Source organism: Frigoribacterium sp. 2355, from assembly GCF_054060695.1.
On record NZ_JBSSDL010000012.1, the window covers coordinates 1 to 57,671 of the forward strand.

A 57,671-nucleotide genomic window follows, 5' to 3' on the forward strand; every position below is an offset into this window, starting at 1 on the left:
GTGGGGCGGCCCTGGGGGGTCTTGGGGGGGGGGGGGGGCGGGGGGCCCGGGGGGGGGGGCCCCCCCCGGGGGGGTGGGGGGGGCGGGGGGGGGGGGGGGCCCCGCCCCCCCCGGCCCTGGGTCAGTCGATGCTAATCGATGACGGGAGGTGCTTTCGTCAGCTGGTGAGCGCCGACGGGGACTCGACCTCGATCGAGCCGTCGATGATGCCGGCCTTGATGGTGTCGAGCTCGTCCTGCAGACCGGAGTCGACCTTGTCGGCGTAGTCGTGGAACGGGGCGATGCCGACGCCGTCGTTCTCGAGCGTGCCCACGTAGGGCGTGCTCGAGAACTTGTCCTCGCTGGCCTGCGTGACGACCGCGTCGGTCGCCTGCTTGATGCCCTTGAGCACCGAGGTGAGGAAGAGGTCCTTGTTGGCGCTGTCGGTCTCGTAGGTGTCGCTGTCGGCACCGACCAGGACGACGTCCTTGCCGGAGTCGCGGATCGCCTCGGCGGCGCTCTGGTAGATCGGGCCACCGACCGGCAGGATGACGTCGGCGTTCTGGTCGATCAGGGTCTGGGCGCTCTGCTTGGCCGTGGTGCCGGCCTCGAAGCCACCGGTGAAGGTGCCGTTCTGGGCGTCGACGTCCCAGCCGACGACCTTGACGTCCTCGCTCTTCTGCTCGTTGTAGTACTTCACGCCGTCGGCGAAGCCGTCCATGAAGATGGTGACGGTCGGGAACTGCATGCCGCCGAAGGTGCCGACGACGCCGGTCTTCGAGTAGCTCGCCGCCGCGTAGCCCGCGAGGAACGCGGCCTCGGACGTGTTGAAGGTGATCGGCTGCACGTTGTCGGCCGTGATCGACGAGTCGTCGATGGTGGCGTAGTTGATGCCCGAGTTCGCCTCGGCCGCCGACTTGGTGGCGTCGGCGAGCGCGAAGCCGACCGTGACGATCAGGTTGCAGCCCTGGTCGGCGAGGTTCGACAGGTTGGCGTCGTAGACCGTCTCGTCGGCCGACTCGACCGTCTTGGGCGTGGACCCGATGGTCTTCGCGGCCTCGGTCAGGCCCTCGTAGCCGAGCTGGTTGAACGACTTGTCGTCGAAGCCGCCGGCGTCGGAGACCATGCAAGGGACGAAGTCGCTCGAGGCGCCGCTGGTCGAGCCAGAGCCGCTCTCGGGGGCCGAGGCACAGCCGGCCAGGATGACGGCGGTGCTCGCCAGGGCGAGGCCGCTGAGCACGGCCTTGCGCGCAGTTGTAGTCAAGTTGTCCTCCAGGGTGCAGCCCGGCACGAGGCGCGCCGGGTGGGTATGGCTGACAGGTTACCTACTGTGACGGGCGCCTCCGACCGACGGGTGGTAGTGATGCCGAGGCGTTACACAGTCGCGACCACGACGTAACGAGCACGAAACGTCCACGGGCCCGGAGCGGGTCAGAGGACGTCGCTGCGACCGCTCAGCTTGAGGGCGTCCACGACGCCCTTGACGCGTTGGGCGTTCGCCGTCGTCGTGACAAGCAGGGCGTCGGGGGTGTCGACCACGATGATGTCGTTGACGCCGATCAGCGAGATCAGCCGGCCGCTGTTGCCGACGACGATGCCGCTCGAGCTGTCGGCGAGCACGCGGGCGTTCTCGCCGAGGATGGCCAGGTCGCTCTTGCGACCGCCGGCGTGCAGCTTGGCGATGGAGGCGAAGTCGCCGACGTCGTCCCAGTCGAAGTCGCCGGGTACGACGGCAAGCCGGCCCGCCGCGGCGGCTGGTTCGGCCACGGTGTAGTCGATGGCGATCTTCTCGAGGCCGGGCCACACCTTGTCGACGACGGCGCCGCGCTTCGGGGTGTCCCACGCCGCCGCGAGCTCTTCGATGCCCTCGAGCAGGTCGGGACGGGTCTCGCCCAGCTGCTCGAGCAACCGGTCGGCCCGCGAGATGAACATGCCGCCGTTCCAGAGGTAGTCGCCGCCGGAGACGTAGCGCTCGGCCGTCTCGAGGTCCGGCTTCTCGACGAACGACTCGACCGTGCGGGCGCTCGGTGCGCCCTCGATGTCGAGCGGTGCGCCGACATGGATGTAGCCGAACCCGATCGCGGGTTCGGTGGGGGTGATGCCGATCGTGGCGATGTAGCCCTCGTCGGCGGCGACGATGGCCTCGCGGACGGCCCGACCGAAACCGCGGGTGTCGGCGATGACGTGGTCGGCGGCGAACGAGCCGATGATGACGTCCGGCTCACGACGACGGAGGACGGCGGCCGCGAGGCCGATGGCCGCGGTGCTGTCCTTCGGCTCGCTCTCGAGGACGACGTTGTGGTCGGCGAGGCCGGGCAGCTGCGACTCGACCGCGGCTCGGTGTGCCCGCCCGGTGACGACCATGATGCGTTGGTCGCCGTTGAGGGGGGCGAGGCGGTCCCAGGTGCCGCGCAGCAGGGTCGACCCGCTGCCGGTGAGGTCGTGCAGGAACTTGGGTGCGTCGGCGCGGCTGAGCGGCCAGAGACGGGACCCGATGCCACCCGCCGGGATGATGCTGTAGAACCGGTCGAGGCTTTCCTGGATCGTCATGAGTTCACCTTATCGACGCCCCTCCTCCATGCCTCCGATCCCCTCGCGCCACCGTCGCCGTCGAGGCTCGCAGCACGAGCAGTCCGAGGAGGACCGATGCGAGTCGTGATCGTGACCGAGAGCTTCCTACCCACCGTCAACGGGGTCACCACGAGCGTGCTGCGCGTGCTCGACCACCTGGCCCGACGCGGACACGAGGCCATGGTCATCGCCCCGGCGGGCCGCGGGACCACGAGCTACGCCGGCTTCCCCGTCCACCGGGTGCCGTCCGTGGCCTACCGCCAGTTCCCGGTCGGACTGCCGAACCCGCAGGTCGCGGCCGCCATCGCCGGGTTCCGACCCGACGTCGTGCACGTCGCCTCGCCGTTCCTGCTCGGCGCCCAGGCCATCGCCGCGGCGGCACGCCTGGGCGTGCCCTCGGTCGCCGTCTTCCAGACCGACGTCGCCCGGTACGCGGGGACGAACGGCCTCGGGCTCGGCTCGGCCGTCGCCTGGCGGCTCGTGCGCCGCATCCACGACCAGGCCACGACGACGCTGGTCCCCTCGCGCGCCTCCTTGCGGGATCTCGAGACGGCCGGCGTGGGCCGGCTCGCGACCTGGGGGCGAGGAGTCGACTCGGCCCTGTTCCACCCAAACCGCAAGTCGGGCGACGCGGTGCGCGCCCTGCGGGAGTCCTGGGGCGCACCCGACCGGGTGCTCGTCGGCTACGTGGGCCGACTGGCCCCCGAGAAACAGGTCGAGCGGCTGGCCGCCCTGCGCCCCCTGCGGGAGGCCCGCCTCGTGGTCGTCGGGGGCGGCCCCTCACTGCCCGCCCTCCGCCGCCGCCTGCGACAGCTCGACCCGGTGTTCACCGGCCCTCTGCACGGCGAGCACCTCGCGGACGCCTATGCGGCGCTCGACGTGTTCGTGCACACCGGCTCGACCGAGACCTTCGGTCAGACCGTCCAGGAGGCCCACGCCAGCGGACTGCCGGTCGTGGCCCCGGCCGCGGGCGGGCCCCTCGACCTCGTGAGGCACGGGGTCGACGGGTTCCTCTTCGAGCCCCGCCACGACCACTCGCTCCGCCGGAGCGTCCGCACCCTGGTCGCCTCGGACGAGATGCGGGCCCGCTTCGGCGAGGCCGGCAGGCGGGCGGTCGTCGGACGCACGTGGGAGACGCTCGGAGACGAGCTCGTCGAGCACTACCGACGGGCGATGGCGAGCGTCCGCGACGGGGCGGAGCGCGCCTCCGTCCGCTGATCGCGGGGCCGGGCCGACGGGTCCGTCTTGTCTCGACGTCGAACGACTTCGGAGGGGCGGGGCCGCGTCCGCACTCGGCGGGAACATAGACTGGACAGGTTCTGAGAACGCCACCAGCGGACACGGCTGTCCCTCGTACCGATCGAGCGAGAGCGTCGTCCGCCCCATCCGCGAGGAGAAGTGCTCATGGCCGAGCAGTCGACGCGAACGGTCGCATCACCGGCAGGCAGACCGGGTGCACCGAAGATCAGTGCGCCCAAGGCGCCCGGGAAGATCGCCGGCACCCTCTACCGGGGCCGTGAGGGCATGTGGTCGTGGGTCCTCCACCGCATCACCGGCGTGAGCATCTACTTCTTCCTGCTGGTGCACATCCTCGACACCGCCCTGGTGCGGATCAGCCCCGAGGCCTACAACGCGGTGATCGGCACCTACAAGAACCCGATCATGGGACTCGGCGAGACCGGCCTCGTCGCCGCGATCCTGTTCCACGCCCTGAACGGCCTGCGGATCATCCTCATCGACTTCTGGGGCCCCGGCACCAAGTACCAGCGCGTCATGTTCTGGGTCGTCATCGGCCTCGCCGTGGTCCTGTTCGCCGGTTTCGCCCCGCGCCACCTGATGAACGTCTTCTCGGAGTAGAGCCATGACCACCCAGACCGTCGAAGCCCCGCGCTCGGCCCGCGCGGCCCAACGCTCCACCAACTACGAGAAGTGGGGCTGGATCTACATGCGCGCCAGCGGCCTGCTGCTCGTCGTGCTCGTGTTCGGCCACCTGTTCATCAACCTGCTCGCGAGCGAGGGCGGCGTCAAGGCCATCGACTTCGCCTTCGTGGCGGGCAAGTGGGCCAGCCCGTTCTGGCAGGTCTACGACACCCTCCTCCTCTGGCTCGCGCTGATCCACGGCACGAACGGCATGCGGACGATCGTCAACGACTACGTCTCGAAGCCGACGGTGCGCAAGGTCCTGCTCGTCACGCTCGTCACGTCGACCGTCGTCCTGCTCGTCCTCGGCACGCTCGTGATCTACACGTTCGACCCGTGCCCCGCGAACGCCCCGGCCGACCTGCTGCCGTCGTTCTGCACCGCCGGCTAGCCACCCGGCCCACCGTCCACTCCGGCCACCGGCCGCACGTCCCCCACCGGAAAGAACCGTGACCACACCCTCCCCCGCCCCCGCCAGCACCGTCGTCGACGGCGTCCACTACCACCAGCACGACATCGTCATCGTCGGGGCCGGGGGTGCGGGCATGAGGGCGGCCATCGAGGCCGGCCCGAACGCCAGCACCGCGGTGATCTCGAAGTTGTACCCGACCCGTTCGCACACCGGTGCGGCCCAGGGCGGCATGGCGGCGGCCCTCGCCAACGTCGAGGACGACAACTGGGAGTGGCACACGTTCGACACCGTCAAGGGCGGCGACTACCTCGTCGACCAGGACGCCGCCGAGATCCTCGCCAAGGAGGCGATCGACGCCGTCCTCGACCTCGAGAACATGGGGCTGCCGTTCAACCGCACCCCCGAGGGCAAGATCGACCAACGTCGCTTCGGCGGCCACACGGCCGAGCACGGCAAGAACCCCGTCCGGCGAGCCTGCTATGCGGCCGACCGCACCGGGCACATGATCCTCCAGACGCTGTACCAGAACTGCGTCAAGCACGGCATCAACTTCTTCAACGAGTTCTACGTCCTCGACCTCATCATGGGAGAGATCGACGGAGAAGAGCGCCCGGCCGGCGTGATCGCCTACGAGCTCTCGACCGGCGACCTGCACGTGTTCCAGGGCAAGGCTGTCATCTTCGCCACCGGCGGCTTCGGCAAGATCTACAAGACGACGTCCAACGCGCACACCCTGACCGGAGACGGCGTGGGCATCATCTGGCGCAAGGGCCTGCCGCTCGAGGACATGGAGTTCTTCCAGTTCCACCCGACCGGCCTCGCCGGGCTCGGCATCCTGCTGAGTGAGGCCGCCCGCGGTGAGGGCGCGATCCTGCGCAACAGCGAGGGCGAGCGCTTCATGGAGCGCTACGCCCCCACCATCAAGGACCTGGCGCCCCGCGACATCGTCGCGCGCTGCATGGCGACCGAGATCCGCGAAGGCCGTGGGGCCGGACCGCACAAGGACTACGTCTACCTCGACATCACGCACCTCGACCCCGCCGTGATCGACGCCAAGCTGCCGGACATCACGGAGTTCGCCCGCACCTACCTCGGCGTCGAGCCGTACACCGAGCCCGTCCCCGTGCTGCCGACCGCCCACTACGCCATGGGTGGCATCCCGACGAACGTCAAGGCCGAGGTGCTCCGCGACAACACGACGGTCGTGCCGGGCCTCTACGCCGCCGGCGAGTGCGCCTGCGTCAGCGTGCACGGCTCGAATCGCCTCGGCACGAACTCGCTGCTCGACATCAACGTCTTCGGCAAGCGCGCCGGCAACAACGCCGTCGAGTACGTGAAGGACGCACCCTTCGTGCCGCTGCCCGACGACCCGGCCGGCTTCGTGCGCGGTCTCGTCGAGGACGTCCGCAACGCCACGGGCACCGAGCGCATCGCGACGCTGCGCAAAGAGCTGCAGGACAGCATGGACCGCAACGCCCAGGTCTTCCGTACCGAAGAGACCCTCGACGAGGTCACCCACGTGATCGCCGACCTCCGCGACCGGTTCAAGAACATCTCGGTGCAGGACAAGGGCAAGCGCTTCAACACCGACCTGCTCGAGGCCATCGAGCTGGGCTTCCTGCTCGACCTCGCCGAGGTCGTCGTCTACTCGGCTCGTTCGCGTCAAGAGAGCCGCGGGGGGCACTTCCGCGAGGACTACCCCACGCGCGACGACGAGAACTGGCTCGTCCACACGATGGCGTACCTGACGGGCGACGCCCACTCGTCCCTGGCCGGCGACCACATCCGCCTCGACACCAAACCCGTCGTGATCACGAACTACCAGCCGATGGAACGGAAGTACTGACATGAGCACCGCTGTCCTCGAGAACAAGCCCCAGGGCGCCGACGCCGTCCCCACGTTCACGGCGACCCTGATCATCCGCCGGTTCGACCCCGAGGTCGACGACGAGCCCCGCTGGCAGGACTTCGACGTCCAGGTGCTGCCGACGGACCGGGTGCTCGACGCCCTGCACCAGATCAAGTGGGAGCAGGACGGGTCGCTGACCTTCCGTCGTTCGTGCGCCCACGGCGTCTGCGGCTCCGACGCGATGCGCATCAACGGCCGCAACCGGTTGGCCTGCAAGACGCTGATCAAGGACCTCGACATCTCGCAGCCGATCTACGTCGAAGCGATCAAGGGCCTTCCCCTCGAGAAGGACCTCGTCGTCGACATGGAGCCCTTCTTCCAGTCGTACCGCGAGATCCAGCCGTTCCTCATGGCCTCGTCCAAGCCCGAGAAGGAGCGCCTGCAGAGCGCCACCCAGCGCGAGCGCTTCGACGACACGACCAAGTGCATCCTCTGCGCCGCCTGCACGTCGAGCTGCCCGGTGTTCTGGACCGACGGCCAGTACTTCGGTCCGGCCGCCATCGTCAACGCGCACCGCTTCATCTTCGACTCGCGCGACGAGGGTGCGCAGGTGCGCCTCGACATCCTGAACGACAAAGAAGGCGTGTGGCGCTGCCGCACCACCTTCAACTGCACCGAGGCCTGCCCGCGCGGCATCCAGGTGACGCAGGCCATCGCCGAGGTCAAGCAGGCCGTCTTGCGCGGACGGGCCTGACACCGAGCCACCGCCACGAGAGAGGGCCCGACCACCACGTGGTCGGGCCCTCTCTCGTCCGACGGGTCGCGGCGGCGCATGGACGCGCATCGACGACCTGGTCAGTCGTCCTCGACGATGCAGGCGGCCTCGAGGCCGAGGGCGAGTCGTAGCGCGACCGACACCCCGGTCTCACCTTCGTCGCCCATCGGGGCGACGGCGTCGATCCAGAACACCGGGAGGGGCACCGAGGGCGGGTCGGGCAGCAGACGGTGGACCTCGTCCGCCTCGGTCAGTTCGGCCCCCTGGTAGACGGTGAGGAGCGGAACCCCACCCGCCCCGAACACCTGGAGGGCGTCGCCGCCGTCGATCTCGCGCACGCCGAGCGAACCGTCGACCGCGTGGGCAGCCGTCGCGAGGTCGAGCTGGTCGTAGACGTGCGGACTCAGGATGGTGATGTCGCGGGGCATCAGCTCTCGTCCTCGGCCGGACGCGGACGCTCGGTTCCGGCCTGGGACTCGTTGCCGGCCCGGTCGCCGGACCGGCTGCCCGTCCCGGCGTCGGCCTCGGTCATGGCCTCGGCCTCGGCCGTGCTCTCGTACAGCAGGTCCAGTTCGTGCAGGTCTTCCTCCCACGCCTGGAGCAGAGGGCTGGCGACGAGCTGGGCGAGCCTCTCGGGGCCGACCGCCTCCAGCGTGCGGTGCAAGGCGTTCCAGCCCGACGTGGCCTCGTCACCCAGCGGCACGACGTAGGCGGGCAGGCGCGGTCGGCCGACCACGACGACCGGACGTCCGGCGTCGAGGGCGGAGCGTTCGAGGCCGAGCCGACGCACGGACGGTGCGCCGATCAAGAGGGCGACCGGGTTCGGCGGGGGGTAGGTCACGGCCCGGACGCACCGATCGGACTCGCCCTCGCGGGCGATGACGAGGGCGAAGGTCGGCAGGGACGACTCGGCGATGTGGCCGAGAGCGTCGGTCAGCCGGGCGATGGCGTCGTCGAGCGTCCCCTCGGTCACGTCGACCGTCAACGCCGTGGTCTCCTCGATGCCGTGGTCGGTGACCCGTGCGGTGATCGTCGCCGACAGGTGCGGCCCCTCGACGACGACCCGGACGGTCTCGGGAGCCTGGTGACGGGCGTGTTGGGTGAGGACCCAGCGGTCCCAGGCGTGGCCCAGGGGCTCGGTCGCCCCCCATCGGGTCGGGACGGTGCCCGAGACCGCCGCTCCCAGGGTCTCGACCGCGCCTCCCAGGCTCGTGTCGTGGGACGCCCTGTGGAGCACCGTGAGGTCGACGCTGAGCTGGCAGGTGGTGTCGACGGCGTCCTCGATGAGGGGCAGCCACCCGGCGGACGGCACGACGGGCACCGAGGCGTCGAGCTCGGTGGCCGCGGCGTCGACGTCGGCGTACGGCAGGCCCGTGAGGCCGTCCCGGAGACGGTCCTGGTCGTCGTGCACGGCCCAGACGCCCCCGGCGGCGACCAGCGCGGCCCGGAGGCCGACGGTGAGGCGCGACCGTTCGCTGGTGACGAGCACGACGCGTCGACTCGTCGGGGGTCGACCGAGGAGGTCCGCGAGCGGACGACTGAGTCGGACGACGCGGGCCCTGCTGTCGACCCGGACGGCGCGCGACGAGATCGCGTCGACCAACGGGTGTCGGATTGGGGTGCCCACCCGTCGATTCTGCTCCGTGGCGGAGGGCCGTGACCGGATGCACGGCGGACTCGGACCAGCCCGGCCCGAGACGGCCCACGCGGCCTAGGCTGGGTCCCCGTCATCGCCAACGACCCTCGAGAGGCCTGCCATGAACGACGTCCGACGCCTCGACCGACGGCCCTGCCGGCCCGGTCCGCGAGCGATCTCGTGAGACGACGCCCGTACCGCAACGGTGAACGCCCCCTCGACCAGCGGGAACGCCGACGAGCGTTCGCGGCAGCCGTCCGGACGAGGCCGCCCCTCCGACCCACCGCCGACCGGGAGTTCGGTCGGGCCCTCGCGCGCCTCGACGAGCTCGTCGAGAAGGTCCTGCTCTCGGGCGACCACGACCGCTTGCTCGACGAGACGCGGGTGTCGACCTGGCCTCGCGAACTGGACGCCGTGGCCGCGGTCGTGGTGGACCGGCTCGATCCGCCGCCGTCGGTTGACCGCGCGGCGGTGTCCGCCGCCGTCGCGGACAACCTGGAGGCGCGCTTCGGCCTGCGTGCGGGAGCCTCCCCGACCGAGAGGTCGGTCGTCCTCTGGCAGTCGGTGGCCGGTGCCGACTCGCGGCTCGCCGAGAACGGGTGGGAGCGTGACGTCCTCTCGGACGACCGGGAGGCGCTGGCCGAGTTCTTCGCCTCGGACGGCGATCCGGTACGGGCACGTCTCACGCGGTCGTCGGGTCGCCTGCACCTCGAACTGCGGGGCACGAACGCACCCGTCGGCGACCGGTCGTCGTCGTACGCGGTGCTGTCGAGATTGAGCGCGCTCGTCCTCGTCGACGATCCTCGCGGCCTCGTCTCGGTGCTCGACGAGAGCACGGCCGGTGCGCTGCGGGACGTGGTCGTCGCCTGGGGCGAACTGGCCGACCACCTCGACGAACGTCGCGCCGAGGCCGGCGCACGCTGAAGCCGGACCGTCCTGAGGCCGGAACACCCTGAGGCCCGACGGCCCCGAGGTCGGACGGACGAGGGACGGCGCCGCCCCCGGGAGGGGCGACGCCGTCCCGTCCGTCAGACGGTGACGGCTTCGGCGGCCTGTCGCGCGCCCGCGGCGGTGGTCGCCGCGACGGCGGCGGCCGCGAGCTCGCGAGCCTGGTCGAGGGTGTACCGGGAGAGCTCGAGACGCACGTCGGCCAACGCGGCCGGCGTCATCGAGAGCGTGGTCGCCCCCAGCCCGACGAGCACGACCGCCAGCAGGGGGTCGGCCGCGGCCTCGCCGCAGATGCCGACCGGCTTGCCGGCTGCGGCACCGGCGTCACCGAGCGACTTGACCAGACGCAGCACGGCGGGGTGCCAGGGGTCCTGGTAGGCGGCCACGGAGCCGAGCATGCGATCGGCCGCCATCGTGTACTGGGTGAGGTCGTTCGTTCCGACGCTGACGAAGTCGGCGCTGGCGAAGATCTGGTCCGCGAGCACCGCGAGCGAGGGGACCTCGGCCATCACGCCGACCGTCTTCAGGCCGAGCTCGCGGCCGAGGGCGACGAAGTACTCGGTCTCTTCGGCGTCGCTGACCATGGGCGCCATGACCCACAGGTCGGCGGTGGTCGCCGCCTGTGCCTGCGCCAAGGCGGTGAGCTGGTCGCGCAGGATGTCTTCTTTGACGCGCAGGGCGCGGAGGCCGCGCAGGCCGAGCGCGGGATTCTCCTCGTGGGCGTCGTTCAGGAAGCTGAGCGGCTTGTCGGCGCCCGCGTCGAGGGCTCGCACGACGACCTTCTTGCCCGGGAAGGCCTCGAGCAGGGCGGTGTAGCTCGCCGTCTGGCTCTCGACGGTGGGCGCGGTGGAATTGCCGAGGAAGAGGAACTCGGTGCGGAACAGTCCGACGCCTTCGGCACCCAGTTCGATGGCCCCGGCCGCCTCGGCCGGCGCGCCGAGGTTCGCGAGCAGCGGGACGGTGTGGCCGTCGGCCAGCGCGCCCTCGGTGAGCGGCGCGGCCGCGGCGGCGGCGCGGTCGGCGATGCGCTTCTCGGCGTCGGCGACCTCGTCGGCGGACGGGTCGACCGTGACGACGCCGGTCGCGGCGTCGGCCACGACGATCGTGCCGTCGGCGAGGTCGAGCGCACCGGTCACCCCGACGATCGCGGGGATCGACTTGGACCGGGCGAGGATGGCGGTGTGCGACGTGGGTCCGCCGTCACGCGTGACCAGGGCGAGCACCTTGTCGAGGTCGAGCAGGGCGGTGTCGGCAGGGGCGAGGTCGGGCGCGACGAGCACGAACGGGGTGTCGCTGTCGGGCACCCCGGGAGCCGGGACGCCTCGCAGCGAGGCGATGACGCGCTGCGCCACGTCGCCGAGGTCCGTCGCGCGTTCGGCCATGTAGCCCCCCATGCCGATCAGGAGGTCCTGGAAGGCGGCGAACGCCTCGTGCACGGCGCGTTCACCGGTGCGACCGTCGTCGATGCGGGCCTTCACGTCGTCGGTGAGGGTGGGGTCCTGGGCCATCAGAGACTGGGCGTCGAGGACGTCCTTCGCCTCGCCGCCGGCCTTCTCGCCGCGGGCCGTGAGGTCGGCGGCGACCGCGGAGAGGGCGGTGAGCACGGCGTCGTACTCGAGAGCCGCGTCGGCGGTGCGGGGATCGGTGCCCGGCTCGGGCAGCGGATCGGGCATCTTCTTGACGGGGCCGACGGCCACTCCACGTCCGACGCCAACGCCCTGTAGTGCCACGGTGAACCTCTTCGAGTCTCGATGGTGGGGACGTGCGGCAGGACGCCGGGCACGCCCACGGTCGGTCCATGGTAGACGGAACGTCCGGACGTCGGGTCAGCGCCGATCCCGGGCTCGACCGAGGTGGCCGGGCCGCGTCGCCCGGCCACCCCTACCCTGGACGCATGCGCGCGCCGTGGACCCGAGAACCGACGCCCGACCCGGCCGAGGCGACCCGCGCCTCCGCGGCGGGACGCCCGTCCGGACGCGCCCGGCGGGCCGGCTCACGCGTCGTGGGGTCGCGGCCGACCCGGGTGCTGGCGCGGCACGTCACGGCGAAGGGGCCGCTGCTCGCGGCCGGGTTGACCTACCAGGCGCTCTTCGCCCTGTTCGCGGCCCTGTGGGTGGGCTTCTCGGTCGCGGGGTTCGTCGTCTCGGGCGACCAGGTGCTCCGTGACGAGTTGATCGTGTTCATCCGCTCGGCCGTCCCCGGGCTCATCCAGGACGTCGACGGCACGGGCGTCGTCGACCCCGAGTTGCTGCTCGACGCGTCGGTCTTCGGTTGGACCGGCGCGGTCGCCCTGCTCGGCCTGCTGGTGTCGTCCGTCACGCTGCTCGGCAGCATGCGCGACTGCGTGCGCATCGTGTTCCGGGCACCGCAACCGGTCACGCCGCTCGGCCGACTGATCGTGCGCGACCTCGGCCTGGCCCTCGCATTCGGGGCCGCGGTCGTCGTGTCGGCGACGCTGTCGCTGCTCAGCACCACGGCGGTCTCGGGCCTGTTGTCCGGGGTGGGCGTCTCGACCCGGTCGATCGCGGGCGAGGCGACCCTGCGCGTGGTCGGCATCGTGCTCGTGTTCGTCTTCGAGACCGCGGTGCTGGCCGTCCTGTTCCGCGTGTTGGCCGGGCTGCACATCCCCTTCCGTCGACTGCTCGCGGGGGCGATGCTCGGAGCGGCCGGATTCGTCTCGCTGACCGTGGTCGGCGGCGTCGTGCTCCGCGCCACGGGGTCGAACCCCCTGGTCGCCTCGTTCGCGGCCGTCGTCGGACTGTTGATCGTGATCAACCTGCTGTGCCAGGTCCTGCTGCTCAGCGCCGGCTGGATCGCCGTCGGCATGGACGACCTCGGCGTGCTCGCCGACCCGCATCAGGAGGCGGCCCGCCTCCGCCGCCTCGAGGAGGAACGGCGAGCCCAGGAGGCGCGGGCCCGGTCGCGGGGCGGTCGTCTGGTGGACGGCGCCCGCGGGCTGCTCTCGCGGTCGCTGCGGGCCGTCCGCCGGGGTGACCCGTCCGACGCCCCGGGCACGGGGTCTCCCGACGACCCCGGTGACGGTGCCCGCCGCTAGTCTGGAGCCCATGTCCACGCGCCTCCGTCTCGCCACCGTCAACGTCAACGGCGTCCGTGCCGCCTTCCGCAAGGGCATGGGCGACTGGCTCTCGGCTCGCGACGTGGACGTCCTCACGCTGCAAGAGGTGCGCGCCTCGACCGACGACCTCGAGGGCCTGCTCGGCCCCGAGTGGAACGTCGTGCACGACCCGGCCACCGCCAAGGGGCGGGCCGGTGTGGCCATCGCCAGCCGGGGCAAGGCCCACGTGCACCGCGTCGAGCTCGGCCCCGACGACTTCGACAGCGCCGGGCGGTGGCTCGAGGCCGACTACGAGATCGACGGCACCGTCGTGACCGTCGTCAGCACGTACGTCCACTCGGGCGAGGTCGACACCCCCAAGCAGGACGAGAAGTGGAAGTTCCTCGACGCCATGTCGGCGCGGCTCCCCGAGCTCGCCGCCCACAACGAGCTCTCGGTGGTGACGGGCGACCTCAACGTGGGCCACCGCGAACTCGACATCAAGAACTGGAAGGGCAACGTCAAGCGAGCCGGCTTCCTCCCCCGCGAACGGTCGTACTTCGACCGGTTCCTGGGGCCCGCGGGCGAGCAGGTCGTGACCGTCGACGGCACCGGCGGAGAAGGCCTCGGGTGGGTCGACGTGGGTCGACGCTTCGCCGGCGAGGTCGAGGGGCCCTATTCGTGGTGGTCCTGGCGCGGTCAGGCCTTCGACAACGACGCCGGTTGGCGCATCGACTACCAGCTGGCCACCCCGGCGCTGGCCGAGACCGTCGAGCACTACGTGGTCGACCGGGCGGCCGCCTACGACCAGCGCTGGTCGGACCACGCCCCGGTCGTCGTCGACTACCGGCTCTGACCCGCGTCCCACCCCTTCTCTTCTCGCACCACCCCGACCGAGGACCTCATGACCAAGCCCCGTCTCTTCTCCGGCATGCAGCCGTCCGCCGACTCGCTCCACGTCGGCAACTACATCGGCGCCCTGCAGCAGTGGAAGTCGCTGCAGGCGACGCACGACGCCCTGTTCTGCGTCGTCGACCTGCACGCCATCACCGTCCCCCAAGACCCCGCCGCGTTGCGTGCGCAGATCCGCGGCACCGCCGCCCAGTACATCGCCGCGGGCATCGACCCGGCGGAGTCGACGCTGTTCATCCAGTCGCACGTGCCGGCACACACGCAGTTGGCCTGGGTGCTCAACACCCTGACCGGCTTCGGCGAGGCCAGCCGCATGACGCAGTTCAAGGACAAGGCGGCCAAGCAGGGGTCCGACGCGGCCTCGCTCGGCCTGTTCGCCTACCCGACCCTGATGGCCGCCGACATCCTGCTCTACCAGGCCGAGACGGTTCCCGTCGGAGACGACCAGCGTCAGCACGTCGAGCTCACCCGCGACCTCGCCACCCGGTTCAACTCCCGTTTCGGCGAGACCTTCGTCGTGCCCGAGGCGGTGATCCAGAAAGAATCCGCGCGCATCTACGACCTGCAGTCACCCGAGTCGAAGATGAGCAAGTCGGCGGCCACCGACTCCGGAGTCGTGTGGATGCTCGACGAACCGGGCCGCACCGCCAAGAAGATCAAGTCGGCGGTCACCGACGCCGAGCGCGAGATCCGCTTCGACCGCGGGGCCAAAGCGGGGGTCTCCAACCTGCTCACCATCCTGTCGTCGTTCTCGGGCGCCAGCGTGGCCGACCTCGAGGAGCGCTACGCGGGTCGCGGCTACGGCGACCTCAAGAAGGACGTGGCCGAGGTCGTCGTCGAGATCTTCGCGCCCGTCCGCGCCCGAGCCCTCGAACTCCTCGACGACCCGGTCGAGCTCGACCGCATCCTCGCCGTCAACGCCGATCGGGCGAACGAGATCGCCCAGGCCACGATCGACACCGTGTACGACCGCATCGGCTTCGTCCGCAAGGCCTGATCGTGCTGCCGTTCGTGCTCGCGTCGCCGACCCTCGAGTTACGGGTGCCGAGCGCGGCCGACGTGCCGGCCATCGTCGACGCCTGCCGCGACGAGACCCTGCAGCGTTTCACCACGGTGCCCCTGCCGTACGGACGGTCCGACGCCGAGTTCTTCCTGCGACGCATCGTGGACGACGGGTGGGCGACGGGACGCGAGTTCACCTGGGGGCTGCGCCGCCCGGGTTCGGGTCTGCTCGAGGGCGTGGTCAGCGTTCGGCTCCGGTCGTCCGACGTCGGCTTCTGGACGGCCCCCGCCTCGCGGGGTCAGGGGATGATGACCGAGGCGCTCGGCCTGGTGGCCGATTGGGCGTTCGGCGCCGGAGGGCTCCGAGAACTCTTCTGGGAGGGCTACGTGGGCAACGACGCCTCCGCGGCCGTCGCCCGCCGGACGGGGTTCACCTACCAGGGCGTCGGTCCGGGGCTCCACCCGGACCGTGACGGAGGCCACCCCCTCTGCTGGAAGGCCCGCCTACGACCGGGCGACGCTCGGTCGGCGCGAGCCGGTTGGCCCGACCTGGGGCGCCCCGGGGTCCGTCCCGGCGGCTCGGCGGAATACCCCGTGGCCGACGGCGTTGACTCCCTCACGGATGCCGTCGACGGCGTCGCCCGCCCGTCCCCCACCGCGCACGCCCCGGCGCGCGACCGTTCCGTCCCGGAGGCACAGTGAGCATCGATCCGATCGACCACGACGTCCTCGAACGCGCCATGCGCCGGGCCGTCACGCTCGCGCGACGTGGGCCGGCCCGCGGCGTCAACCCCCAGGTCGGTTGCGTCCTCCTGCGTCCCGACGGCAGCGTCGCGGCCGAGGGATGGCACCGGGGCGCCGGCACGCCACACGCCGAGGTCGACGCCCTCTCGCACCTCTCCCCCGGCGAGGCGCGGGGTCTGACCGCCGTCGTCACGCTCGAACCCTGCGATCACGTGGGCCGCACCGGTCCGTGCAGCGTCGCCTTGATCGAGGCGGGCGTCTCCCGCGTCGTCCACGCCGTCGCCGACCCCGGCGCGTCCTCCGGAGGCGGGGCCGAGCGGCTGCGCCGCGCCGGCGTCCAGGTGGTCGACGGCGTGCTCACCGACGAGGCCACCGAGATGGCTCGCCGCTGGTTGGTGACGGCCCGGACGGGCCGACCGTTCGTGACGCTCAAGTGGGCGTCCAGCCTGGACGGTCGCACGGCAGCGTCCGACGGTAGCAGCCGCTGGATCACCGGGACGGCGTCACGGCAGCACGTTCACGAGCAGCGAGCGGCCCACGACGCGATCCTGGTGGGCACGGGCACCGTGTTGGCGGACGACCCCAGCCTGACCGCCCGCGGCGACGGCGGAGAACTGCTCCCCGACCAGCCCCTGCCCGTCGTCGTCGGCACGCGCACCGTGCCGGCCGACGCCGCCCTGCGTCGGCACCCCCGGGACATCGTCGAGACGGGGACGCACGACCTCGAGGCCGTGCTCGACGACCTCGGCGCCCGCGGGGTCCGCAGCGTGTTCGTCGAGGGCGGACCGACCGTGGCCAGCGCGTTCGTCCGGCTCGGGCTCGTCGACGACTACGTCGTGTACCTCGCGCCCACGCTGCTCGGCGGCCCCCGGACGGCCCTCGACGACCTCGGTGTGGACCACATCGACGGGCAACGACGACTGCGCGTCACCGAGGCGCACCCCCTCGGCGACGACCTGGTGGTCGTCGCCCGCGACACCCCCAGGAGCCCCGCATGACCACCACGCCCGCCGCATCGTCCCAGGTGTCGTTCGAGGTCGAGACCACGGTCCCCACCCGTCACGGCACGTTCCGCATGAGGGCCTACCGCGACACCCTCACCGGCGCCGACCACGTGGCGATCATCGCGAGCGACCCGGCCGGCCTCCCCCCGGCGGACGGTGCCCTCGTGCGCGTCCACTCGGAGTGCCTCACCGGCGAGGCGTTCGGCTCCCTCAAGTGCGAGTGCGGCCCGCAGCTCGACGCCGCGCTCGACACCATCCGGGACCACGGCGGGGCCGTCGTCTACCTGCGCGGACACGAGGGTCGGGGCATCGGCCTCGTCGACAAGCTCCGGGCCTACCGCCTGCAAGAGGACGGACTCGACACCCTGGACGCCAACCTCGCCCTGGGGCTGCCGGCGGACGCCCGGGACTACGGGGCGGCGGCCGACGTGCTGCGCGACCTCGGGCTCAGCCGCGTCAGGCTGCTGAGCAACAACCCCGAGAAGCGGCGTCAGCTCGGCGAGCACGGCATCGAGGTCACCGAACTGGTGCCCCTCGTCGTCGGCGTCGGTGCCTTCAACGAGGGCTACCTCGACACGAAGCGCGACCGCATGGGCCACGAGTTGCCCGGCCACCTCGGCTCCGACGACTGAGTCCGCGGCGGCCCCCGCTCCCGCGGCCCCGACGTGCGTCCCCACCGGGGTACACGCCGGAGTACGATGGACGACGGCTGTCACGAGCGGCCACCGTCTCACCCGGCCGAGCGATCCGCAGATCCCTGCACCGCGCCTCCGTCCGACCCGTTGCGCCGCACCATGCGCCGGGTCCTCGACGTCCGCCGGGACCTCGACCCCTGCCTCGGAGTGCCCCCGTGTCTGCCCCCACCGTCGACCCGTCGACGTCGTCCGTCCCCGCCATCAACAAGCGTTCGCGCGTCATCGTCGCGAGCCTCATCGGCACCTCGATCGAGTTCTACGACTTCTACGTCTACGCGACCGCCGCGGTGCTCGTCTTCCCGACCATCTTCTTCGCCAACGACGACCCCGCCGTGGCCCGCCTCGCCTCGTTCGCGGTCTTCGGCGTCGCGTTCATCGCCCGGCCCGTCGGGTCGATCGTCTTCGGCCATTTCGGCGACCGCATCGGCCGCAAGGGCACCCTCGTGGCGTCGCTGCTGACGATGGGCATCGCCACGGTGCTGATCGGGTGCATCCCGGCGGGCACCACGCCCGGTTGGGCGGTCGCCGGCCCGGCCTGCCTCGTCGTGCTGCGCTTCTGCCAGGGCCTGGGCCTCGGCGGCGAGTGGAGCGGTGCCGCGTTGCTCGCGACGGAGAACGCCCCGGCGAACCGCCGCGCGATCTACGGCACGTTCCCCCAGCTGGGTGCCCCCATCGGCTTCATCATCGCCAACCTGCTCTTCGTGCTGCTGAACACGACCCTCACCGAGGAGCAGTTCATGGCCTGGGGATGGCGCCTGCCGTTCCTCGCGAGCGCGGTGCTGGTGATCATCGGCCTCTACGTCCGGTTCAAGCTGATCGAGACGCCGGCGTTCCAGAAGGTCGTCGACTCGGGCAACGTCGCGACCCTCCCGCTCGCCCGCGTGTTCCGGTCGAGCTGGCGCCCCCTGCTGCTCGGCACGTTCATCATGCTGGCGACCTACACGCTCTTCTACCTGATGACGACGTTCACGCTGACCTTCGGGACGGCCGACGCCGCGGGCGACCCGGCCGGCCTGGGCATCCCCCGGACGCAGTTCCTCTGGATGCTGATCCTCGGCGTGGTGTTCTTCGGCGTCTTCACGCTCGTGTCGGGGCCCCTGGCCGAGAAGTACGGACGCCGCGCGATGCTCATCTGCGTGACGGCCGGCATCCTCGTCTTCGGCTTCACGTTCGCCCCGCTGTTCGCCGCGGGTGCCCTCGGCGCTCAGGCGTTGCTCATCATCGGCTTCGTCCTCATGGGGCTGACCTTCGGACCGATGGGGGCCGTGCTGCCCGAGCTGTTCCCCACGAGCGTGCGCTACACCGGCTCGGCGATCAGCTACAACGTCGCGAGCATCCTCGGTGCCGCCGTGGCCCCGTTCATCGCCGTCGCGCTCTGGACGGCCGCGGGCGGCAGCACCTGGCTCGTGGGTCTCTACCTGTCCTCGATGGCGGTGTTGACCCTGATCGCGCTCGTGCTCAGCCGTGAGACCCGCGACGTCGACTACGACACGGCCGGCTGACCGGACGCGACGTGCCCTGCCGCCCGGCCCGCGCCTCCTGAGCGGAGGCGCGGGCCGGTCTCGTGCGCAGGTGGAAGTCACCGGGACGAAGTACGGTCGTAGTCGGCGGAGGCACCGCCCGCGACACCGACCGCCGCACCCCGCGACGCCGGTCACCTGGCACGAGAGGCATCATGAGCTCCGACACACGCGCGCGCACGACGACAACCGACGGGAAGGAGGCGCGGGTCGACCCACCGGCCGCGCCCCGGTCGCGGTGGGGTCGCCGTCCGCAGCCCGAGGGTCCGCGTGCCACGTTCCGTCAGCTGTTGCCCTACCTGTTCGAGCACAAGAAGGTCATGGCCGTCATCATCGTGCTCAGCGTCCTGGGTGCCGCGGCGTCGCTCGGTCAGCCGTTGCTCGTGCAGCAGGTCATCTCGGCCGTGCAGGAAGGCGTGACGCTCGGTCCCCTCGTCTGGGCCCTGGTCGCGCTGGTCGTCGTGGCCGGGCTGATCAGCGGGTTCCAGCACTACCTGCTGCAGCGCACCGGCGAGGGCGTCGTCCTGTCGAGCCGCCGTCGCCTCGTCGGACGCATGCTCCGGTTGCCCGTCAGCCAGTTCGACACGCGCCGGACGGGCGACCTCGTGTCGCGGGTCGGCTCGGACACCACCCTGCTGCGGGCCGTGCTCACCCAGGGGCTCGTCGAGGCGATCGGTGGCAGCCTCACCTTCGTCGGCGCCCTGGTCGGCATGTTCCTGATCGACCCCGTCCTGCTCGGACTGACCGTGCTCGTCGTCGCCGTCTCGGTCGTCGTCGTCGTGCTGTTGTCCGGACGCATCCGCGTGGCGAGCCGCCAGGCGCAGGAGAAGGTGGGTGACCTGACGGCCGCCGTCGAACGCGCCATCAGCTCGGTCCGCACGATCCGCGCCTCGGGCGCCACCGAACGCGAGATCGTCGCCGTCGAGCGAGACGCCGAGGGCGCCTACCGACGGGGGCTGCAGGTCGCGCGCATCTCGGCCCTGGTCGTGCCGATCTCGTCCGTCGCCCTCCAGGCCTCCTTCCTCGTCGTGCTCGGCGTCGGAGGTTACCGGGTGGCCAGCGGTGCCATCGAGATCGCCTCGCTCATCTCGTTCGTGCTCTTCCTCTTCCTCATGATCATGCCGCTCGGCCAGGCTCTCGGCGCCGTGCTCAGCGTCAACCAGGCCCTGGGGGCGCTCGGACGGATCCAGGAGATCCTCGACCTGCCGAGCGAGACCGACGGCGACGAGCGCCTCGCGGCCGAGGTCGCGACCCGTGAGGCGGGCGCCGGTGGTCTGGAGGCGGACGACGGCATCGCCGTCCGGTTCGACGACGTGCACTTCCGCTACCCCGACTCGCCGGTCCCCGCCGGGCCGGCCACGGGGGGCCCGCAGGTCTCCGGCGACCCGGTCCACGACTCGGGCGAAGGCCCCGCCGACGACGACCTCACGGTGTTGCGGGGCGTGAGCTTCTCGGTGCCCGTCGGCAAGCGCACGGCACTCGTCGGCCCCTCGGGAGCAGGGAAGAGCACGATCCTGTCGCTCATCGAGCGTTTCTACGACCCGACCTCGGGTGCCGTGCGCGTGGGGGGCGCCGACGTGCGCACCCTCGACCGGCGCGACCTGCGGTCCCGCATCGGCTACGTCGAACAGGACGCCCCGGTGCTCGCCGGCACCATCCGCGACAACCTCACCCTGGGTTCGCCCGAGGCGACGGACGACGACTGCCGTCGGGTCCTCGAGGCCGTGAACCTCACCGCCGTCCTCGAACGCGGCGACCAGGGCCTCGACGCCCAGGTCGGCGAGGACGGGGTGATGCTCTCCGGAGGCGAGCGCCAGCGCCTGGCCATCGCCCGCACGCTGCTCAACGCGCCGCCGATCCTCCTGCTCGACGAGTCGACCTCGAGCCTCGACGGCCTCAACGAGCAGCGCCTCCGCGAAGCGATCGACGCGGTGGCCGAGAACCGTACGCTCATCGTCATCGCCCACCGGCTGTCGACCGTGGTCGACTCCGACCAGATCGTCGTCGTCGAGGCCGGCCGGGTGGTCGGTGTGGGCACCCACTCCGAACTGGTGGGGACGACGCCGCTGTACAAGGACCTGGCGAAGCACCAACTCCTCGTCTGAGGCCGGGCTCCTCGCGCGACGGGGCGCGGCCACGACACCGTGCGACGATGGCCCGATGAGCGATGTCGCCCCCGCGGTCCTGACCCACGTCGAGCGCGGGGTCGGTGTCGTCACCCTCAACCGCCCGGAGAAGATCAACGCGGTGACGCTCGAGATGCTCGGGCTCGTCGAGCAGGCGCTCGACGCCTGGGAGGACGATTCGCGGGTCTCGTCGGTGCTGGTGCGGGGCGCCGGGCCACGGGGGTTCTGTGCCGGGGGCGACATCGCGTGGATCCACGCCGCCGCCACGACGGACCCCCGGCGCAGCGTCGAGATGTGGCGGCGCGAGTACCGTGGCACGCTGCGTCTGTCGCGCTGGTCGAAGCCGATCGTGTCGCTGCTCGACGGCATCGCGATGGGTGCCGGCATCGGACTCGGCGGTCACGTCACGCTCCGCATCGTCACCGAACGCAGCTCGGTGGGCATGCCGGAGACCCGCATCGGGCTGACACCCGACGCGGGCGGGAGCTTCTTGCTGTCGCGAGCCCCGGGCGAGCTCGGCACCCACCTCGCCCTGACGGGCCGCGCGATGACGGCTGCCGATGCCCTGCACACGGGCTTCGCCGACCTGTTCGTCCCGTCCTCCGAGCTGACTCGAGTCCTGCCGGCACTGGCCGAGGGCGGCCCCGACGCCGTGCGGGCGCTGGGCACGACGGCGGGGCCGTCCGAGCTCGCGGATGCCGCCGGGTGGATCGATCGCGCCTACCGCGGCGACGACGCCGGGACGATCGTGTCCCGCCTGCACGAGCTCGCCGAGGAAGGTCTCGCCGACGCCGGAGCCGTGGTCGACGACCTCGTGGCGGCATCGCCCACGTCGGTGGTCCTGACCCTCGAAGCCCAGAGGCGGGCGGCCCGTCTGCCCGACCTCGAGGCCGTGCTGGGTCAGGAACTCGGCATCGTCACCTCGCTCGCCGCGTCACCGGATCTCGTCGAGGGCATCCGGGCTCGCGTGATCGACAAGGACCGCCGGCCCCGGTGGTCACCGTCGACCATCGCCGAGGTCGACGTCGAGGCGACGCTCGCAACGGTCGACTGGTCCACGCGGCTCTGACCGGGGACGAGCGGTGACCGCCGCCCCGCTCGCCGCCGAGCGGCTGCTCGCGGTTCGCCGCCTTCCGCTCGCCGCTTTCCGCTCGCCGCTGGCCGTTCGCCTCTCGCTGTCAGCTCAGAGGCGGACCACGCGTCCCTCCCCCGCGGAACGGCGGGCGGCCTCGATGACCTCGAGTGCCCTGACCGCGTCCCAGGGGTCGACCGGGAGGTCGCCGTCGCCTCGGAGCGCCCGGGCCAGTCGGGAGTAGAACTCGGGATAGCGCCCCGGATCGGTCGACTCGTCGCGACGCGTGCCGCCCGTGACGACGACACCACGACGATCGCCCGCGTCGACCCCGTAGGTGGGATCGACCGGCGGCAGTCCGGACGACAGCTGGGCCTCTTGCGGGTCGAGGCCGTGCACCTCGTACGCGCCGGCCGACCCCAGCACCCGGAACCTCGGCCCGGGGAGGGCTGCGACGTGGCTCATCGTCAGCCGCGACCGTCGACCCCCGTCGTGCTCGAGCGACAGATGCACGTCGTCGTCGGCCGAGCCGGTGAGGCGGCGGGTCGCGATCTCGGCATGGACGGACCGGACCGGCCCCAGGAGGCGCATGACCTGGTCGACGAGGTGCGGGCCCAGGTCGAACAGGATGCCGCCACCATCGGCGGGTGTGGCCCGACGTTTCCAGCCGACGCGGTTCTCGAGCTTCCACGGCTCGAAATGCGACTCGACCGTGTGCACGTCGCCCAGCTCACCCGACCCCGCGAGACGCGTCGCCGTCAGGAAGTCGCCGTCCCACCGCCGGTTCTGGTAGACCGTCAGCGGCCGCCCCAGCGACTCGGCGAGCCCGACGAGCCCGCGGGCGTCGTCGGCCGAGGTCGCCAGCGGCTTGTCGACCACCACGGCGGCCCCGGCTCGCAGGGCACGCACCGCGGTCTCGACGTGGGTGTCGTTCGGGGTGGCCACGACGACCAGGTCGAGTTCACGACGCCAGAGCTCGTCGACGTCTGCGATGACCGCGGCACCGGGATGCGCCGCGACGGCCTGCCCCGCACGGTCGGGGTCGCGCGTGACGACGGCATCGACCTGCCAGGCCGGGTCCGCCGCCAGGAGCGCGCCGTGGAACACCCGTCCTGCGAGCCCGTAGCCCACGATGCCGACGCGCAGCGGCTCGACGGCGCTCATGCGGCGGCGAACGGGTCGGGGGTGAGCACGTAGACCGTCTCGAGGTACTCGTGGATGCCCTCGGCACCGCCCTCGCGGCCGAGGCCCGACGACTTGACGCCGCCGAACGGGGCCGAGGCGTTCGACACCACGCCGACGTTCAGCCCGAGCATGCCGGTCTGCAGCCGTTCGGCCAGCCGCTGCCCTCTGGCGAGGTCCCGCGTGAAGGCGTAGGCGACGAGCCCGAACTCGGTGTCGTTCGCGAGGCGGACCCCCTCGGCCTCGTCCCGGAACGTCGAGACGGCCAGGACGGGGCCGAAGATCTCGGTCGTCAGGATCTCGCTGCCAGGGGCGACGCCCGACACGACGGTCGGCTCGAAGAACGTTCCCGGACCGTCGACGGGGTGGCCGCCGGTCTCGACCACCGCGCCGTGGGCGACGGCGTCGCGGACCAGGCGGTCGGCCTTGTCGACGGCCCGGTCGTCGATCAACGGGCCCACGGAGACCCCGTCGTCGGTCCCCGCGCCCACCCGGAGTCCTCGCACGCGCTCGACCACCCGGGCGGTGAACTCGTCGGCGACCGACTCGTGCACGATGAACCGGTTGGCGGCCGTGCAGGCCTGGCCCACGTTGCGGAACTTCGCCTGCATCGCGCCCTCGACCGCGGCGTCGAGGTCGGCGTCGTCGAAGACGACGAAGGGCGCGTTGCCCCCGAGTTCCATCGAGGTGCGCAACACCTGCTGGGAGGCCTGCGTCAGCAGCGTCGACCCCACCGGCGTCGACCCCGTGAAGCTGAGCTTCCGGAGGCGCGGGTCACGGATCAGGGGCTCGCACACGTCGTTCGCCGACAGGGTCGTCACGACGTTCACCACCCCGTCGGGAACACCCGCCTCGGCGAGCAGGGCGGCGAAGGCGAGCGTGGTGAGCGGGGTCAGCTCGGCCGGCTTGACGACCACCGTGCAGCCGGCGGCGAGGGCGGGCGCGATCTTGCGGGTCGCCATGGCGAGGGGGAAGTTCCAGGGGGTGATCAGCAGGCATGGGCCCACCGGGCGGTGCAGCACCGTCGTCCGGCCGGTGCCCTCGGGGTTGGTGCCGTAGCGACCCGAGACGCGCACGGCCTCTTCGGAGAACCAGCGGAGGAACTCGCCGCCGTAGGTGACCTCGCCGAGCGACTCGTCCAGCGGCTTGCCCATCTCGAGCGTCATCAGGAGGGCGAAGTCGTCGCGCCGCTGCATCAGCAGGTCGAAGGCGCGACGCAACACCTCGCTGCGGTGGCGGGGGGACGTGGCCGCCCAGTCCTCTTGCGCGGCGACCGCGGCGTCGAGGGCCCGCAGGCCGTCGGCGGGAGTGGCGTCGGCCACCGCGACCAGGACCTCGCCCGTGGCCGGGTCGACGACGTCGATCGTCTCGCCGGAGGACGACGGGCCCCACGAGCCCCCCACGAAGAGGCCGGTGGGCACGGCCTCGACCACGCGACGACGCTCGGCGGCCGTCACGACCGGGCGGCTCACGCCGGGACCCCGGTCGAGCCGTCGACGACGTCGGACGACGGGACCGTGCGCACGCCGGCCGCGCGCAGCTCGGCCAGGGCGGCCTCGCTCGGAGCCGGGGCCACACCCGCCACGAGGTCGGTCAGCACCGTGACCCCGAGCCCGGCGGTGACCGCGTCGAGGGCCGAGGCCCGGACGCAGTGGTCGGTCGCCAGACCGACGACGTCGACCTCGACGACCCCCGTCGCGGCGAGGACGTCGGCGAACGGTCGCCCGTCGGGGACGAACCCGTCGAAGAGCGAATAGGCCGGTCGACCGTCGCCCTTGAGCACGTGGACGTCGACGAACGCGGTGTCGAGGTCGGGATGGTAGTCGGCACCGGTCGACCCCTGCACGCAGTGGACCGGCCACGAGTCGACGAAGTCGGGCTCGGGGCTGAAGTGGCCGCCGTTGTCGCCGTCGGCCGCGTGCCAGTCGCGGCTGGCGACGACGAGGTCGTACCGGTCGCGATGGGCGCGGAGGTGGTCGGTGACCGCCTGCGCGACGTGGGCGCCGCCGGTGACCCCGAGCGCGCCTCCTTCGGTGAAGTCGTTCTGGACGTCGATGACGAAGAGTGCTCTGGTCATGCCACCATTCTCGCGCGCCGCACCGACAGCGGCACGCCTCAGCCGTTGGCCAGGTTGTCGCCGCAGTTGTAGACGGCCGTCGTCAGGGTGTCGAGGGCGGCCCGCGCGTCGTCCTGCACGGAGCCGATCGCGTAGAAGGCGAAGGTGAGCTTCGTGCCGTCCGCCGCGTCCACCGTGCCGGCCAGGGTGTAGGCCGTGTCGATCCAGCCGGTCTTGGCGTGCACGGCACCACGGGCCACGGCGTTCGCGCCCGTGAACCGGGAGGCGAGCGTGCCCGTCTTGCCCGACACCGGCAGCGCGTCGTAGACGACGCCGAGGCCGTGCTCGCGGTTCAGGACCTGGATCATCAGGCGCGCGACGAAGGTCGAGGGCACGGCGTCGTTCTCGCTCAGGCCGGACCCGTCGATGATCGTGAGCGAGGACGTGTCGAGACCATAGGTCGACGAGAGCACGGACTGGTAGAGGGCGGTGAGCGACGCGGCCGACCCGTCGGCACCGGACGCCTTCGACGAGACGCGAGCGAGCATCTCGGCGAGGGTGTTGTCGGAGGTCGGCAGCAGCTGCGAGATCAGGCGGCTGACCGGCTGAGACGACACCTGGGCGATCACGGTGCCGCTCGTGGCGGCGCCCTGGGTCATGGTGGCGGATTCGGCGCCGACGACGCCCGCGGCGACGAGCGCGGAGCGGAAGGCGTCGCCGGCACGGGCGACGGGGTCGGTGCTGCGCGGACTCGTCTGGGCCGCAGGGTTCGCCCGGTCGCCGTCGACCATGAGCGCGGTGACCTCGGAGTGGTACCCGATGGTCTGCTCGGTGCGCTTCCAGGACGGGTCCCACTTGTCGGAGGGGTTCCAGAAGGTGGCGTCGAGCGTGATCTGCGTGAGGGGCTGCTCGCCGAGCGACGCCTTCACCTGGGTCGCGAGGTCGGCCACCGTGGGGGCCCCGGCGTACACGCTCGAGCCGGTGGCGCTGAGCGTGGCGTCACCGCCGCCGACCAGGGACACGGCGCCCGTCCCGGCGTCGCCGGTCACCCGGGTGGTGAGACGCGCGTCGGGCCCGAGGACCGACAGGGCGACCGCGCTCGTCAGGGTCTTCAACACGCTGCCCGTGCGGGCCGGGGTCGAGCCGTTGCGGTCGAAGAGGACCTCGCCCGTGGCGGCGTTGACCACGCTGCCCTCGAACTGGGCGAGACGGGCGTCCGACGCAGCCCCGGTGACCGAGCAGGTCCGGAGGCGCGTGGCACCCGGGATGTCGGCGGGAACCGACCGGGCGGGGTCGACCGAGGGGGTCGGGGTCGGGGTGACCGTGACCGCCGGCTCGGGGCTCGACGCGGTGGCCCGTGCCGTCCCGGCGTCGGGCGCGGTGGCGGCCCCGGCGGCCACGGCGCCGCCGCCGAGCAACGCGAAGGCGAGGACGCCCGCCGTCACGACGACCCCTCGCGGACGCGAGGAGACCCAACGCCGCACCGAGGCGCCCGGCCCCGCGGACCGGACCGCGTCGCCGGAGCCGACGCCGTCGCCCCCCGTGGTCGACTCGGGACGGTCGTGACGTGGCTCACCCTGATCGCTCATCGAGGACATCATACGGAGCCTCGTGCCCACGTCATCCCTCGGAGGGGTACCGCACGCCGATCTGTCGGCGGACCTCGTCCATGGTGCGCATGACGCCGACGACGCCTGCGGCTGTCAGCAGCGGACTCTCTCGCTCGCCCGCCGCCACGACCCGTTCGAGTTCGAGCGCCTGGTGGTGCATGCCCCTCAGCCCGCTCTCGTCGGCCTCGTAGCGTTCGACCACGGCGTCGTCCTGATCCCGCACCGTGAAGCCTCCGGGCGCGTAGAACGTGTCGTCGACGTCGATGCGACCGGCGGTGCCGAGCAGCGTCGCGGTGTTGCGGCCCGAGGTATCGAGGGCGGCGTACAGCTGGGCCGTCGCACCCGACTCGTGACCGAGCTGGATCGCGACGCGGGCGTCCACGCCCTGGTCGCTCAGCGTGGCGGCTGCCGAGACCGTCGAGGGCGCCCCGAGCAGGTCGTCCGCGAACGACACCGGGTACACCCCGAGGTCGAGCAGGGCCCCGCCGCCGAGGGCCGGGTCGTTGATGCGGTGGTGGGGATCGGTGGGCAGTGACTGGACGTGCACGGCCGTCAGGAGGCGCACCTCGCCGATGACCCCGGAGCGCACGACCTCGCGCAGTCGCGCGCTCTGCGGCGTGTACCGCGTCCACATCGCCTCGAGGACGACCACGCCGGCCTCGCGAGCGGCCGCGTGGACCCGCTCGGCCTCGATGGCGTTCACGGTGAAGGCCTTCTCGACGAGGACGTGCTTGCCGGCAGCGATGGCCAGCAGGGCGTTCTCGGCGTGGAACGGGTGCGGGGTGGCGACGTAGACCACGTCGACCTCGGGGTCGGCGACCAGGTCGTCGTAGCTGCCGTGAGCCCCCGGGACCCCGGCACGGTCGGCGAACTCGCGTGCCTTGGCCAGGTCTCGCGACCCGACGGCGGAGACGGTCGACCCCGCCCCCTGCAGGTCGGACGTGAAGGTGGCGGCGATGCCGCCGGCGCCGAGGATTCCCCATCGAAGTGTCATGCGGACTGTCTACCAGTCACCGCCGACGGGGAGGCCCGCGAGGGTCGAGGCGCCGTCCCGCGGTTCGTTCAGCAGGCGTACCAGCGACTGGCCGAACGGACGAAGTCCGGGCTGTCGTCCGGTGCTCCCCCGTGCACGGCGGCGAACCCGACACAGGCGTGCGCGAGGTCTCCGCGGAAGTCCGGTCGGTAGACGGCGTCGCGGTGCGGGGCCGAGGCCCACCACTTGGCGGCGGCGACGTCGCCCGTGGTCGACGTGCCGCCCGCGAGGTTGCCGTCGCAGCCGACCGGGGGCACCCCGTCGCTGCGGACCACCTCGCCCTTGTGCCCCCAAGCGCTCAACGGATCGGGGCTCGGGTCGCCGGCGACCCAGAAGAGGTACTGCTCGAGGCACGCGTCGTACCGCACGTTCGCGGCCGGCAGCAGCCCGAGGCACGCCGCCTGTCGCCGCTCGTCGTACGCCGTCCGGAACGCGTCGAGGTCGGCGGCGGTCGTGCCCGTGGCGCCGCTCGCCGCGTCGGGGGCACCCGTCGCGCCGCTCCCGGCATCGGCGCCGGGCTGCGCGGGCGAGGGGACGGAGGCGCCGGTGGCGTCGTCGACGCACCCCGCGCCTCCTGCGTCCTCGGCCGTGGGGCCCGCCTCGGGTCCGGCGTCGCCGCTCGCGAGGACCACCGTCGTCGGTCCGTCGGCCACGCCGGCCGTCGCGAGAGCCGAGGAGTCGCCTCCGGCCCAGACGACCAGGAGGATGCCCGCCAGGACGGCGGCGAGCAGCGCGGTGCAGATCACTCGGAGGGGCATGCGGGCCACCTCCTTCCGGGATCAGGTGGTCGTCGCAGATCGACCGTAGGGCGACGGGACGACGCCCGGGGGCCGTTCGGGGTACAAGTCGACGACGCCCTCACCACTATTGGGGGCGGAGGGACCGGGACCGGGGCCTCGAGACGGCACGCCCTCGGACGAGAACAGCCCCGGGTCGTGGTGACCCGGGGCTGTGGTGGAGCCGCTTATCAGAATCGAACTGATGACCTTCTCATTACGAGTGAGACGCTCTACCGACTGAGCTAAAGCGGCGGGGCCGACCTCGGCCGGTTGCCCGTGCCTCGCGGCACGATTAGATACTGTACAGGATCAGCGGACCTCACGCGTCACGAGGCGACCGAGCTCGACGAAGCTGGCCTCCATGCGGGCGCGCAGGCTGTACCGCATGTCGCTGAGGTGGTCCACGTCGTCGTCGTCGATCCACTCGGCCCAGGCATGGCGGAGGGTGGCGATGCTGACGAGCGACACCAGGTGCGCGCGGCTGAGCAACGAGGCGTCGACGGCGTCGTCCGCCACCCCCTCGTCGGCCGCCATGCGTTGCGCGACGACGGTCGTCAGTCGCTCCTCGAAGACGCGCGTCGACGCGATGCGACGGGCCAGCAGGTCGGGGTGCGCCCGCAGCACCCGTCGGCGCAGGACGACCAGCTCGCGATCGACCGTGGCCGACTCGACGGCGTGCGTCAGCAGCTGGATCAGGCTCGACAGCACGGGCTCGTCGCGTTGGGCCACGAACCGCTCGAGGTCTCGACCGTCCGGCAGCGCGGGCGGATCACCGACGACGGCTTCTTCCTTGGAGGGGAAGTAGTTGAAGAAGGTCCGCGGCGAGACGTCGGCCCGGCGGCTGACCATGTCGACCGTCACCGCGTCGAGCCCGTGTTCGACGATGAGGTCGAGGACGGCGACCTGGATCGCTCGTCGGGTGGCCAGACGTTTGCGCTCGCGCAGACCAGGGGCGGCGTTCGGGTCGCTCATCAGGCCATCATCGCTCATGCCGCCGGGGAAAGGGGTGGACGCCCCCCGCCGATCCGGCGCTCGCGCCGGTGCCGCCGGGCCGGTGTCGCCGTGGCGGTCAGCGGGTGGCGTGACGACTGACGACCACCAGCATGGCTTCGAGCGCCATGGCCGGCGACACGTTGGCCTCGATGCGGCGGCGGGCCAGGGCGATCGCGTCGAGGACGGCCAGGGTCGCGGCCGGGGTGGAAGCGGTCGCCGCGGCGTCGAGCTGTGCCCGGATGGCCTCGTTGATGGGCTGCTCGTCGACGCCCAGCTGCAGCAGCAGGACGTCGCGGTACAGCGAGAGGAGGTCGACCATGATGCGATCGATCCCGTCGCGGAGGCTCCGGGTCGCGCGGCGTTTCTGGTCGTCCTCGAGGGCGCGCAGCTGGCTCCGCAACGCCGGAGGCACGGTGCCGCCGGGCTCGACGCCCAGGGAGCGCAGCGCGCTCGCCCGTTCTTCGGCGTCACGCTCTTCCGTGATCGCCTTGGCGTCGTCGCCCGCCACCGCGAGCAGGGTCGCCGCCGCGATGACGGCGTCCGAGACGCTGCGGATGCCCAGGGCGGTCTCGAGGGTCTGACGACGTCGCGACCTCGCCGAGGAGTCGAGCGCCAGGCGCCGCGCCATGCCGATGTGGCTCTGGGCCTCCCGGGCCGCCACGAGGGCGATCTCCGACTCCACCCCGTCGCGGTCCTCGAGGAGCGCGGCGACGTCGGCCACGGCGGGCATGCGGAGGCGCACGCTGCGGACGCGGGAGCGGATCGTCGGGATGAGGTCGGCCTCACTCGGGGCGCACAGCAGCCAGACCGTCCGGGGTGGCGGCTCTTCGAGCGCCTTGAGCAGGAGGTTCGAGGTGCGCTCGGTCATGCGGTCGGCGTCCTCGATGACGACCACCCGGTAGCGACCCACCGACGGCGAGAACTGGCTCGCCGCGACCAGGGACCGGACCTCGTCGATCGTGATGATGATGCGTTCCGTGCTGAGGACCGCGAGGTCGGGATGCGACCTCGCGGCGACCTGCCGGAGGGTCGCCTCCTCGTCGGCCGGCTCTCGTGAGAGCAACGCGGCCGCGAAGGCGTAGGCGAGGTTGGAGCGACCCGAGCCGGGCGGGCCGGTGATGAGCCACGAATGGGTCATCGAGGCGTTGCCGGGCTGGGTGGAAGCCGCCGCTGTCAACGCCTCGATGGCGTCGGGCTGACCCGTGAGGTGTTCCCAGAGGGGCATGGTCAGCGTGCGCCCTCGACTCGAGGGCCTACCCCGCCAGTCACTCGGCCGCCGGGGCCTTCGGGGCCGGCGTCTTCGCAGCCGGCGCCTTCTTCGCCGCGGTGGTCGTCTTGGCGGTGGCCGTCTTCGCGGTGGTGGCCTTCTTGGCCGGCGCCTTGGCCGTGGCGGCCTTCTTGGCGGGTGCCTTCTTGGCCGGAGCCTTCTTGGCGGCCGCCTTGGGTTTGGCCGGACCCTTGGCCCGCTTGTCGGCGAGCAGCTGGACGGCGCGGTCGAAGTCGACCTCTTCCACCGTCTCGCCCCGCGGGATGGTCGCGTTCGTCTCGCCGTCGGTGACGTACGGGCCGAACCGGCCGTCCTTCACCTTGATGGGCTTGCCGCTCACCGGATCGGCCTCGAACTCCTTCAGGGAGCTGCTGGCCTTGCGGGCACCGTACTTCGGCTGGGCGTAGAGCTCGAGCGCCCCGGGCAGGTCGATCTCGAAGATCTGGTCCTCGCTGGTCAACGACCGGGTGTCGGTGCCCTTCTTGAGGTAGGGGCCGTAGCGCCCGTTCTGCGCCTGGATCTCGTCGCCGCTCTCGGGGTCGGTGCCGACGGTCCGGGGCAGGTCGAGCAGCCGCAGCGCCGTGTCGAGGTCGACCGTGTCGACGCCCATGCTCTTGAAGAGCGACGCCGTGCGTTCTTTCGGAGCGGCGGCCTTCTTGGCGGGGGCCTTCTTCGCCGGAGCCTTCTTCGCCCCGGTCGTGGTCGCGGCGGCGGACGACGACTCGGTCACCTCGCCCGTCGCCGGGTCGGCCGTGATCTCGTCGGTCGCCGACTCGGGGGCCCGCTCGGTCACGTACGGGCCGAAGCGGCCGTCCTTCGCGATGACCTCCTTGCCCGTCTCGGGGTTCAGACCCAGCACGCGGTCGCCGACGACGGGAGCGTCGATGAGCTCGCGGGCCTTCTCGGCCGTCAACTCGTCGGGGGCGAGGTCCTCGGGAACGTTGACCCGACGGGGCGTCTCGGGGTCGTCGCCCGGCGCCTCGAGGTAGGGGCCGTAGCGACCGATGCGCAGGGTCACGCCGTCGGCGAGCACGATGGAGTTGATGTCGCGCGCGTCGATCTCGCCCAGGTTGTCGATGACCTTGCGGAGACCACGGTGCGACTCGTTGCCGAAGTAGAAGCCGTTCAACCAGTCCACGCGGTCGGCGTCACCACCGGCGATGAGGTCGAGGTCGTCCTCCATGCTGGCCGTGAAGTCGTACTCGACCAGGTCGGCGAAGTAGTCCTCGAGCAGACGGACCACCGAGAAGGCGATCCAGTTCGGGACGAGGGCCGTTCCGCGAGGGGTGACGTAGCCACGGTCGACGATGGTCGACATGATGGCGGCGTAGGTCGAGGGGCGTCCGATGCCGAGCTCTTCCAGGGTCTTGACGAGGCTCGCCTCGGTGTAGCGCGGCGGTGCCGACGTGTCGTGGCCCTTCGCCTCGACCTCGTCGAGGCCGAGCGCCTGACCGGCGGTCAGCGGGGGCAGCTTGGCCTCGGCCGGCTCGGCTGCTCCGTGACGGTCCTCGTCACGCCCCTCTTCGTAGGCGTTGAGGAACCCGCGGAAGGTGATCACCGTGCCGGACGCGGCGAACTCGGCGAGCGTCCCGGCGGCGGCGCGAGGCGCGATGCCCTCGACGAGTCCCGAGGTCGTCGCCGAGACGACGACCGAGGCGGTCGAGCCCTTGGCGTCCGCCATCTGCGAGGCGACCGTGCGCTTCCAGATGAGGTCGTAGAGCTTCCAGTCGTTGCCCCGCAGGACGTTCTGCATCTCGGACGGCGTCTTGAAGGTGTCGCCCGACGGACGGATGGCCTCGTGCGCCTCCTGGGCGTTCTTGCTCTTGCCTGTGTACAGCCGGGGCTTGTCGGGGACGGTGTCGGACCCGTAGAGCTTGGCCGCCTGGCTGCGCGCCGCACCGATCGCCTGCTGCGACAGCGCCGGCGAGTCGGTGCGCATGTAGGTGATGTGGCCGTTCTCGTAGAGCGACTGCGCGACGCTCATGGTCTGTCGGGCCGAGAAGCGCAGCTTGCGCGCTGCCTCCTGTTGGAGGGTCGACGTCGTGAAGGGAGCCGCCGGTCGGCGGGTGTAGGGCTTCGAGTCCACCGAGCCGACGACGATCTCGACGTCCGACGAACCCAGCGCCTCGGCGAGCGCCCGCGACGCCGCCTCGTCGAGCGCGACGGCATCGTTCTTCAAGCGGCCCCGGTCGTCGAAGTCGCGCCCCGCGGCCACGCGTCCTCCGTTGACGCGGACGAGGCGTGACCCGAAGGCGACCTTCGACTCCCCCTCGGCCGCGACGGGCTCGAAGGTCGCGGTGAGGTCCCAGTAGGAGGCGGAGACGAAGGCGAGGCGTTCACGCTCGCGGTCGACGACGAGACGGGTCGCCGCCGACTGCACGCGCCCGGCCGAGAGACCGGGGCCGACCTTGCGCCACAGCACGGGCGAGACCTCGTAGCCGTAGAGGCGGTCGAGGATGCGACGGGTCTCTTGCGCATCGACCAGGGCGGTGTCGAGGTCGCGGGTGTTCTCCTGCGCCTTCTGGATGGCGTCCTTCGTGATCTCGTGGAACACCATGCGCTTGACCGGCACCTTGGGCTTGAGCTCTTGCAGGAGGTGCCACGCGATGGCCTCGCCCTCGCGGTCCTCGTCTGTCGCGAGGTAGAGCTCGTCGGCGTTCTTCAGCGCGCGCTTGAGGTCGGAGACCGTCTTCTTCTTGGCGTCGGAGACGACGTAATAGGGCTCGAAGCCGTTCTCGACGTCGACGGAGAACTTGCCCATCGACCCCTTCTTCAGCTCGGCCGGGAGGTTCTTGGGCTCGACGAGGTCGCGGATGTGACCGACGGAGGCCAGCACCTCGTATCCGTCGCCGAGGTACTGCCCGATCGTCTTGGCCTTGGCGGGCGACTCGACGATGACCAGTTTCTTCGTGCCTGGCACGGGACTCCTTGGGTGGTGGTGCGGCGACCCGGTCCGACGGACCGGGCGAGGGGCTGCAGGGCGAGGACGGGGTGCTCGATCGCTCCCACCGACCCCGAGGAACGTCGGGAGCCGTGCAGCCGACAGCCACACCATACACACCCGACGCCCGGGCCCCCTTCACGGGCCGCCGCCCCGGGACGGGGCCGTCGCGGGCGGCGGACCGGCGGTCGCCCGGGCCCCGACGTCGAGGGGACCGAAGGTCGTCGAGACCTCCACCGTGACCTCCGCACCCGCGACGACGCAGGCCGAGAGAGAGACGCCGTTCGCCTCGGCGGTCGCGGCGGCGCGGTCGCAGGCGGCACCGACGACGGCCCCCGACAGGGCGTCGGCTGCGGCGAGCGCCGACGCGTCGGCCGCCCCGGCCGTGCGCGAGCGGACCGCGAGGGCCGAGTGCGATCCGACGAGAGCGACGGCGAGGACGGTGATCGTCACGAGCCCGCCGGCCGCCAGCACGCTCGAGCTGCCGCGGTCGCTCCCGAGGAGCTGGCGGACGGTCATCCCCCGGCCCGCGGTGCGCAGCTGCGGGAGGCCAACGCGACCTCGCCGACGAGACCGAGCCGTACCTGCCGGCGGAGGTCGACGCAGACGAGGTCGGCGGTGACGGACTCGGACACCGCCGCGCCCGGCGCGAGCCGGGCGAGGGTCGAGCCCACCGAACCACGGTCGCCCCGGGCGGTCTGCCGGGCGACCACGGCGGCGGCGTCGGCGAGGCGGACCGACTGCGAGGTCACGCCCAGGCTCGCCGCGACGAACGAGACGACCAGGATCAGGGCGGGCATCGTCATCGCGAACTCGACCGTCGCGCTTCCCCTCTCGTCGTCCACTCGACGGAGGAGACGGACGAGGCGCGCACGGACCCCGGTCGTCACGGCGATCACCCGACCGACAGGGCGGACCGGACCAGGTCGGAGAGGATGCTCCGGACCTCGTCCGACCTCATGATCGTGACGAGCAGGCCGGCGAAGCCCACCGCGGCCATGATCACGATGGCGTACTCGGCCGTGGCGGCACCGTCGTCGGCCCGGGCGACGCGACGCGCGACCGAGGCGAGGCGGCCGAACGGGGCGAGGCGGCCGGCCGGGGAGGCACGGCGAGTTGGGGACGGAGGGCCTGACGTGGGGACGGCGGGCGACGTGGTCTCGGCAACGGTCATGATGTTCCTCTCGTGGGTGTCGGCACCTCATCGGTGTCGTTCCGAGCCTGGCGGCATTCCGCGGACGGCCTGCAGACGTCGCACCGTGCTGGGGACGACCGATCACCAGGAACCCGCTGTGGACGACACGAGCGAGACGACCAGCGGCACGACCCCGATGACCAGGAACGCCGGCAGGATGCACACGCCGAGCGGCAGCATCAGGGTGACGCCGAGGCGGCCCGCGGCGGCCTGGGCGGCCGTCCGGGCCTCCAGCCGCAGCTCGCGGGCCTCGGACCGCAGGAGCAACCCCGCCGGTGCCCCCGCACGACGGGACAGGTCGAGGACCGCCTCGCACCGACGCCGCTCGACCCGGTCGGCGGACTCGCCGACCGGGCCCGCGCCTCCTGGTGGCTCGGTGACCGCGGCCTCGATCCCGCACGAGACGATCGCCTCGTCGACGGTGGCGAGGCCCGCCGACCACGAGGCTCCCCCCGACAACGCCACGGCGAGGAGTTCGGGGCGCAGGCCCGGCACCCTCGACGACGGGAGGGCGCCGCGCACGAGTCGGGCGTTCCACCGACGGGCGACCATCACGAGTCCGCCGGCGACGCCGACGCACGCCCATCCGATCGGGGTGCCGACGAGTACCGCACCGGTGTCGAAGCCCAGCCCCAGGGAGAAGAGGAGACCCACCGGCGGGAGGGCGAGGACCACGTTCGCGGTCGCCCGTGGCCCGCTCAGGGCGACCTGGACGTCACGGCGCGCCTCGTCGGCCGCCCTGAGGGCCGACACGAGGGAGTGGAGGCAATCGGCCAACGGGGCCCCACTCGTCTCGGCCACGCGCCAGGCGCAGGCGACCTGCCTCCAGGTGCGGTCGTGCCCGTCGGGGTCCTGGGCGCCCTCGAAGGGTCGGGTGTCGAGCCGGGACACGAGGCTCGTCGACACCGCGACGCCGTCGCCGCCGTCGAGCGCGACCGCCTCGGCGAGCCGTCGGATCGCGCCCGGGGGTTCGACCGCGCCGACGTGGCCCCAGGCCCTCGCGGGCGCGACCCCTGCACCGATGAGGACGGCGAGGCGTTCGACCAGGACGGCGGCCGGCGTGAGTCGTGACCGCCGCGTCCTCCGGTGCCCGGGGCCCGGACCCCCGGGACGACGGCCCGGACCACCGGTCACCCCCGTGACCCCGTCCGCGCGACCAGGCGCCCCTCGGGCGTCACCGCGAGATGGCCGATCTCGGCGAGCCTCCGACGACCGTCGCGTCGCTCGAGGTGGAACACGGCGTCGATCGCGCTGACGGCCTGCCGGGCGAGTGCGTCCACCCCGAGCCCGGCGAGTGCTCCGAGCGCCTCGAGTCGTGAGGGGACGTCGTCCAGACCGTTGGCGTGGACCGTGCCCGCGCCTCCGTCGTGCCCGGTGTTCAGGGCCGAGAGCAGGTCGCGGATCTCCGGCCCGCGGACCTCGCCCACGACGAGACGGTCGGGTCGCATCCGCAGCGCCTCGCGGACGAGACGGGACAGGTCGACTCCACCCGCTCCCTCGAGATTGGGCTGCCGCGTCTCGAGCGCCACGACGTGTGGATGGCGTGGCCGCAACTCGGCGACGTCCTCGATGGTGACGATGCGGTCGGAGACGGGAGCCTCGGACAACAGTGCGGCGAGGAACGTGGTCTTGCCGGCCCCGCCCGACCCGCTGACCAGGACGTTGGCACGGCGCTCCACGCAGCCGGTCACCGCCTCGAGGGCCCCCGCGGGGAAGAACCCCCGACGATCGAGGTCGAGGAGCGACATCGACTCGACCCGGGGCACCCGGATCGAGATCGCCGTCCCCGCGACCGCCAGCGGAGGCAGGACGACGTGGACCCGGAGACCGTCGCCCAGGCGCACGTCGACGCACGGACTCGACTCGTCGACGTGGCGTCCCCCGAGCGAGACCAGGCGCACCGCGACCTGCCGAGCCGAGGCCTCGGAGAGATGGACGCTCGTCTCGGGCTCGGCCCCGTCGCCGCGATCGACCCAGACGCCCACGCCGCCGGTCACGAAGACGTCGGTGACGGCCGGATCGTCGAGGAGGCGCCCCAGGGGCCCGAATGCGGAACGCTCGGGTCGCGCGAGGCGCCCTTGTACCCCGAATCGAGCGTCTGTACCCCGGTCCATGCCGAGGGCCGGAACAGGAGGCAGGGTGAAGCGGGACGGAGGGTGACGGAGGGTGAGGGACGGGTGACCGGCGGTGTCGAGCTGAGGCGCGGAGGACATGGTCCCGACCGTAGGGAGCGCCCGGTCGGCACAGACAGATCGGTAGAGCACCGTGGGGACGGATCGTCGATGAACGCCCTTGGGGACGAGCCGTCCATCCACCCGGGCGACCGCCGGGTTAAAAGAGAGGGGCGGCACCGGTTGGGGGGAACCGGTGCCGCCACGTGCGCCGGGCGATTGGGGGGAATCAGCACGACGCACGTCGGAATTGAATCCGACTCGCCAAGTGTACCCCAGGTCGGCTCCGGAACACCACGTCGTCCGGCCGCCACGCACGCGCGGCCCGCCCTTGCCCGGTGGGACCTCCGGAGTAAGGTCGTCGGCGCGGCTCCGAGCCGCGGTTCACGCAACGACGCGAGAGGACTTGCGATGCTCGACGGCACCGACGACCGATCCACCGAAGGACGCACCTTCCCCCCGCCTGCCGACTTCGCCCGGACGGCCGTCGCCGGCTCGGACCTCGCCGGACGAGCCGCAGCCGACCGCCTCGCCTTCTGGGGCGAGCAGGCCCGCGAGCGGCTCACGTGGGACCGGGTCCCGACCGAGACGCTCGACTGGTCGGACGCGCCCTTCGCCCGGTGGTTCGCCGACGGAACGCTGAACGTCGCCTACAACTGCCTCGATCGTCACGTCGAGGCAGGGCACGGGGATCGCGTCGCGCTGCACTGGGAGGGCGAGCCCGGTGACGCCCGCTCGGTGACCTACGCCGAGCTCACCGACGAGGTCAAGCGCGCGGCGAACCTGCTGCTGTCACTCGGCGTGCAGGCGGGCGACCGCGTCGTCGTCTACCTCCCGCAGATCCCGGAGGCCGTGGTGACCATGCTCGCCGTGGCCCGGATCGGAGCGGTCCACTCGGTCGTCTTCGGCGGCTTCAGCGCCGAGAGCCTGCGCGCGCGCATCGACGACGCCGGTGCTCGCCTGGTCATCACGGCGGACGGAGGCTGGCGCAAGGGAGCGGTCTCCCCGCTCAAGGCCGCCGTGGACGAGGCCCTGGCGGTGGACGGCGACTCGACGGTCGAGCACGTCCTCGTCGTCCGACGAGGCGGCAACGACGTCGACTGGACCGACGGACGCGACGTCTGGTGGCACGACGCGATCGAGACCGTGGACGCCGAACACGTCGCCGAACCGTTCGAGGCCGAGCACCCGCTCTTCATCCTGTACACGAGCGGCACGACCGGGAAGCCCAAGGGCATCCTGCACACCTCCGGGGGCTACCTCACGCAGGTCGCCTACAGCCACTCCGTCGTCTTCGACCTGCACCCCGAGACCGACGTCTACTGGTGCACGGCGGACGTCGGGTGGATCACCGGACACAGCTACGTCGTCTACGGCCCGCTCGCCAACGGTGCGACGCAGGTGCTCTACGAGGGCACCCCCGACTTCCCCGCACCGGGCCGCTGGTGGGACCTCGTCGAGAAGTACGGGGTGACGATCTTCTACACCGCCCCCACGGCCATCCGGGGCTTCATGAAGTCCGGGAGGGAGATCCCGGCGGCCCGCGACCTGACGTCCCTGCGCCTCCTGGGGTCGGTCGGCGAGCCCATCAACCCGGAGGCCTGGCTGTGGTTCCGCGAGGTGATCGGCGCCGGCCGGACGCCCATCGTCGACACGTGGTGGCAGACCGAGACGGGTGCGCAGATGATCTCGGCGCTGCCGGGTGTCACCACCACCAAGCCCGGGTCGGCCCAGACCCCCCTGCCGGGGATCTCGGTCGACGTGGTGGACGACCACGGCACCCCGGTGGCGAACGGCGAGAGCGGCCTCCTGGTCGTGTCCGAGCCGTGGCCGTCGATGCTGCGAGGCATCTGGGGTGACCCGGACCGCTACGTCGAGACGTACTGGAGCCGCTTCGGCGACCGCTACTTCGCCGGCGACGGTGCCCGCCGCGACGAGGACGGCGACATCTGGCTGCTCGGCCGGGTCGACGACGTGATGAACGTCTCGGGTCACCGTCTGTCGACCGCCGAGATCGAGTCGGCCCTCGTGTCGCACCCCATCGTCGCCGAGTCGGCGGTCGTCGGTGCCGCCGACGAGACCACCGGTCAGGCGGTGGTCGCGTTCGTCATCCTGCGGAACAAGGCGAGGACGACGCAGACCCCCGAGGAGGCGGTGGCCACCCTGCGCGCGCACGTCGCCCACCAGATCGGCGCGATCGCGCGACCGCGCACCGTGGTGCTCGTCGACGAGCTGCCGAAGACGCGCTCGGGCAAGATCATGCGTCGCCTGCTGAGGGACGTGGCGGAGGGCCGCGAGGTCGGCGACACGACCACGCTGGCGGACACGTCAGTCATGTCGGTGATCACCGCCGAGATGCGCTGACCCCGGCGTGACGACGGCCCCTCCTCGTCGCGAGGAGGGGCCGTCGTCACGACCGGACGAGGAGGCGCGTCAGCGGACCTCGAGGACGAGTTCGACCTCGACGGGCGAGTCGAGCGGCAGCACGGCGACCCCGACGGCGCTCCGGGCGTGACGCCCGGCCTCGCCGAAGATCTGCCCGAGGAGGTCGGACGCGCCGTTGATCACCCCGGGCTGGCCGGAGAAGTCGGGATCGGAGGCGACGAAACCGGTCAGCTTGACGACGCGGACGACGTCGTCGAGCGAGTCGAGCACCGTCGCCGCGGCGGCCAGGGCGTTCAGCACGCAGGTCGCGGCCAGCACCTGCGCCTCGGCGGGCTCGACCAGCCCGTGACCGTCACCCACCTTGCCCGTGGTCGGCAGCTGACCGTCGACGAACGGCAGCTGCCCCGCGGTGTAGACGAGCGACCCCGTGCGGAGGGCCGGGACGTACGAGCCCGCGGGTGCCGCGACGGGAGGGAGGACGAGACCGAGCTCGGCCAGTCGCTCGTCGACCGTCGTCATCAGGCGTCCTGCCGGGGGCGCTTCAGCCACGCGACGGGACCGCCCTCGGGCCCCTGGGTCACCTGGACGAGTTCCCATCCGTCGGAGCCCCAGTTGTTGAGGATCGCCGTGCTGTTGTGCACCAGCAGGGGCGTCGTCGTGTACTCCCAAAGGACCATTTCGGCTTCCGTTCAGCTTGAAAATCGGCGATGTCGCTTACCCTGATCCTATGTCTGCCCAAAAATCGAAGCCCACGTCCGCCATCGGGGCACTCTTCGGATTCGTCGGCTTCAGCGTCCTGGCCGGCCTCCTGGTGACCATCGGCGTGACGCCGGCCATCGCGGTCGCCGGCATGACGGCCTCGAGTTCGATCGGCGTCTTCGAGTCGATCCCCGAGTACATCGAGATCGGCAAGCTGCAGCAGCGCAACACGCTGTACGCGACCCAGGGCGGGCAGCAGGTCCCCTTCGCGACCCTCTACAGCGAGAACCGCGTCGAACTCTCGTGGGACGAGGTCAGCCCGAACCTCAAGACCGCCGTCGTCGCCGGCGAGGACCGTCGCTTCTACGAGCACGGCGGCGTCGACGTCACCTCCCTCGTGCGCGCGGCCGTGGGCTCCGCGGGCGCCGGCGAGCTGGGTGCCAGCGGTGGTGGCTCGACCCTGACGATGCAGCTCGTCCGCAACATCCGCATCGCGCAGTCGCAGCAGCTGCCGACGGCGGACGAACGCGACGCCGCCTACAAGGAGGCGACCACCACGACCCTCGACCGCAAGCTGGAAGAGATGAAGTTCGCGATCGGGCTCGAGAAGAAGTACAGCAAGGACGACATCCTGCTGGCCTACCTCAACATCGCGTACTTCGGCGACCAGACCTACGGCGTACAGGCCGCCGCCCAGCACTACTACAACAAGAGCGCGGCCGAGCTGACGGTCCCCGAGGCCGCGAGCCTCATCGCGATCGTCCAGTACCCGGACTCGCGCAACATGTCGACGCCCGAGAAATACCCGGCCAACAAGGCGCGTCGCGACGTCATCATCAAGTCGATGCTCGCCGAGAAGGACATCGACCAGGCGACGGCGGACGCCTCGCTGGCCACGCCCGTCGAGAGCTACGTCGTCCTCACGGCGCCGTCACAGGGCTGCGGCGCGGTCACGGTCCCCTCGGCCGCCTACTTCTGCGACTACGTGAAGAAGAGCATCAAGGACCTCGCCGTCCTGGGCTCCACCCCCGAAGAGCGCCAGGCGAACTGGAACACCGGCGGTTACGACGTCTACACGACGCTGAACCTCGACCTCAACGAGAACGCCAAGGCGCAGGTCGACAAGTACGCTCCCGCCAGTGAGGCCAACTTCCAACTGGGCAGCGTGGTCGACAGCGTCGAGGCCGGCACCGGCCGGGTCGTCGTGATGGCGCAGAACACCACGTTCTCCGAGACGTCGAGCCCCGACCGTACGCTCACCTCGGTCAACTACAGCACCGACCGGGACTACGGCGGATCGATCGGCTTCCAGCCCGGTTCGACCTACAAGCCCTTCACCCTCATCGACTGGCTCGAGCAGGGGCACGGCATCTACGAGAGCGTCAACGCCAAGCCACGGACGTTCAACATGACCATCGACGGCAGCCGGGGCAACAAGTACACCCCCAAGAACGACGCGGGCGAGCAGCCCGGCCAGATGAGCGTCGCGGACGCGACGGCCAAGTCGATGAACACGGCCTACGCGGCCATGGCCGAGAAGCTCGACATCGCCGACATCAACGGCGTCGCGAAGAAGCTCGGCGTTCACCGTGCCGACGGGGGCGAGATGCACGACTTCGCGTCGTCGATCCTCGGCACCGCCGACGAGATCGCGCCGCTGACCATGGCGACCGCGTACGCCGGGATCGCCGCGGGCGGCGTCTACTGCTCGCCGATCATCGTGGACAACATCAAGGACGACAAGGGTGTCGACCTCGGCGGCCAGCCGCAGTCGTGCAGCCAGGTCGTCGACCCCCAGGTCGCCGCGGCCGCCGCGGTGGCCATGCAGGGCCTCTGGCGGAACGGCACCGGCGTCGGCGGCCTCCCGGCCGACGGCTACCCCGAGATCGGCAAGACCGGCACCACCGACCTCAAGGACCAGATCTGGATCATCGGCGCGACGTCGAAGATCGCCACGGCCGTGTGGCAGGGCGTCGCGGACGGCCCCAAGAAGAGCCTCCGCAGCTACAACTCCCCCAACCTGGCCGGGTCGAGGAGCTACGCGACCGAGCGCGTGCAGTACTTCAAGGCCGTCCAGAGCGTGAACAACACCGTGTACCCGGGAGGCGCCTTCGGTGAGGCTTCGGGCGCCGTGCTCCGCGGCTCGGGCGTCGCCGTGCCCGACATGGCCGGCACGACCCCGTCGGCGGCCCAGGCGCTGCTGAGGGGCGTCTCCCTGGCCTACGCGGACGGTGGCACCCAGCCGTCGGCCCTGCCCGCCGGGCAGGTCATCGGCTCGGACCCCGCCGTCGGCAGCGTCGTGTCGAAGGGCACGACCGTGAAGGTCTTCACCAGCGACGGCAGCGGCGCGGCCGCGGTCCCGGACGTGACCCGGCAGAAGGTGGGCGACGCGGTCAAGTCGATCGGCGGAGCCGGGTTCGACGCGTCCAAGGTGTCCATCGCGGGGTTCACGCCCGGAGACGGGAAGAACGCCTGCCAGGTCGCCTCGACGAATCCTGCCGCCAACACGTCCGTCGCGAAGGACTCGGCCATCGGGCTGACCGTCTACGGCGACAAGGACGGCAACGACCCGGGCAACTGCGCGTGAGCCCACGGAGCACCGGCGGGCCGAGCGCCCTCCAGACGACGGCCGTGACCGCAGCAGCGGGCGCGGCCGTCGGCCTCGGGGCGCTGGCCTGGGGCGTGTTCGTCGAACGCAACCGGTTCACCGTGCGGCACGAGGTGTTGCCCGTCCTCGAGCCCGGCTCCCGGACGCTGACGATCCTGCACCTGTCCGACCTGCACCTGGCACCCTGGCAGGCCGAGAAGCAGGAATGGATCCGCGGCCTCGCCGTGCTCGAACCCGACCTCATCGTCAACACCGGCGACAACATAGGCCACGAAGACGCCCACACCGCACTCGAGTACGCGCTCGAGCCCTTCCGGGGCGTCCCCGGGGTCTTCGTCAACGGCTCCAACGACTACTACGGACCCTCCCCCAAGAACCCCCTGGCCTACTTCGGCGGACCGAGCAAGGCCCACCGCACGCCCGTCGACCTCGACGTCGACCGGATGCAATCGTTCTTCACCGACCAGCTCGGCTGGCTCGACCTGAACAACAGGGCCCGTGCTCTCGAGATGCGAGGCTCGCGACTCGAACTCTTCGGGGTCAACGACGCCCACCGCGGCTGGGACCGTCTCGACCGCATCCCCGGCGCCCTCGACGACCTCCGCGAGAACGTGGGCTGGCAGGACGACCACGGTGGACCCGAGCCCATCAGCATCGGCGTCACCCACGCGCCGTACCAACGGGTGCTCAACTCGTTCGTCAACAACGGCGCCGACGTCATCTTCGGTGGTCACACCCACGGCGGACAGGTCCAGGTGCCCGGCTACGGTGCCCTCGTCACCAACTGCGACCTGCCGCGCAGCAAGGTCAGCGGTCTGACGACCTGGAGCCATGCCCGCAAGACCGCACACCTCGAGATCTCGGCCGGTCTGGGCACCTCGATCTACGCCCCCGTGCGGTTCTCGTGCCGCCCCGAAGCCGTGATCGTGACCCTGACGGCCTGAGCATCACCGGAGTGACACGAGCAGGCCCGAACATGGGCTATTCTTGTCAGGTTGCTTCACGTGAGAACGCGAAGACATCGGGGTGTGGCGCAGCTTGGTAGCGCGCCTCGTTCGGGACGAGGAGGTCGTGGGTTCGAATCCCGCTACCCCGACCACAACGAATGGCTCCACCTTCGGGTGGAGCCATTTGTTTTTCTGTGCTCGTTGGTTCGCCCTGCGGGCGACACGAATCGGCTCCACCTTCGGGGAGGGCCGGTTTCTTCTCGTGTTCGCCGGTTCGCCCTCGGGCGACACGGGTCAGGCGAGGCGGCCGCCGGACTCGGCGAGATAGCAGGCACCGCAGAGCGACTCGTACGTCACCTGCTGACCGTCGATCGCCACTTGGTCGCCGTCGAACACGAAGCGGTCACCGACCGTGCGCGCCGTGAAGACCGCCTTGCGACCGCAGCGGCAGATCGTCTTGAGCTCTTCGAGCGAATGGGCCACCTCGAGCAGCCGCCGGCTACCAGGGAAGGCCACCGTGCGGAAGTCCGTCCGGATGCCGTAAGCCAGCACGGGGACGTCGTCGAGGATCGCGATGCGCAACAGGTCGTCGATCTGGTGCGGCGCCAGGAACTGCGCCTCGTCGACGAGCAGACAGGCCAGGCTCGACCCCGTCTCGGCCCGGACCGCGTCACGGCGGGCCGAGAAGACCTGGCGGACCTCGTCGTCGGGGGCGAAGGTGACGTCCGCGGCCCGGGTCACGCCCAACCGCGAGACGATGGCGTCGTCACCCTTGGTGTCGACGCCCGGCTTGGCGAGCAGGACCCGCTGACCGCGTTCTTCGTAGTTGTAGGCCGCCTGCAGCAGAGCCGTGCTCTTGCCGCTGTTCATCGCGCCGTAGCGGAAGTAGAGCTTGGCCACTACTGCAGGTAACCGTCTTCGGCGGCCCGACGGATGAGCTCGGACTTCTTGCTGGCCGGCCGGTTGGCCTTGGCGTACTTCTCGCGGACGCGCCGGAGGAACGTCTTCGCCGTCTCGTACTGCACGTTCATCTGCGCGGCGACCTCGTTGGTGCTGAAGCCCGAGACGTACAACCGGAACGCCTCGGCCTCGCCGGCGCTGAGCTTGGGTCGGGTCTGGTTCGCGGCGCCGGCCGGCAGGGGACGCCAGTCGCGCTGCGGGGAGTTGTCGCGGGCGACGCCCATGACCTGGCGGGCCGCATCCATCACCTCACGCATGGGCAGGGTCTTCGACAGGAACGCCGACGCTCCCGCCTCGAGGGCACGCTCGCGGGACTCGCGGGTGTCGAGACTGGACAGCACGACGACCTTGGCCCCGGCGGCCCGGCATGTGCGCACGCGGGCCTCGATCGAGACGGGCTCCTTCAGCTGGAAGTCGAGGAAGACGAGGTCGGTCGGGAAGTTGTCGCTGTGCACCAGCTGCAGCCAGGTGTGAGCCGTCAGGACGAGGTCGAAGTCGTAGGCGTTGACGTTGATCCAGCTGCTGAGGCTGTCGAGGAGCACCTCGTGGTCGTCGAGGATCGCGAGCCGGACACGACGAGCGGGCGGTGCCTCAGAACCCGGGCCGACGGTGGCCCAGGAGGGTGATGCGACGGGCCTCCCGAAGCCCGGACGGTGGGACGAGCGGCCGCTCGGCTCAGTGCTGGTCATAAGAAAACCTTACTGTCAGAAGCGACGGCGCCCGGTCGACCCGCAGGTCGCCCGAGACGAGGCGCAGCACGGTCAGACAGGGGGCGAGCGACCGTCGTGCGGCGACGGCCGAGGCCCGGCACGCGAGCTCGATCGTGATGCCCACCCGCGCCTCCTCGGCTTCGAGCGCGACCCGGAACGAGCGGACGTCGGCGGCCTCGACGTCGTCCACCGTCGCGACGAGCGCCCAGAGGGCGGTGCGGTGCCCGGGGCCCAGGAGATCGGCGAGCCGGTCGGGGTCGACGACCTCGGCCGGCACCCGGCGGCCGGGCGCGGCGAGTCGCCGGGCCAGCCACGTCGCGTCGGCGTCGGCCACCAGGGAGGCGCGCAACGCGTCGGCCACGCGCCGGGCCTCGTCGGCGTCCCCCTCGACGATCCGGCCGGATTCGACGAGCCGTGCGAAGAACGGCACCACCTCGCGGTTGAGGACGGTGACACGGTCCTGCTGGACCGACCGGGCGAGGGTCACCCTGAGGTCGTCGGTGCTGGCCCTGCGGAATCCCGTTGCCCGCGAGACCCACCCCTCGACATGGGCCACGAAGACCCCGGAGAAGGTCGCCGACGCCGCGGTCAGGGCGAGCAACGGGGTGAGGGCGACGACGACGTACGACGCGGTGGGCACCGGTGTGACGAAGCCGGGCGCCTCGACCAGGACGACGAGCGCGAGGACCACGGCCACGGCGCCTCCGGCGGCGAGGATCTCGCGTGCCGAGCGGTACGGGGCCACCCCGAGCAGGAGCACCCCGGAGACGATCCCCGCCCAGTCGTCCCGGACGAAGGGATTGCTGCCGGAGGTGGCGAGGGCGGACAGGACACCCGCCACCGCACACGTCGCGGCGACGCACCAGAGCGCCCGCGGCCCGAACGGTGCCCGCAAGGGGCCGGCCGACACGACGAGTGCGACGCCACCCGCGGCCACGGCGACGAGCGCACCGACCGCGGCCCCCGGCGAGGACACGTCGGAGGCCCGCAGCAGCGTGCCGACCACGGCGACGAGCAGGGCGGCGAGGGCCGCCCCGAAGGTGATCGGTCGGGCCGCCAGGGCGCCGAGGGGGTCGACCTGCTGGGGTGATCGATCGGAGGCGCGCCCGAGGGCACGAGGAGGGGCGGGGAAGGTCACGCGGGCACCCCGTCCTCGGTGGCGACGTCGCCGACCACCGGCGCCCCGGCGGCGAACGGGACCCGCAGGACGATCGACGTCCCGCTGCCGGGGGATGACCAGACCTGCACGTGACCGTGGACGCGTGTGAGACGGCCCTCGACCGACGCCGTCAGTCCGAGACGGTCGGGGGCCACCGCCGCCGTGTCGAAGCCGACTCCGTCGTCGATCACCATCACGGTGAGGTCGGTGCCGTCGCCGAAGACGACGAGCTCGGCCCGGTCGACCCCGCTGTGGCGGCTCACGTTCACGAGGCACTGTGCGACCGCCAGGCCGAGGGCGTCCCCGGTGACGGGGTCGAGGCGACCGACGGCCGAGACGTCGCCGGTCACGGCCACCTCGAGGCCGCCCGATCGCGACTGCTCGACGGCCGCGTGCAGTCGGCTGGCCTCCCAGCCGTCGGCGGCCGTCACGGCGGCCTCGGAGGGCACCGACCCCGGTGAGAGCCAGTCGCGCCCCACGAGGAGCTCGAGATCGGCCGCGATCGACCGCGCGGTGTCGGGCGACAGAGGACCGGGGCGGGCGGTGGCCACGGCCGCGAGATGCCCGAGGATCGTGTCGTGGACGAGGGCCGCGGCCTGCTGCTCGATGTCGACACGGATGCCCTGCACCTGCTGCTCGAGTGCGGACCGGTGCAGCCGCGGCTGAGCCGACCGCGCGCGTCCCCGCGACGCCTCGGCGTGACCGGTCACCACCGCGACCAGGACGAAGGCCAGCAGGGCGGTCACGTCGAGCCGCAGGGAGGCCCCCGTGTGCCAGGTCGACAGCTGCGTGGCGAGCTCGCCCGCCGCGTACCCCGCCGCAGCCCAGAGGAGACCCCGGCGGGGCCCGACGGCGGTGCTGCCGACCATGATGAGGGCGATCTTGGGCAACGAGAGCGAGAACGCGTCCGACGCCTGCACCGCCGCGACCTGCGAGAAGAGGGTGACGGCGTACCAGTAGAGGGCGGCGGTCCCGACGATCAGGTAGGCGAGGTGGGCCGTCGTGGACCGCGTGCGCTCGACCACGACGAGCAGGACGACCATCGGGAGGAGCGAGACCAGAGCGGGCCAGAGCAACAGATCGGGCGTGGCGGCCTGTTTCGTGAGCAGGAGGGCAGCCGCCGCCGCGAGGACGGTGGCCGCGATCGCGTGGCAGGCCCTCGACACCGAGTCGCCGAGCGCCGTCGGCGCCAGGTGGGCAGGGAGGCCGAGCAGCATGGGGCCTCCTCGGCTCGTTCGTGGTCAGGACAGATCATGACAGAAGCCGGACCTGGGCTGTACCCCGACATGTGGGGCCAGTGCGGGTGTCGCGCAGGCAGAGCGCTTCTTCTTGTGCCCCGTTCTGGTCGAGCGGGGCACAACACCCCGTGCCGATGACCTCTGGCCCTCGGAGGCTCAGAACAGTCGCGGCTGTGATCGGGCCCCGCCCGGCAGTTCGTGGGCGATGAGGGCGCGCGGGACCGCGGAGTCACCGGCACCGGCACCGGCACCGACGGCCAGGTCGGGGATGCCCGCCAGGCCGCCCGTCCCGGCGGCAGGGGCCGCGCCGGTGCCGTTGAGGCCCATCAGTCGGAGGGAACGCGCGCTGTCGTCGAGTGCGGCGGAACGCATCGACCCCGTAGCCGGGTCGGCCCGCCCCTTCTCGAGGCCGTACTCGCGCAGCAGGGGCCGTAGCCGGGCGGCCAGCCAGGAGCGGTACCCCGTCGGGGCGTAGGTGCCCTGGGCGTAGAGCGCACGGTACTTGCCCACGAGTTCGGGGTGCTCACGCTCGAGCCAGGCGAACCACCACTCTTTGACCCCCGGCTTGAGGTGCAGGGCGCTGTACATGACGCTCGACGCGCCCGAGTCGCGGACGGCGGCGAGCGCGGCGTGCAGGTGGTCGAGGCCGTCGGTGAGGTACGGCAGCACGGGCATCATGAACACCGAGCAGGACAGCCCCAGCTCGCGGGCCGCGGAGACGGTGGCCAGGCGGGCCGCCGTCGTCGGCGTGCCCGGCTCGACCGATTGCTGCAGGTCGTCGTCGTGGACGGCGATCGACATGGCCAGGTCGACGGGCACGTGCTGCGCCGCCTCGGCGAGCAGGGGGAGGTCGCGCCGCAGCAACGTGCCCTTGGTCAGGATGCTGAAGGGCGTGCCCGAGTCGGCGAGGGCGGCGATGATGCCGGGCATGAGCCGGTACCGGCCCTCGGCACGCTGGTAGGGATCGGTGTTCGTGCCGAGCGCGACCGGGTGGTGCTGCCAGGTGGGGCGGTGCAGCTCACGCGCGAGCACCTCGGCGACGTTGACCTTGACGACGATCTGCCGGTCGAAGTCGTCGCCGCCGTCGAGGTCGAGGTACTCGTGGGTGGGGCGGGCGAAGCAGTACACGCACGCGTGGCTGCAGCCCCGGTAGGGATTGATCGTCCACCCGAAAGGGAGGGCCGAGTCACCCCCTGGCACACGGTTGAGGGCACTCTTCGCGACCACCTCGTGGAACGTCACCCCCGCGAACTCGGGCGTCGTGACGGAGGTGATCAGGTTGTTCAATCGCGCCAGACCGGGCAGCGCCGAGGCGTTCTCGGTGTCGACCGCTTGCTCGGACCATCGCATGCCCCCATTCGAACACACGTTCGAACCAGGGTCAACCCGGGGCCCGCAGCACGGGGACGCGAGGCCCGGGTCGAGGCGTCAGGCGTGGATGTGCAACGCCTCGGCGGTCGCCCCGATGGTCGACGCGGCACGGCGTTCGTCGGACGAGAGGTCGTCGCCGTACGTGGGGATCATGGCGTTGAGCCGGGGCTTCCACGCCGCGATGCGGTCGGGGAAGCACCGCTCGAGCACGCTGAGCATGATCGGCACGGCCGTGGACGCCCCGGGGGACGCACCGAGGAGGCCTGCGATGGTGCCGTCGCCCGCCGTGATGACCTCGGTGCCGAACTGCAGCACCCCGCCCTTCTTGCGGTCCTTCTTGATGACCTGCACCCGCTGACCGGCCGTGATGCGGTACCAGTCCTTCGGGTCGGCGTCGGGCATGAATTCGCGCAGCGCCTCGAACTTGGTCTGCTTGCTCGCCGCCAGTTGCCCCACGAGGTACTTGACGAGCGAGAGGTTGGCGAGCCCGGCCCGGATCATCGGGTAGAGGTTGTGGGCACGGATCGACGCGAAGAGGTCGAACATCGAGCCGTGCTTGAGGAACTTCGGGCTGAAACCGGCGTAGGGCCCGAACATCAGGCTGGCCTGCCCGTCGACGACGCGCGTGTCGAGGTGCGGCACGGACATCGGGGGCGAGCCGACGGCGGCCTTGCCGTAGACCTTGGCCTGGTGCTTTCCGACGATCGCGGGATCGTCGCAACGGAGGAACTCGCCGCTGACCGGGAACCCGCCGAAGCCCTTGATCTCGTCGATTCCCGACTTCTGCAGCAGGTGCAGCGCTCCCCCACCGGCACCGACGAAGACGAAGCGCGCGTCGACGGTCGTCGGCGTGCCACCGACCTGCTTGCGGAGGGCCACCCGCCACGTGCCGTCGGCGAGCTTCGTGAGGTTCGTGACGCGGTGGTCGACCTCGAGGATCGCCCCCTCGCCCTGCAGGTAGGTGAGGAGGAGGCGCGTGAGGGACCCGAAGTCGACGTCCGTGCCGGCGGCGATCCGCGTCGCCGCGATCGGCTGCCCCTTCGCCCGTCCCGGGATGAGGACCGGCGCCCACGACCGGATGACGGACGCGTCGGTGCTGAACTCGAGCCCCTGGAACAGCGGGTGCTCACGCAGGGCCTCGTGGCGCTTGCGGAGGTACTCGACGTTCTTCTCGCCCCAGACGAAGCTCATGTGCGGGGTCGAGTTGATGAAGGCGTCCGGCTGCGGCAGGGCTCCCTCGGCCACGAGGAACGACCAGAACTGCCGCGACACCTGGAACTGCTCGTTGACCTTCACGGCGCTCGACGTGTCGATGGTGCCGTCGGAGCGCTCGGGCGTGTAGTTGAGCTCGCAGAGGGCGGAGTGGCCCGTGCCCGCGTTGTTCCAGGGGTTGCTCGACTCGAGGGCGACGTCGCCCAGCGCCTCGTAGATCTGGATCGTCCAACTCGGCTCGAGCTGTTTGATCATGGCACCGAGGGTGGCACTCATGATGCCTGCCCCGATGAGGGCTACGTCGACGGGCTTCTTCGCATCGGTCACGACGTCAGTCTAGGCCCGGCCCCCTCGGCGACCCCGGGAGGCCGCCGGAGCACGACACCCCGGTGTCTCGATGTCGAGAGACCGGGGTGCGACGCATCGCCGGCCCCTCGGGCGACCGGCCTCGGCGGGATCAGGCGACGGCGCGCTCGGCGGCGACGAGCTCGGCGATCTGAACGGCGTTGAGCGCCGCACCCTTGCGGAGGTTGTCGTTGCTGATGAAGAACGCGAGCCCACGGTGACCGGGGACGCCCTCGTCGTGCCGGATGCGGCCGACGAAGCTGGGGTCGGCTCCCGCCGCCTCGAGCGGGGTCGGGACGTCGGTGAGGACCACCCCGGGGGCGTCGCGCAGGAGTTCTTCCGCGCGCTCCGCCGTGATGTCCGAGGCGAACTCGGCGTTGATCGAGAGCGAGTGCCCCGTGAAGACCGGCACCCGGACGCACGTGCCGCTGACCAGCAGGTCGGGGCGCTCGAGGATCTTGCGGCTCTCGTTGCGCAGCTTCTTCTCTTCGTCGGTCTCGTTCGTGCCGTCGTCCACGATGCTGCCCGCGAGCGGGATGACGTCGAAGGCGATGGGACGGACGTACGTGACCGGCTCGGGCAGGTCGACCGCGCGACCGTCGTGCACGAGGCCGATGGTGTCGCCCTCGATCGCGGCACGGGTCTGCTGCAGCAGCTCGTCGGCGCCGGCGAGTCCACTGCCCGACACCGCCTGGTAGGTGCTGACGATCAGGCGCTGCAGGGTGGCCTCGGTGTCGAGCACCTTCAGCACGGGCATGGCCGCCATGGTCGTGCAGTTGGGGTTGGCGACGATGCCCTTGACCGCCTCGCGGAGGGCGTGGGGGTTGACCTCGCTGACCACCAGGGGCACCTCGGGGTCCATGCGCCAGGCGCTCGAGTTGTCGATGACCAGTGCCCCGGCCGCGGCGAACCGTGGCGCGTGGGCCCGCGAGCCCGTCGCGCCCGCCGAGAAGAGGGCGATGTCGAGACCCGCGGGGTCGGCCGTCTCGACGTCCTCGACCAGGATGTCGACACCGCGGAACGGCAGGGTCGTGCCCGCCGACCGGGCGGTGGCGAAGAAGCGGATCTCGGCGATCGGGAAGTCGCGCTCGTCGAGCAGCGTGCGCATGACCTTGCCGACCTGTCCGGTCGCGCCGATCACGCCGACGCGCAGTCCTTCGGCCATGGGTGCCTCCTGGGTTTCGGTGGTGCGGGGTTCGGTGGTGCGGGTCCTGGCCCGGTGGGAGCCGGGTCGGGAGGCGCGGTGCGGTGGCCGCGCGCGCCTCCTCGGGTGGTGGGTCGCGTCAGCGGCCGGTGCCGCCGTGGACGACGGCGTCGACCTCGGCGTCGAGGCCGAAGGCCGTGTGGACGACGCGCAGGGCGTCGTTCAGGGTGTCGGCCCGCGTGACCACCGAGATGCGGATCTCGCTGGTCGAGATCATCTCGATGTTGATGCCGGCCTCGAAGAGGGCCGTGAACAGCCGCGCCGAGACGCCGGCGTTGGTGCGCATGCCTGCGCCGACGAGGGCCAGCTTGCCGATCTGGTCGTCGTACTGCAGGGACTCGAAGCCGATCTCGGCCCGGTCGGACTCGAGGGCCTGGAGCACGACGGCACCCTCGGACTTCGGCAGGGTGAACGAGATGTCGGTGCGGCTGGTCGACGCCGCCGACACGTTCTGCACGATCATGTCGATGTTGGCGCCGGTCTTGGCGACCGTGCGGAAGATCTGGGCGGCCTTGCCGGGCACGTCGGGGACGCCGACGACGGTGATCTTGCCCTCGCTGAGGTCGCCCGCGACCCCGCTGATGATGGGTTCTTCCACGTTCTCTCCCTCTTTCGGGTTGACGACGAGCGTGCCCTCGTTGTTGTTGAACGACGAGCGGACGTGCAGGGTGACCCCGTGACGCCGGGCGTACTCGACGGCACGGATGTAGAGCACCTTCGACCCGGCGGCGGCGAGCTCGAGCATCTCTTCGCTCGTGACGCGGTCGAGCTTGCGGGCCTTGGGCACGACGCGGGGGTCGGCCGTGAAGACGCCGTCGACGTCGGTGTAGATCTCGCACACGTCGGCGTCGAGCGCCGCGGCGAGGGCGACGGCGGTCGTGTCGGAGCCGCCACGACCGAGGGTCGTGATGTCGCCCGTGGACCGGTTGAACCCCTGGAAGCCGGCGACGATCGCCACGTACCCGGCGTCGAGCGCGTCGCGCACCCGTCCGGGCGTCACGTCGACGATGCGGGCCTTGCCGTGCTGGGCGTCGGTGATCATGCCGGCCTGGCTGCCCGTGTACGAGCGGGCCTCGACGCCCAGGCTGCGGATCGCCATGGCGAGCAGGGCCATGCTGATGCGCTCGCCCGCGGTGAGCAGCATGTCGAGCTCGCGACCGCCGGGCAGCGGGCTGACCTCGTTGGCCAGGTCGAGCAGTTCGTCGGTGGTGTCGCCCATCGCGCTGACGGCAACGACGACGTCGTTGCCGGCCTTCCGCGTCTCGACGATGCGCTTGGCGACGCGCTTGATGCTCTCGGCATCGGCGACGGACGACCCGCCGAATTTCTGCACGATCAAGCTCACGGTGACTCCTGAGAAGGGGGACTGGGCGCGCCGGAGGACGGCTCACGCCTGCGTCCGGCGATTCTATTCGGTGTCGAGAGCGTGTGACGTACGTCGGTCGCGGGGCGTCATCGGCGCCTCTCCCCTACGGTGGACCGATGCCCGACACCACCGACCAGGCCCGCGGCGCCGCCAGCCGCCTCCAGGACAGCCGCGCCCTCACGACCGCCGCCCGCGTCGGCTTCGCCATGAACGGCCTGCTCCACGTCGTGATCGGCGTGATCGCCCTCGGCGTCGCGTTCGGAGGTGGAGGCGAGGCCGACCAGGGCGGTGCCCTCGGGCAGTTCGCGTCCCGCCCGGGCGGGGTCTTCCTCCTCTGGCTGATCGTCGTCGGGCTCTGGGGCCTCGGCCTCTTCCAGTTGCTGGAGGCCGCTCTCGTCCGCGGGACGGACAAGGACGCCTGGGGCGAGCGTGCGAAGGAGGGCGGCAAGGGCGTCGCCTACCTCGCCGTCGGGTTCACGGCCTTCACCTTCGCCCGGGGGTCGTCGTCGGACAGCTCGGGACAGACCCAGACGCTCAGCGCCCGGCTGCTCTCCGCACCCGGCGGCGTCGTGCTGCTCGTCGTCGTCGCGCTCGCCATCGTGGCGATCGGGGCCTACTTCGTCGTGAAGGGCGTGAAGCAGAAGTTCCGCGAGGACCTCACGCTGCCGGGCGGTGCGGCGGGACGGGGCACGGTCGCCCTCGGCGTCACGGGTTACGTGGCCAAGGGGATCGCCCTGGGCGTGGTGGGGGTGCTGTTCGCGGTCGCGGCCGTCACCTCGGACCCGAGCGAGGCCACGGGGCTCGACGGCGCGCTGAAGGCCCTCGCGGCCCTTCCGTTCGGCGTGGTGGTGCTGACGGCCGTCGCCCTGGGGCTCATGGCCTACGGTGCGTACTGCGCCGTGCGGGCACGGCGCGCCCGCCTCTGACGGGCAGGCGTGCGCCGGACGGGTTCAGGAGGCGCGGGTCGTCATTCGGAGACGAGCCGACGGCCCTCGAAGGCGCGGCCGAGCGTGACCTCGTCGGCGTACTCGAGGTCGCCGCCCACGGGCAACCCCGAGGCCAGTCGCGTCACCCGGAGACCGAAGGGCGCGAGCATCCGGGAGAGGTACGTCGCGGTCGCCTCGCCCTCGAGGTTGGGATCGGTGGCGATGATGACCTCTTGCACGGTGTCGTCGGCGAGACGCTGCACCAACTGGCGGATGCGCAGATCGTCGGGACCGATGCCGTCGATGGGACTGATCGCCCCGCCGAGCACGTGGTACAGACCGCGGAACTCGCGGGTGCGCTCGATGGCCTGGACGTCCTTGGCCTCTTCGACGACGCAGATCGTGGCGGGCGAGCGACGCGGGTCACGGCAGATGTTGCACGTCTCTTGTTCGCTGACGTTGCCGCAGATCTCGCAGAAACGCACCTTGGTCTTGACGTCGACGAGCAGCTCGGCGAGGCGTGACGTGTCGAACGACTCGTTCTGCACGATGTGGAACGCGATGCGCTGCGCCGACTTGGGCCCGATGCCGGGGAGGCGACCGAATTCGTCGATCAGCTCTTGGACGATGCCTTCGTACACGCGCTACTCGCTTCTCTGAGGCGTGACCCGGGGGGCGATCGTCTCTTCTGCGATGAACTGGGCCCCGAGGATCTCGCGCACGACGGCCTCGCCGTAGCGCGACCCGGTGGGGATGCCCCGGCGCGGGTCGCCGGTCGCCGCGCGACGCTCGGCCACCGACGGACCCGCACCGGCGGAGGTGGTCGGTGTGCTGGTGGCCGCTGTGGAGGGCGACGGGGCGGCGGCGGCAGGGCGAGCCGGGGGCACGTCGACCTCGGGCGGAGGAGGCGCGGCGTCGACCGTCGGGACGCCGCCGGGCGGTTCTTCGGTGATGTGCTCGGGTTCGTCGGGCTCGGGGGGCGGGGTCTGCGGGATGGGGGCGACGTCCCACCCGGTGACGGGGGTCGAGCCGCCGGACCGCGCCGCGGCACCGGACCGCGCGGCGGCCTCGGGCGCCGGCGGCGTCGCGGCGGGGGCCGAAGCCGGGCCCGTCTCGGACGGCGCCGACCCCGGAGACGCGGGCCCGGACGGCTGGCGTCCGGCCTCGGGCGCCGGTGTGGTCGACCGGCCGGTCTCTCGCGGCGCACCCGACGTGGCGGGAGGGGCGGTGGCGTCGACGGGTGCACCCGTGGGGGTCGGGCCCGCGGGCCCGTCGCCCTCGACACGGGCGATGTACTTCACCTTGACGCCGAGGACGTCGACGATCGCGCGTCGCAGGTACTCGCTGACACCCTCGGCCGCGCCCTGCGGCCGCTTGAAGCTCTCGACGTCGTTGGCGCTGGGGAAGGCCAGCGTCAGCACGTCGTCGACGAAGTCGACGACGGTGGCCGTGACGACGACCATCCAGGCCGTGCGCCGCGCCTTCTGGACGACCTCGACGATCTCGGGCCAGCTGTCACGCAACTGCTGGAGCGTGACGGGAGCCGCGCCGCCCACGGACGCCTGGCCGGTGTCGGGGGTCTGTGCCCACGCGGCCGAGTGCGGTGCGGACGGAGGCGCGGGTTCGGTCGGCGTCGCGGAGTCGGCCTGGTCGGCCCGGGTGGCAGAGGTCGACGGAGCGGCCGTCGCCCAGGACGCCGTCGCACTCTCGACGGCCGACGGGCCACCGGCCGCCTCGGTCGACGGCGTGGCCTCGACGGGCGAGGCGGACGGGGCCGACGCGGACGGGGCCGACGCGGCGACGGGAGGCGTCGATCGACCCGCCGTCCGGACCTCGGCCGGCCGGGCAGCCGCCTGCGTCGACGGGGCAGCGGACGGACCCGCCACGGCGGACGGACCGGAGCCGGAGCCCTCGACCCCGACGCGTCGTTCGAGGCGCTCGACCCGGGCGAGGGCGCCCCGGCCGGTCTGGTCGCTCTCGGGGACGAGGACGCGCGCGATCATCAGTTCGAGGTGCAGCCGCGGCGAGGTGGCCCCGGTCATGTCGGTGAGAGCGCGGTTGACGACGTCGGCCGAGCGCGACAGCTCGGCGGCGCCGAAGGCGTGCGACTGGTGCACGAGACGGTCGAGCTCGTCGGCCGTGACGCCCCGCAACACGGCCGAGGCACCCTCGACGGTCGCTCCGACGACGATGAGGTCGCGCAGGCGTTCGAGCAGGTCTTCGACGAACCGCCGAGGGTCTTGCCCGGTCTGGACGACGCGGTCGACCGCAGCGAACGCCGCGGCGCCGTCCCGGGCGCCCAGCGCCTCGACGACGTCGTCGAGCAGCGATGCATGGGTGTACCCGAGCAGCGCGACGGCGCGCTCGTACTGGATGGCGCCGTCCTCGCTGCCGGCCATCAGCTGGTCGAGGAGCGAAAGGGTGTCGCGCACCGACCCGCCGCCGGCACGGACCACGAGCGGGAGCACGCCCGGGGCGGCCTCGACCGACTCGCTCTCGCAGAGTTCGTGGACGTACTCGAGCATCTGGGCCGGGGGCACGAGGCGGAACGGGTAGTGGTGGGTGCGCGACCGGATGGTGCCGATCACCTTGTCGGGCTCGGTGGTCGCGAAGATGAACTTGACGTGCTCGGGCGGTTCTTCGACGACCTTCAGCAGGGCGTTGAAGCCCTGCGGGGTGACCATGTGGGCCTCGTCGAGGATGAAGATCTTGAAGCGGTCGCGAGCCGGGGCGAACACGGCCCGGTCACGGATGTCGCGGGCGTCGTCGACGCCGTTGTGGCTGGCCGCGTCGATCTCGATGACGTCGAGCGAGCCGCCGCCGTCGCGTGACAGCTCGACGCACGACGCACAGACGCCGCACGGGGTGTCGGTCGGACCCTGGGCGCAGTTGAGGCAGCGGGCCAGGATGCGCGCGGACGTCGTCTTGCCGCAACCGCGCGGCCCGCTGAAGAGGTAGGCGTGGTTGACGCGGTTGGTGCGGAGTGCCGTGCGGAGCGGATCGGTCACCTGCGTCTGCCCGATGAGCTCGGCGAAGTTCTCTGGCCGGTAACGGCGATACAGGGCGGTGACCACAGAGCAAGAGTAGTCGTGGC

The 57,671-nt window shown here is 71.7% G+C and carries 49 protein-coding genes, 2 tRNA genes and 1 pseudogene; 20 read left to right on the forward strand and 32 right to left on the reverse strand.

The features are described from left to right. Positions 1-157: 157 nt before the first annotated feature. Positions 158-1,243 carry a BMP family lipoprotein gene (locus ACVJ1F_RS12785; RefSeq protein WP_159825424.1) on the reverse strand — a complete coding sequence of 362 codons (1,086 nt, stop codon included), beginning with the start codon at positions 1,241-1,243 and terminating at the stop codon, positions 158-160. Between the two features lie 167 nt (positions 1,244-1,410). After that, positions 1,411-2,529 carry a mannose-1-phosphate guanylyltransferase gene (locus ACVJ1F_RS12790; protein ID WP_123570462.1) on the reverse strand — a complete coding sequence of 373 codons (1,119 nt, stop codon included), beginning with the start codon at positions 2,527-2,529 and terminating at the stop codon, positions 1,411-1,413. Between the two features lie 96 nt (positions 2,530-2,625). On the opposite strand from ACVJ1F_RS12790, the gene ACVJ1F_RS12795 reads away from it, so the two are divergent. From ACVJ1F_RS12795 to ACVJ1F_RS12815, 5 genes are all read left to right on the forward strand, one after another. Further along, positions 2,626-3,768, forward strand: coding sequence for a glycosyltransferase family 4 protein (locus ACVJ1F_RS12795; protein WP_456886652.1), 1,143 nt, complete (start codon positions 2,626-2,628; stop codon positions 3,766-3,768). A 186-nt stretch (positions 3,769-3,954) separates the two neighbouring features. Further along, complete coding sequence (sdhC, locus tag ACVJ1F_RS12800; protein WP_082460414.1) at positions 3,955-4,407, forward strand: succinate dehydrogenase, cytochrome b556 subunit; 453 nt, start codon at positions 3,955-3,957, stop codon at positions 4,405-4,407. Positions 4,408-4,411: 4 nt separating this feature from the next. Continuing rightward, a complete protein-coding gene (gene sdhD / locus ACVJ1F_RS12805) occupies positions 4,412-4,861 on the forward strand; it encodes a succinate dehydrogenase, hydrophobic membrane anchor protein (protein ID WP_056046415.1) in 450 nt (149 codons plus the stop codon). A gap of 58 nt (positions 4,862-4,919) precedes the next feature. Then, complete coding sequence (gene sdhA, locus ACVJ1F_RS12810) at positions 4,920-6,728, forward strand: succinate dehydrogenase flavoprotein subunit (RefSeq protein ID WP_056046417.1); 1,809 nt, start codon at positions 4,920-4,922, stop codon at positions 6,726-6,728. Position 6,729: 1 nt separating this feature from the next. Beyond that, complete coding sequence (locus ACVJ1F_RS12815; RefSeq protein WP_056046419.1) at positions 6,730-7,485, forward strand: succinate dehydrogenase iron-sulfur subunit; 756 nt, start codon at positions 6,730-6,732, stop codon at positions 7,483-7,485. Between the two features lie 101 nt (positions 7,486-7,586). Here the strand turns inward: ACVJ1F_RS12815 and ACVJ1F_RS12820 are convergent, their stop codons facing one another. After that, on the reverse strand, positions 7,587-7,934 hold the full coding sequence (locus ACVJ1F_RS12820) for a hypothetical protein (RefSeq protein ID WP_456886655.1): 348 nt from the start codon (positions 7,932-7,934) through the stop codon (positions 7,587-7,589). Then, complete coding sequence (locus ACVJ1F_RS12825; RefSeq protein ID WP_456886657.1) at positions 7,934-9,133, reverse strand: DUF6177 family protein; 1,200 nt, start codon at positions 9,131-9,133, stop codon at positions 7,934-7,936. The genes ACVJ1F_RS12820 and ACVJ1F_RS12825 overlap by 1 nt, the downstream gene beginning before the upstream one ends. Positions 9,134-9,322: 189 nt before the next feature. Between ACVJ1F_RS12825 and ACVJ1F_RS12830 the strand changes: the two genes are divergently transcribed. Beyond that, complete coding sequence (locus ACVJ1F_RS12830; protein WP_456886659.1) at positions 9,323-10,066, forward strand: hypothetical protein; 744 nt, start codon at positions 9,323-9,325, stop codon at positions 10,064-10,066. 104 nt (positions 10,067-10,170) lie between these two features. Here ACVJ1F_RS12830 and ptsP read toward each other — a convergent pair whose 3' ends face one another. Further along, positions 10,171-11,820, reverse strand: a complete 1,650-nt coding sequence (ptsP, locus tag ACVJ1F_RS12835; RefSeq protein WP_456886661.1) for a phosphoenolpyruvate--protein phosphotransferase — start codon at positions 11,818-11,820, stop codon at positions 10,171-10,173. A 164-nt stretch (positions 11,821-11,984) separates the two neighbouring features. Here ptsP and ACVJ1F_RS12840 point away from each other — a divergent pair, with 164 nt between their 5' ends. The 9 genes and pseudogenes from ACVJ1F_RS12840 (at position 11,985) to ACVJ1F_RS12880 (ending at position 22,217) form a co-directional block, all read left to right on the forward strand. After that, positions 11,985-13,145 (forward strand): YihY/virulence factor BrkB family protein, encoded by a 1,161-nt coding sequence (locus ACVJ1F_RS12840; protein ID WP_123570466.1) that lies wholly within the window; start codon positions 11,985-11,987, stop codon positions 13,143-13,145. A gap of 10 nt (positions 13,146-13,155) precedes the next feature. Beyond that, entirely contained in the window at positions 13,156-14,001 is an 846-nt protein-coding gene (locus ACVJ1F_RS12845; protein WP_056046429.1) for an exodeoxyribonuclease III, read from the forward strand. A 48-nt stretch (positions 14,002-14,049) separates the two neighbouring features. Beyond that, a complete protein-coding gene (gene trpS, locus ACVJ1F_RS12850; protein WP_456886663.1) occupies positions 14,050-15,054 on the forward strand; it encodes a tryptophan--tRNA ligase in 1,005 nt (334 codons plus the stop codon). Positions 15,055-15,056: 2 nt separating this feature from the next. Further along, a complete protein-coding gene (locus ACVJ1F_RS12855; RefSeq protein ID WP_456886665.1) occupies positions 15,057-15,761 on the forward strand; it encodes a GNAT family N-acetyltransferase in 705 nt (234 codons plus the stop codon). 38 nt (positions 15,762-15,799) lie between these two features. Continuing rightward, positions 15,800-16,801, forward strand: a complete 1,002-nt coding sequence (ribD, locus tag ACVJ1F_RS12860; protein ID WP_456886737.1) for a bifunctional diaminohydroxyphosphoribosylaminopyrimidine deaminase/5-amino-6-(5-phosphoribosylamino)uracil reductase RibD — start codon at positions 15,800-15,802, stop codon at positions 16,799-16,801. A 17-nt stretch (positions 16,802-16,818) separates the two neighbouring features. Continuing rightward, positions 16,819-17,439 (forward strand): annotated as a pseudogene (ribA, locus tag ACVJ1F_RS12865) (GTP cyclohydrolase II); the annotation flags it as partial. Positions 17,440-17,657: 218 nt separating this feature from the next. Continuing rightward, positions 17,658-19,004: an MFS transporter gene (locus tag ACVJ1F_RS12870; RefSeq protein ID WP_456886667.1), complete on the forward strand. Its 1,347-nt coding sequence runs from the start codon at positions 17,658-17,660 to the stop codon at positions 19,002-19,004. Positions 19,005-19,177: 173 nt separating this feature from the next. Next, on the forward strand, positions 19,178-21,127 hold the full coding sequence (locus tag ACVJ1F_RS12875; RefSeq protein WP_456886669.1) for an ABC transporter ATP-binding protein: 1,950 nt from the start codon (positions 19,178-19,180) through the stop codon (positions 21,125-21,127). A 55-nt stretch (positions 21,128-21,182) separates the two neighbouring features. Further along, the gene (locus ACVJ1F_RS12880; protein WP_456886671.1) at positions 21,183-22,217 is read left to right on the forward strand and encodes an enoyl-CoA hydratase/isomerase family protein; all 1,035 of its coding nucleotides are present in this window, start codon (positions 21,183-21,185) and stop codon (positions 22,215-22,217) included. Between the two features lie 114 nt (positions 22,218-22,331). Here ACVJ1F_RS12880 and ACVJ1F_RS12885 read toward each other — a convergent pair whose 3' ends face one another. From ACVJ1F_RS12885 to ACVJ1F_RS12955, 15 genes are all read right to left on the reverse strand, one after another. Beyond that, positions 22,332-23,384, reverse strand: a complete 1,053-nt coding sequence (locus ACVJ1F_RS12885; protein ID WP_456886673.1) for a Gfo/Idh/MocA family oxidoreductase — start codon at positions 23,382-23,384, stop codon at positions 22,332-22,334. Beyond that, positions 23,381-24,874 carry an NAD-dependent succinate-semialdehyde dehydrogenase gene (locus tag ACVJ1F_RS12890; RefSeq protein WP_402751887.1) on the reverse strand — a complete coding sequence of 498 codons (1,494 nt, stop codon included), beginning with the start codon at positions 24,872-24,874 and terminating at the stop codon, positions 23,381-23,383. Before ACVJ1F_RS12890 ends, ACVJ1F_RS12885 begins: the two co-directional genes overlap by 4 nt. Continuing rightward, positions 24,871-25,479 carry an isochorismatase family protein gene (locus ACVJ1F_RS12895; protein ID WP_456886675.1) on the reverse strand — a complete coding sequence of 203 codons (609 nt, stop codon included), beginning with the start codon at positions 25,477-25,479 and terminating at the stop codon, positions 24,871-24,873. The genes ACVJ1F_RS12890 and ACVJ1F_RS12895 overlap by 4 nt, the downstream gene beginning before the upstream one ends. Positions 25,480-25,517: 38 nt before the next feature. Beyond that, the gene (gene dacB / locus ACVJ1F_RS12900; RefSeq protein WP_456886677.1) at positions 25,518-27,047 is read right to left on the reverse strand and encodes a D-alanyl-D-alanine carboxypeptidase/D-alanyl-D-alanine endopeptidase; all 1,530 of its coding nucleotides are present in this window, start codon (positions 27,045-27,047) and stop codon (positions 25,518-25,520) included. A gap of 31 nt (positions 27,048-27,078) precedes the next feature. Further along, on the reverse strand, positions 27,079-28,062 hold the full coding sequence (locus tag ACVJ1F_RS12905; protein WP_456886679.1) for a Gfo/Idh/MocA family protein: 984 nt from the start codon (positions 28,060-28,062) through the stop codon (positions 27,079-27,081). Between the two features lie 68 nt (positions 28,063-28,130). Continuing rightward, positions 28,131-28,859 (reverse strand): hypothetical protein, encoded by a 729-nt coding sequence (locus ACVJ1F_RS12910; protein WP_456886681.1) that lies wholly within the window; start codon positions 28,857-28,859, stop codon positions 28,131-28,133. Positions 28,860-29,056: 197 nt separating this feature from the next. Then, positions 29,057-29,132, reverse strand: a tRNA-Thr gene (locus ACVJ1F_RS12915). A 57-nt stretch (positions 29,133-29,189) separates the two neighbouring features. Next, positions 29,190-29,852, reverse strand: a complete 663-nt coding sequence (locus tag ACVJ1F_RS12920) for a TetR/AcrR family transcriptional regulator (RefSeq protein WP_055971509.1) — start codon at positions 29,850-29,852, stop codon at positions 29,190-29,192. Between the two features lie 97 nt (positions 29,853-29,949). Beyond that, positions 29,950-31,098, reverse strand: a complete 1,149-nt coding sequence (locus tag ACVJ1F_RS12925) for a DNA polymerase III subunit delta' (protein ID WP_200413110.1) — start codon at positions 31,096-31,098, stop codon at positions 29,950-29,952. Positions 31,099-31,138: 40 nt separating this feature from the next. Continuing rightward, the gene (gene topA / locus ACVJ1F_RS12930) at positions 31,139-34,060 is read right to left on the reverse strand and encodes a type I DNA topoisomerase (protein WP_456886682.1); all 2,922 of its coding nucleotides are present in this window, start codon (positions 34,058-34,060) and stop codon (positions 31,139-31,141) included. A 159-nt stretch (positions 34,061-34,219) separates the two neighbouring features. After that, positions 34,220-34,600: an Rv3654c family TadE-like protein gene (locus tag ACVJ1F_RS12935; protein WP_123570478.1), complete on the reverse strand. Its 381-nt coding sequence runs from the start codon at positions 34,598-34,600 to the stop codon at positions 34,220-34,222. Further along, positions 34,597-34,971 carry a TadE family type IV pilus minor pilin gene (locus tag ACVJ1F_RS12940; RefSeq protein ID WP_277959182.1) on the reverse strand — a complete coding sequence of 125 codons (375 nt, stop codon included), beginning with the start codon at positions 34,969-34,971 and terminating at the stop codon, positions 34,597-34,599. The genes ACVJ1F_RS12935 and ACVJ1F_RS12940 overlap by 4 nt, the downstream gene beginning before the upstream one ends. A 5-nt stretch (positions 34,972-34,976) precedes the next feature. After that, positions 34,977-35,255 (reverse strand): DUF4244 domain-containing protein, encoded by a 279-nt coding sequence (locus ACVJ1F_RS12945; protein ID WP_456886685.1) that lies wholly within the window; start codon positions 35,253-35,255, stop codon positions 34,977-34,979. 102 nt (positions 35,256-35,357) lie between these two features. Then, entirely contained in the window at positions 35,358-36,410 is a 1,053-nt protein-coding gene (locus ACVJ1F_RS12950) for a type II secretion system F family protein (protein ID WP_456886686.1), read from the reverse strand. Further along, entirely contained in the window at positions 36,407-37,489 is a 1,083-nt protein-coding gene (locus ACVJ1F_RS12955) for a TadA family conjugal transfer-associated ATPase (RefSeq protein WP_456886688.1), read from the reverse strand. The genes ACVJ1F_RS12950 and ACVJ1F_RS12955 overlap by 4 nt, the downstream gene beginning before the upstream one ends. Positions 37,490-37,858: 369 nt before the next feature. On the opposite strand from ACVJ1F_RS12955, the gene acs reads away from it, so the two are divergent. Beyond that, positions 37,859-39,811 (forward strand): acetate--CoA ligase, encoded by a 1,953-nt coding sequence (acs, locus tag ACVJ1F_RS12960; protein ID WP_456886690.1) that lies wholly within the window; start codon positions 37,859-37,861, stop codon positions 39,809-39,811. 69 nt (positions 39,812-39,880) lie between these two features. Here acs and ACVJ1F_RS12965 read toward each other — a convergent pair whose 3' ends face one another. Then, positions 39,881-40,351 (reverse strand): RidA family protein, encoded by a 471-nt coding sequence (locus tag ACVJ1F_RS12965; protein ID WP_456886692.1) that lies wholly within the window; start codon positions 40,349-40,351, stop codon positions 39,881-39,883. Next, positions 40,351-40,509, reverse strand: coding sequence for a hypothetical protein (locus tag ACVJ1F_RS12970; RefSeq protein ID WP_167599048.1), 159 nt, complete (start codon positions 40,507-40,509; stop codon positions 40,351-40,353). The genes ACVJ1F_RS12965 and ACVJ1F_RS12970 overlap by 1 nt, the downstream gene beginning before the upstream one ends. 50 nt (positions 40,510-40,559) lie before the next feature. Here ACVJ1F_RS12970 and ACVJ1F_RS12975 point away from each other — a divergent pair, with 50 nt between their 5' ends. From ACVJ1F_RS12975 to ACVJ1F_RS12985, 3 genes are all read left to right on the forward strand, one after another. After that, the gene (locus ACVJ1F_RS12975) at positions 40,560-43,118 is read left to right on the forward strand and encodes a transglycosylase domain-containing protein (protein ID WP_456886695.1); all 2,559 of its coding nucleotides are present in this window, start codon (positions 40,560-40,562) and stop codon (positions 43,116-43,118) included. A 44-nt stretch (positions 43,119-43,162) separates the two neighbouring features. Continuing rightward, positions 43,163-44,083 (forward strand): metallophosphoesterase, encoded by a 921-nt coding sequence (locus tag ACVJ1F_RS12980; protein WP_123570827.1) that lies wholly within the window; start codon positions 43,163-43,165, stop codon positions 44,081-44,083. Between the two features lie 78 nt (positions 44,084-44,161). After that, positions 44,162-44,238 (forward strand) — tRNA-Pro (locus ACVJ1F_RS12985). A 142-nt stretch (positions 44,239-44,380) separates the two neighbouring features. Here ACVJ1F_RS12985 and ACVJ1F_RS12990 read toward each other — a convergent pair. The 8 genes from ACVJ1F_RS12990 to ACVJ1F_RS13025 all read right to left on the reverse strand — a co-directional run bounded on the left by ACVJ1F_RS12990 (position 44,381) and on the right by ACVJ1F_RS13025 (position 53,630). Beyond that, positions 44,381-44,986 carry a thymidine kinase gene (locus tag ACVJ1F_RS12990; protein ID WP_056046465.1) on the reverse strand — a complete coding sequence of 202 codons (606 nt, stop codon included), beginning with the start codon at positions 44,984-44,986 and terminating at the stop codon, positions 44,381-44,383. Further along, positions 44,986-45,735 carry a response regulator transcription factor gene (locus ACVJ1F_RS12995; protein ID WP_082460304.1) on the reverse strand — a complete coding sequence of 250 codons (750 nt, stop codon included), beginning with the start codon at positions 45,733-45,735 and terminating at the stop codon, positions 44,986-44,988. Before ACVJ1F_RS12995 ends, ACVJ1F_RS12990 begins: the two co-directional genes overlap by 1 nt. Next, entirely contained in the window at positions 45,722-46,894 is a 1,173-nt protein-coding gene (locus ACVJ1F_RS13000) for a hypothetical protein (RefSeq protein ID WP_456886698.1), read from the reverse strand. The genes ACVJ1F_RS12995 and ACVJ1F_RS13000 overlap by 14 nt, the downstream gene beginning before the upstream one ends. After that, on the reverse strand, positions 46,891-48,132 hold the full coding sequence (locus ACVJ1F_RS13005) for a sensor histidine kinase (RefSeq protein WP_456886700.1): 1,242 nt from the start codon (positions 48,130-48,132) through the stop codon (positions 46,891-46,893). The genes ACVJ1F_RS13000 and ACVJ1F_RS13005 overlap by 4 nt, the downstream gene beginning before the upstream one ends. Before the next feature lie 177 nt (positions 48,133-48,309). Further along, positions 48,310-49,503 (reverse strand): Rv2578c family radical SAM protein, encoded by a 1,194-nt coding sequence (locus ACVJ1F_RS13010; protein ID WP_456886702.1) that lies wholly within the window; start codon positions 49,501-49,503, stop codon positions 48,310-48,312. Between the two features lie 78 nt (positions 49,504-49,581). Then, complete coding sequence (locus tag ACVJ1F_RS13015; protein WP_123570488.1) at positions 49,582-51,063, reverse strand: malate:quinone oxidoreductase; 1,482 nt, start codon at positions 51,061-51,063, stop codon at positions 49,582-49,584. Between the two features lie 130 nt (positions 51,064-51,193). Beyond that, positions 51,194-52,246: an aspartate-semialdehyde dehydrogenase gene (locus tag ACVJ1F_RS13020; RefSeq protein ID WP_456886704.1), complete on the reverse strand. Its 1,053-nt coding sequence runs from the start codon at positions 52,244-52,246 to the stop codon at positions 51,194-51,196. Positions 52,247-52,364: 118 nt separating this feature from the next. Continuing rightward, positions 52,365-53,630: an aspartate kinase gene (locus ACVJ1F_RS13025; RefSeq protein ID WP_055971466.1), complete on the reverse strand. Its 1,266-nt coding sequence runs from the start codon at positions 53,628-53,630 to the stop codon at positions 52,365-52,367. A 137-nt stretch (positions 53,631-53,767) separates the two neighbouring features. Between ACVJ1F_RS13025 and ACVJ1F_RS13030 the strand changes: the two genes are divergently transcribed. Then, complete coding sequence (locus tag ACVJ1F_RS13030) at positions 53,768-54,577, forward strand: DUF1206 domain-containing protein (protein WP_456886705.1); 810 nt, start codon at positions 53,768-53,770, stop codon at positions 54,575-54,577. A gap of 41 nt (positions 54,578-54,618) precedes the next feature. On the opposite strand, the gene recR is transcribed toward ACVJ1F_RS13030, so the two are convergent. Together recR and ACVJ1F_RS13040 are read right to left on the reverse strand one after the other, a co-directional pair. Beyond that, positions 54,619-55,218 (reverse strand): recombination mediator RecR, encoded by a 600-nt coding sequence (gene recR / locus ACVJ1F_RS13035; RefSeq protein ID WP_043595550.1) that lies wholly within the window; start codon positions 55,216-55,218, stop codon positions 54,619-54,621. Positions 55,219-55,221: 3 nt separating this feature from the next. Further along, the gene (locus tag ACVJ1F_RS13040) at positions 55,222-57,651 is read right to left on the reverse strand and encodes a DNA polymerase III subunit gamma and tau (protein WP_456886707.1); all 2,430 of its coding nucleotides are present in this window, start codon (positions 57,649-57,651) and stop codon (positions 55,222-55,224) included. Positions 57,652-57,671 lie beyond the last annotated feature (20 nt).

Bases quoted from the DNA above. Each gene is read 5' to 3' on its own strand.
- ribD (WP_456886737.1), top strand. From the start codon at position 15,800: ATGCGCCGGGCCGTCACGCTCGCGCGACGTGGGCCGGCCCGCGGCGTC.
- acs (WP_456886690.1), top strand. From the start codon at position 37,859: ATGCTCGACGGCACCGACGACCGATCCACCGAAGGACGCACCTTCCCC.
- ACVJ1F_RS12905 (WP_456886679.1), bottom strand. From the start codon at position 28,062: ATGACACTTCGATGGGGAATCCTCGGCGCCGGCGGCATCGCCGCCACC.
- ACVJ1F_RS12820 (WP_456886655.1), bottom strand. From the start codon at position 7,934: ATGCCCCGCGACATCACCATCCTGAGTCCGCACGTCTACGACCAGCTC.
- ACVJ1F_RS12790 (WP_123570462.1), bottom strand. From the start codon at position 2,529: ATGACGATCCAGGAAAGCCTCGACCGGTTCTACAGCATCATCCCGGCG.
- ACVJ1F_RS12935 (WP_123570478.1), bottom strand. From the start codon at position 34,600: ATGACCGTCCGCCAGCTCCTCGGGAGCGACCGCGGCAGCTCGAGCGTG.
- ACVJ1F_RS12925 (WP_200413110.1), bottom strand. From the start codon at position 31,098: ATGCCCCTCTGGGAACACCTCACGGGTCAGCCCGACGCCATCGAGGCG.
- ACVJ1F_RS12795 (WP_456886652.1), top strand. From the start codon at position 2,626: ATGCGAGTCGTGATCGTGACCGAGAGCTTCCTACCCACCGTCAACGGG.
- ACVJ1F_RS12975 (WP_456886695.1), top strand. From the start codon at position 40,560: ATGTCTGCCCAAAAATCGAAGCCCACGTCCGCCATCGGGGCACTCTTC.
- dacB (WP_456886677.1), bottom strand. From the start codon at position 27,047: ATGAGCGATCAGGGTGAGCCACGTCACGACCGTCCCGAGTCGACCACG.
- ACVJ1F_RS12920 (WP_055971509.1), bottom strand. From the start codon at position 29,852: ATGAGCGACCCGAACGCCGCCCCTGGTCTGCGCGAGCGCAAACGTCTG.
- ACVJ1F_RS12880 (WP_456886671.1), top strand. From the start codon at position 21,183: ATGAGCGATGTCGCCCCCGCGGTCCTGACCCACGTCGAGCGCGGGGTC.
- trpS (WP_456886663.1), top strand. From the start codon at position 14,050: ATGACCAAGCCCCGTCTCTTCTCCGGCATGCAGCCGTCCGCCGACTCG.
- ACVJ1F_RS13030 (WP_456886705.1), top strand. From the start codon at position 53,768: ATGCCCGACACCACCGACCAGGCCCGCGGCGCCGCCAGCCGCCTCCAG.
- ACVJ1F_RS12970 (WP_167599048.1), bottom strand. From the start codon at position 40,509: ATGGTCCTTTGGGAGTACACGACGACGCCCCTGCTGGTGCACAACAGC.
- ACVJ1F_RS12885 (WP_456886673.1), bottom strand. From the start codon at position 23,384: ATGAGCGCCGTCGAGCCGCTGCGCGTCGGCATCGTGGGCTACGGGCTC.
- ACVJ1F_RS12875 (WP_456886669.1), top strand. From the start codon at position 19,178: ATGAGCTCCGACACACGCGCGCGCACGACGACAACCGACGGGAAGGAG.
- ACVJ1F_RS12815 (WP_056046419.1), top strand. From the start codon at position 6,730: ATGAGCACCGCTGTCCTCGAGAACAAGCCCCAGGGCGCCGACGCCGTC.
- ACVJ1F_RS12945 (WP_456886685.1), bottom strand. From the start codon at position 35,255: ATGACCGTTGCCGAGACCACGTCGCCCGCCGTCCCCACGTCAGGCCCT.
- ACVJ1F_RS12840 (WP_123570466.1), top strand. From the start codon at position 11,985: ATGCGCGCGCCGTGGACCCGAGAACCGACGCCCGACCCGGCCGAGGCG.
- ACVJ1F_RS13020 (WP_456886704.1), bottom strand. From the start codon at position 52,246: ATGGCCGAAGGACTGCGCGTCGGCGTGATCGGCGCGACCGGACAGGTC.
- ACVJ1F_RS12895 (WP_456886675.1), bottom strand. From the start codon at position 25,479: ATGACCAGAGCACTCTTCGTCATCGACGTCCAGAACGACTTCACCGAA.
- ACVJ1F_RS12910 (WP_456886681.1), bottom strand. From the start codon at position 28,859: ATGCCCCTCCGAGTGATCTGCACCGCGCTGCTCGCCGCCGTCCTGGCG.
- ACVJ1F_RS12955 (WP_456886688.1), bottom strand. From the start codon at position 37,489: ATGTCCTCCGCGCCTCAGCTCGACACCGCCGGTCACCCGTCCCTCACC.
- ACVJ1F_RS13010 (WP_456886702.1), bottom strand. From the start codon at position 49,503: ATGCGATGGTCCGAGCAAGCGGTCGACACCGAGAACGCCTCGGCGCTG.
- ACVJ1F_RS13005 (WP_456886700.1), bottom strand. From the start codon at position 48,132: ATGCTGCTCGGCCTCCCTGCCCACCTGGCGCCGACGGCGCTCGGCGAC.
- ACVJ1F_RS12965 (WP_456886692.1), bottom strand. From the start codon at position 40,351: ATGACGACGGTCGACGAGCGACTGGCCGAGCTCGGTCTCGTCCTCCCT.
- ACVJ1F_RS12995 (WP_082460304.1), bottom strand. From the start codon at position 45,735: ATGACCAGCACTGAGCCGAGCGGCCGCTCGTCCCACCGTCCGGGCTTC.
- sdhD (WP_056046415.1), top strand. From the start codon at position 4,412: ATGACCACCCAGACCGTCGAAGCCCCGCGCTCGGCCCGCGCGGCCCAA.
- sdhC (WP_082460414.1), top strand. From the start codon at position 3,955: ATGGCCGAGCAGTCGACGCGAACGGTCGCATCACCGGCAGGCAGACCG.
- ACVJ1F_RS12845 (WP_056046429.1), top strand. From the start codon at position 13,156: ATGTCCACGCGCCTCCGTCTCGCCACCGTCAACGTCAACGGCGTCCGT.